Below are 42091 nucleotides of genomic sequence, written 5' to 3'. Positions count from 1 at the left end.
ACCATCGACCATCGACCATCGACCATCGACCATCGACCATCGACCATCGACCATCGACCATCGACCATCGACCATCGACCATCGACCATCGACCGCCGACCGCCGACCGCCGACCGCATCACGCCCCGAAACCCTCGAAACCTCGCACGGGGCCAGACCGGGCACGGGCGGGCGATATGCTAAAATCGCCGAGTTTCCCTCTTCGGCTTCACCTTCCCGCATGCCGCTATCCGAGCCCGTATCCCGTCAGTTGCGCCATCGCCGCGCAATTCGAGCGGAAGCCTACGAGCGTGCCGACGGCTTGTGGGACATCGAAGCCTGCCTGACCGATCACAAGCCGCGCGACGTCGCGCTCGCGTCTGGCGCCAGGCCGAACGGCCTGCCGATTCACGAGCTCTGGCTGCGCGTCACGATCGATCGCGAACTCAATATCGTCGACGTCGACGCGTCGTCCGACTGGGTACCCTATCCCGGTCAATGCGAATCCGCCCAATCCGCCTACCGCGTCCTCATCGGGCTCAACCTCTTCCGCCATTTCCGTCGCGACGTCTCCCGGCTGCTGTCGGGCGTCGCCGGCTGCTCGCACCTGACCGAGCTGTGCGCGGTGTTGCCGACGGCCGCGATCCAGGCGTTCGCGGGCGACGTATGGGACGTGCGCGAGCAATTGGGCGGCCAGACGGACGGGCGAGGCCAGCCGGCCGCGGAGCCGCCGTTCCAGCTCGGCCGTTGTCACGCGCTGCGGTTCGACGGAGAAGCGGTTCGGCAGTTCTATCCGCGTTGGTACGGCGCGAGCCGCCCCGCGCGCGAGGGCTCGGACGGTGCGAAGGAATGAGGGCGAACGCTTGAATCGTCAGAAGAAGCGATCGTCAATCGACTTTTTTTAGCCAACTCACAGACTGAAGGAATCACGCATGAAGATTCACGAGTACCAGGGTAAGGAAATCCTGCGGAAATTCGGAGTCGCGGTACCGCGCGGCAAGCCGGCGTTCTCGGTGGACGAGGCCGTCAAGGTGGCGGAAGAGCTGGGCGGCCCGGTCTGGGTCGTCAAGGCCCAGATTCATGCGGGCGGCCGCGGCAAGGGCGGCGGCGTGAAGGTCGCGAAGTCGCTCGAGCAAGTGCGCGAGTACGCGAACCAGATCCTCGGCATGCAGCTGAAGACGCACCAGACCGGTCCGGAAGGCCAGAAGGTCAACCGTCTGCTGATCGAAGAAGGCGCGGACATCAAGAAGGAACTGTATGTCGGCATCGTGATCGACCGCGTGTCGCAGAAGGTCGTCGTGATGGCGTCGAGCGAAGGCGGCATGGACATCGAGGAAGTCGCGGAAAAGACGCCGGAAGCGATCCACAAGGTCGCCGTCGAGCCGTCGCTGGGCCTGCAGGACGCCGAAGCCGACGATCTCGCGAAGAAGATCGGCGTGCCGGACGCGTCGCTTGCGCAAGCGCGCGAAATCCTGAAGGGCCTGTACAAGTCGTTCTGGGAAACGGACGCGTCGCTCGCCGAAATCAACCCGCTCGTGCTGACGGGCGACGGCAAGGTGATCGCGCTCGACGCGAAGTTCAACTTCGATTCGAACGCGCTGTTCCGTCATCCGGAAATCGTCGCGTACCGCGATCTGGACGAGGAAGATCCGGCTGAAATCGAGGCGTCGAAGTTCGATCTCGCGTACATCTCGCTCGACGGCAACATCGGCTGCCTCGTGAACGGCGCGGGCCTCGCGATGGCGACGATGGACACGATCAAGCTGTTCGGCGGCGAGCCGGCTAACTTCCTCGACGTGGGCGGCGGCGCGACGACCGAGAAGGTCACCGAAGCGTTCAAGCTGATGCTGAAGAACCCGGGCCTGAAGGCGATCCTCGTGAACATTTTCGGCGGCATCATGCGCTGCGACGTGATCGCGGAAGGCGTGATCGCGGGCTCGAAGGCCGTGAACCTGAACGTGCCGCTCGTCGTGCGCATGAAGGGCACGAACGAAGACCTCGGCAAGAAGATGCTTGCGGAATCCGGCCTGCCGATCATCTCGGCGGACAGCATGGAAGAAGCGGCGCAGAAGGTCGTCGCCGCGGCTGCGGGCAAGTAACGAGCCGCCCGCACCTGGCGCCGCGCGCCAGGCCCCCAAGCGGGGCGGGAGGATTCGGGGCAGCCCGGCGTTTTCCCGAGCGCAACATTGAACACGCATGGCGGCGCGGTTTTCTCGCGACGCCGATCGAACAGAGGTCATTACATGTCGATTCTGATCAACAAAGACACGAAGGTCATCACGCAGGGCATCACCGGCAAGACCGGCCAGTTCCACACGCGCGCCTGCCGTGAATACGCAAACGGCCGCGAAGCGTTCGTCGCGGGCGTGAACCCGAAGAAGGCCGGCGAGGATTTCGAAGGCATTCCGATCTACGCGAGCGTCAAGGAAGCGAAGGAAGAAACCGGCGCGACCGTGTCGGTCATTTACGTTCCGCCGGCGGGCGCCGCGGCTGCGATCTGGGAAGCGGTCGAAGCCGATCTCGATCTCGCGATCTGCATCACGGAAGGCATCCCCGTGCGCGACATGATCGAAGTGAAGGACCGCATGCGCCGCGAAGGCCGCAAGACGCTGCTGCTCGGGCCGAACTGCCCGGGCACGATCACGCCGGACGAACTGAAGATCGGCATCATGCCGGGTCACATCCACCGCAAGGGCCGCATCGGCGTCGTGTCGCGTTCGGGCACGCTGACGTATGAAGCCGTGGCGCAGCTCACCGCGCTCGGTCTCGGCCAGTCGTCGGCGGTCGGTATCGGCGGCGATCCGATCAACGGCCTGAAGCACATCGACGTGATGAAGATGTTCAACGACGATCCGGATACGGACGCGGTCGTGATGATCGGCGAAATCGGCGGTCCGGACGAAGCGAACGCCGCGCAGTGGATCAAGGACAACATGAAGAAGCCGGTCGTCGGCTTCATCGCGGGCGTCACGGCGCCTCCGGGCAAGCGCATGGGCCACGCCGGCGCGCTGATCTCGGGCGGCGCGGATACGGCCGAAGCGAAGCTGGAAATCATGGAAGCGTGCGGCATCACGGTTACGCGCAATCCGTCGGAGATGGGCCGCCTGCTGAAGGCAGCGCTGTAAGCATCGGTTTCATCGCCACGAAAAACGCCGGCTTAGCCGGCGTTTTTTGTTATGCTCGCGCAATCGTTCCGTAAGCCTTGCGCCGGGCCGCCCGGCGCGGGCGGAACGCATGCCGGCCCCACTTCCTTCGCTTCGCTCTCATGTTCGAATTCTTCGCCTCGCTCCATTGGGGCGCCGTCGCGCAAATCGTCGTCATCGACATCCTGCTCGGCGGCGACAACGCGGTCGTGATCGCGCTCGCCTGCCGCAACCTGCCCGCGCAACAGCGCGTGCGCGGCGTGCTGTGGGGGACGGCGGGCGCGATCGTGCTGCGCGTGGTGCTGATCGCGTTCGCGGTGCTGCTGCTCGACGTGCCGCTCCTGAAGTTCGCGGGCGGCGTGCTGCTGCTGTGGATCGGCGTGCGGCTGATGGCGCCCGCCGACGACGCGCACGACAGCATCAAGCCCGCCGACAGGCTGTGGGACGCGGTGAAGACAATCGTGATCGCCGACGCGGTGATGAGCCTCGACAACGTGATCGCGATCGCCGGCGCGGCCGAACAGGCGGACCCGGGCCATCGGATCGCGCTCGTGATCTTCGGCCTGCTCGTGAGCATTCCGATCATCGTCTGGGGCAGCACGCTCGTCCTCAAGCTGCTCGATCGGTTCCCGATCTTCATCACGCTCGGCGCGGCGCTGCTCGGCTGGATCGCCGGCGGCCTGATGGTCAACGATCCGGCGGGCGACCGCTGGCCGCTCCTCGACACGCCCGCCGCGATCTACGGCGCGAGCGTCGCGGGCGCGCTCTTCGTCGTGATCGCCGGCTACGCGCTGAAGAAGCGGCGCGCGGCATCGGGCGCGGCGGGCTCCCGCTGACCGACGCACGCGTTTCGCGGCGTCGGCCGTCCGGCCGACTGCCCGCGTCGCCGGCCGCTGGCTACGATCGACACGCCTGCCTCATCCGGCAGGCGTGTTTCGTTTTCGGAGCCTGTCATGAGCGAAGTTCTTTCCGTTTTATCGTCGTTTTCGGCGCTTTCACTGCCGCGCGTGGGCGGCGTGCGCGCGCTGCGCCGGATGTGGCGCGCATCGAGGCTCGCGGCGGGGCGTGGCCGCGGCTTCACGTTGATCGAATTGATGATCGTGCTTGCGATCGTCGGTGTCGTCGCGGCGTACGCGATTCCCGCGTATCAGGATTACCTCGCGCGCAGCCGGGTCGGCGAGGGGCTCGCGCTCGCGGCGTCCGCGCGGCTCGCGGTCGCGGAGAATGCGGCGAGCGGCGGCGGTTTCGCGGGCGGCTACGTGTCGCCGCCGGGCACGCGCAACGTCGAATCGATTCGCGTCGACGACGACACCGGGCAGATCGTGGTCGCATTCACGACGCGCGTCGCGGCGGCGGGCGCGAATACGCTCGTGCTCGTGCCGTCGGCGCCGGACCGGGCGGACACGCCGACGGCGCGCGTCGCGCTGTCGAAGGGCGTCGTCCAGGCGGGCGCGATCACGTGGGAGTGCTTTGTCGACGGCAAGGCGTCGTCGTCGCTTCCCGCGCCGGGCGCCGGGCCGATGCCGACCGACGCGCCGACCCTGGCCGGCAAGCTCGCGCCGCCGGAGTGTCGCGCGTGAAGGGCGGCGGCGGGCGGCGGCGAAGCGCCGGAAGGGCACGGCGGGGTGCGTAGCGAGGGGACGGGGCGAGCGATGGGCGGGGGCCGCGCCGGACGTCGCGGGCATTGGCCGACAAACGGGCCATTGCCGCGGCACCGCATTGGTGCGTGACGCGATGACGAGGTGCGACCGGTGCGCCGGGCCCGCACAGCGGGAGGTTTTTTTTGTATAGTGCGCCGGTTGCTGACACCCGGTTCGCTCATGCCTTCCTCTTTTCTGCGTTCTTTGTCGCTGATCGCGCTTGCAGTCGCCCTGATCCTGCCGTATGCGGTCACGAACCACACGTATCCGATCCCGACCTTCTATTCCGAATTCGCCGCGTTCGCGCTGTATTGGGTGCTCGGCGCGACCGTCGTCCTGCTCGTGAAAGCCGAGCGCACCGCGCAGCCTTTCGCGGCGCCGTTGGCGCTCGTCGCGCCGCTCGGGTTCGGCGCGGTGCTGCTCGCGCAGGTCGCGCTGCTGCCGCTGCGTCAACCGTCGATGAACTGGCTCGCGGTGGGCTATTTGCTCGGCGCGCTCGTCGCGATGCAATCGGGCTACGCGCTCGCGCGCGCGAACATGGCCGACATGGTCGCGCGAATGATCGCGGGCGCGACCATCGTCGGCGGCATCTTCGCCGTCGCCAGCCAGCTCGTGCAGCTGTTCCATCTGGAGCCGACGTTCTCGCCGTTCGTCGTGTCGTACGGCGTGAGCGTCGACCGCAGGCCGTACGGCAACATGGCGCAGGCGAATCACCTCGCGACCTACATCGCGTTCGCGCTCGCAGGGGCACTCTATCTCGTGCAGACGCGCCGGATGCCAGCGCTCGCGTGGGCGGCGCTGTCGGTGTTCCTGTCCGTCGGGCTCGCGCTCACCGTGTCGCGCGGGCCGTGGCTGCAGGTGGGCGTGATGGTCGTCGCCGGCTTCTGGATGGCATTCGCGCAGGGCCGGCGCGATCCGGCAGCAAGCCGGGCGCGCGCGTGGGCGATTCCGATCGTGCTCGGCGCGTTGTTCGTCGCGGTCAACGTCGCGGTGCGCTGGGTGAACGTGCACTACCACCTCGGCCTTGCCGAATCGGCCGCCGACCGCATGCGCGACGCCGGCCAGATCGCGCCGCGCCTCGCGCTCTGGAAATACGGCCTCACGATGTTCCGCGAGCATCCGCTGCTCGGCGTCGGTTGGGGCGAGTTCCCGATTCACCAGTTCGAGCTCGTGCGCAAGCTGGGCGGCGTCGAGATCGCGAACAACTCGCACGACATCTTCATCGATCTGCTCGCGAAGTCCGGCTTGCTCGGCATCGGCGTGCTGGTGGTCGCGCTCGTCGCGTGGTTCGTACGCGCGCTGCGCGTGCCGCACACGGAGAGCCGCGTGTTCGGCTTCGCGCTCGTCGGCATTCTGCTGATGCACGCGCTGGTCGAATATCCGCAGCAGTACACGTTCTTCCTGCTGCCCGTGATGTTCGTGATCGGCCTGCTCGAGACGAAGCCGCTGCGCGTGCTGCCGGGCCGCGCCGCGTTCGCGTTGTTCGCGGCGCTGTCCGTGGCGGGCCTCGTATCGCTGTATCCGGTGCTGCGCGATTACCAGCGCGCGGAAGTGCTGTACTACGGCACGAATCCGGCCGAGCAGTACCGCGAAAATCCGTCGCTCCTGTTCGGCGCATGGGGCGATTACGGCGCGGCGACGCTGCTCGCGATCTCGCGCGACAACCTGCCGGCGAAGCTCGCCGCGCACGAACGCGCGATCGCGCTGCTGCCGGGCGAAACCGTGCTGCGCCGCTACGCGGTGTTGCAGGCGCTCGACGGCCGTGAGGCCGACGCGCTCGACACGGTCGAGCGGCTGCGCGTGTTCGCGGAAGAACTGCACGACTGGCCGGTGCAGCTCGCCGCGCTGTACAAGCTGCTCGACGATCAGCCGTCGCTGAAGTCGTTCAAGGCGGCGCTCGTCGCGACGTACGGCACGCCTGCTTCGACCGTATCGGCAGACGATGAGGAAGACGACAGCGACGATTGATATCGAAGCGCTCGGCGCTTCGGGGCCGGAACCCGCCGCAGGCCGTGAAACCGCCGCTTCTTGCGGCGGTTTTTTATTGGACGGCGCGAAGACAGAGGGGCGCGATTGCGTGATGCGGCACCGGCAACGCGTGACGCGCGATGCGCGGCGGCGCGCTCCGCCGGCTCGTCACGCGCGCGAAACGGTGAGCGCCGCGGCGCCGATGCAGCGAATCGCATCGCGCGCGACGCATGAGCCGGCATCGCTTTGCCGACGTGCATCGTTGGAGTTGGCCGCCGTCGCGAGAATTCGCGACGACGAGAAATCGGCGCGGCGGGCACCCCGAGAGACCGCGCGCAACACGCCAGTCATCCGCCGCGTGCGGGCGATGACGTCAAGCAGTGTCAAATCGCGCCGCATTCGTTCGCGACGAACCGGGATGAACGGATGCGCGCCGCGTCGTTCGGGTATCCTTTGGCGCGGTGTTCACCGACTGGAACGATTTCTTGCCCTGAGAGGAAGCCCATGAAAACGCGTACTCATCGTATTGCCGCCGCCGGTATCCTGGTTGCCAGCATCGTGTCATTGCCGACCGCGCACGCGCAGCTCGGCGATCTACTCAAGCAAGGCGGCGACGCCGGTAACGGCGCGGGCGGCATCGCCGGCGCGCTCGGCAATCTCGGCGGCGCGGGCGGAGCGGCATCGGCAGGCTCGCTGCTCACGCCCGGCAGTACCGGCAACGTCGCGGGCCTGTTGCAGTTCTGCATCAAGAACAACTATCTCGGCGACGGCGGCGCTTCGTCGGTGAAGGACGCGCTGATGGGCAAACTCGGCGGCGGCGTCACGTCGGACAGCAGCTACGCGAGCGGCGCGAACGGCATTCTCGACGCCGGCAACGGCCGCACGCTCGACCTGAGCGGCGGACAGAACTTCAAGCAGCAGTTGACGAAGCAGGTTTGCGACAAGGTGCTGTCGCAGGCGAAGTCGCTGTTGTAAGCGGGACGCCGGCGCCGCGCCGCCGGTGCGGACGACGGGCGATCGGCGTGCGGCTGATGCGCGGACCAAGCGCAATCGAAACGCAATCGAAGCGCGCTGCGCATGCGATGCGCGTCGCGCCGGCGTGCGGCATGGCGCGCGTCGCCCGAAGTCGGGCGCCGGTGCGCAAGAAGAACGGAAAGCCAGAACAAGAATCGGGGTGCGCAATCGCACGGCGGTCGCCATGCGGGCGCCGTCGGTTCGCGCGACGGACGCTGCAGATTGACCAGAACGAACATGAAGACCAAGACGACGTACCTGACGCTTCCTCTTGCCGCATCGCTGCTCGCCGGCTGCGCAGCGCTCGCGCCGCGCGATGCGGCGAAGCTCGAATGCACGATGCCCGTCGCGGTGTATCCGGACAGCGCGAAGCCGCTCGAGCGCCGGGCGACCGCGCGATGATCACGGCATCGGGCAATGCGGAGAACGTCGCGGTGACGACGAGCAGCCGGAACGCGGCGGCGGATCGCGCGGCCGTCGACGCGATGTCGAAGGTCGAATGCACGCAGACGCCCGCGCGCGGCGGCGAACGGTATCCGTTTACGCTGACGCGGCCGTTCGTCTTCGAGCCGGCGGCGAAGACGGCTCGGTGATGCGGATCGCAAACGTCTGTGGGAAAGGCGGCGAGCGCGCGATATCGTTCCAACTCGAAGCCGCTGTCGGCCGCGACGCGCTCAACGAAGTTGCATGACCCACGCCGGGATTCGACGGTGCGTTGCTCATGTGCTTGCGCAGACGAGATCGATGGCGTCACGCACCCGCTTCGCCGGCCTTCCAATCCCCCGACTTCCCGCCGCGCTTTTCCGTCACGCTCACGTCGGTGATCGTCATTCCCCGGTCGACGGCCTTGCACATGTCGTAGACCGTCAGGAGCCCGACCTGCACCGCGGTCAGCGCTTCCATCTCGACGCCGGTGCGTCCGAGCGTCTCGACTTGCGCGGTGCAGCGCACGCCGGGCAGCGCGTCGTCGAATTCGAAGTCGACCGCGACGCGCGTCAGCGCGAGCGGGTGGCAGAGCGGAATCAGATCGGCCGTGCGCTTCGCGCCCTGGATCGCCGCGATCCGCGCGACGCCGAGCACGTCGCCTTTCTTCGCGCGTCCTTCGCGGATCAGCGCGAGCGTGTCGGGCAGCATCCGGATCGCGCCGCGCGCCACCGCGATGCGCTTGGTCTCCTGCTTGTCGCCGACATCGACCATGTGCGCGTGGCCGGCGGCGTCGAAGTGTGTGAATCCAGACATGTCTTGCTCCGTTAGAGGGCGCCTATCATAGCAGCGCGGCCTGTCGGCCGGCCCGGCCAATCCGACCGCCCCGACCGCCCCGATCGAACCGATCGAACCGATCGAACCGATCGAACCGATCGAACCGATCGAACCGATCGAACCGATCGAACCGACCGAGCCGACCGAGCCGACCGAGCCGACCGAGCCGACCGAGCCGACCGAGCCGACCGAGCCGACCGAGCCGACCGAACCGACCGAACCGACCGAACCGACCGAACCGACCGAACCGACCGAACCGACCGAACCGACCGAACCGATCGAACCGATCGAACCGATCGATCCAACCACGTCAACCGCTTCAACAGGTGCCGGCGTCGCGAGCATGGCGCCCGCGCGCCGTTACAATGACGCAGCTCCATCGAACAATTACGCCACGGCCGCTCAGATCCTTGCCCATGCGCGTCAAATCGTCGTTTGCCGTCTTGCTGTCCGCGGCGCTCGCCCTGCCGCCCGGCGGCCACGCGCAGCCGCGGGCCGATGCGCCGCCGCTCGAATCCGCGCCTGCCGCCGGCATCGTCGACGCCGCGCCGCTCGCGCGTGACGCGATCTCGACCGTGCCGTCGGGCATCGCGCCCGGCGTGTTCGGCACTTATGGCGGCGCGCAAAGCCGGCTCGCCGATCCGGCGTCGGGCACGCCCAGTTTGCGCGCGCCGCTTCGCTCGTTGCAACTGCCGGATCTCGGCGACGGCTCGGGCGGCTCGCTGACGCCGCAGGCGGAGCGCCGTCTCGGCGAGCGCGTGATGCGCGAAGTGCGGCGCGATCCCGACTATCTCGACGACTGGCTCGTGCGCGACTACCTGAATTCGGTTGCGGCGAAGCTGTCGGCGGCCGCCGCCGCGCAGTTCATCGGCGGCTACATGCCCGATTTCGATCTGTTCGCGATGCGCGATCCGCAGATCAACGCGTTCTCGCTGCCGGGCGGCTTCATCGGCATCAACAGCGGGCTCGTCGCGACGACGCAGACCGAATCCGAGCTCGCGTCGGTGATCGGCCACGAGATGGGGCACGTGCTGCAGCGGCACATCGCGCGGATGATCGGCGCAAGCGAGAAGAGCGGCTACGCGGCGCTCGCAACGATGCTGTTCGGCGTGCTCGCGGGCATTCTCGCGCGCAGCGGCGATCTCGGCAGTGCGATCGCGTTGGGCGGTCAGGCGTTCGCCGTCGACAGCCAACTGCGCTTTTCGCGCTCGGCCGAGCGCGAGGCGGACCGCGTCGGCTTTCAATTGCTCGCGGGCGCCGGCTACGATCCGTACGGGATGCCCGGCTTCTTCGAGCGGCTCGAGCGCGCGTCGTTGGGCGACGCGGGCGTGCCGGCGTACGCGCGCACGCACCCGCTGACGGGCGAGCGGATCGCCGACATGGACGATCGCGCGCGACGCGCGCCATACAAGCAGCCGCGTCAATCGCCGGAATACGGCTTCGTGCGCGCGCGCCTGCGGATGCTGCAGAACCGCTCGCCGACCGATTACGCGAACGAGGCGCGGCGGATGCGCGCGGAGCTCGACGACAGGATCGCGCCGAACGTCGCGGCGAACTGGTACGGGATCGCGCTCGGCGAGATGCTCGGCGGCCGCTACGACGACGCGGACCGCGCGCTCGCCGCGGCGCGCGACGTGTTCGCGCGCACGGCGGCCAGCGAGGGCGATTCGGCGCGCAATTCGCCGAGCCTCGACGTGCTCGCGGCCGAGATCGCGCGCCGAGCGGGCCGCACCGACGACGCGGTGCGGCTCGCCGCCGCCGCGCGCGAGCGCTGGCCGGGCTCGCACGCGGCGATCGCCGCGCACCTGCAGACGCTGCTCGCCGCGCGCCGCTACGCGCAGGCGCAAACGCTCGCGCAGTCCGAGGCGAGCACCGATCCCGGCCAGCCGGACTGGTGGAGCTTTCTCGCGCAGGCGAGCCTGGGCAACGGCGACGCGGTCGCGCAGCGACGCGCGCTCGCGGAGAAGTTCGCGCTCGAAGGCGCATGGCCGTCGGCGATCCGGCAGCTGCGCGAGGCGCGCGACCTCAAGTCGGCGAGCTTCTACGAGCAGTCGATCATCAGCGCGCGGCTGCACGAGCTCGAGGCGCGCTACAAGGAAGAGCGGGAAGACGACAAGGACAACCGGCGCGGGTGACGCGCGGCGCGACGCCGCGATCGTCGCGGGCGACGTGCCGGCCCGCGCGGCTCGTCACGCTGCCGGCCGACGAATGTCCTGATGGAATCCGGACGAATCGAACGGCATGAACGGCATATGCGGCGCGAACGGCATGCGCGGCGCGAACGGCGCGAACGAAGCGGCCAAGCGCCGCGCGCAGTTCGCCTGCCGCTGACGCACATGCAGCGTGCGGCTGTCCGCGGCCCGCGTCAGCCATCCGCCGTCCACCGTCCGCGTCAGCCTGCCCGCGTCAGCCCTCCGGCCGTTCGGCCGCGCGCGCGGCCGGACTCGCGACGAACCGGAACCGCTGGGCGACGTCGTCGCGCCGGATCGGCTCGAGCGGCAGGTCGACGCCGCCGCCGAGATGCAACACGCCGTGCGCGCCGTCGTCGTCGAGGTCGGCGTGATCGGCGAAGAGCCCCAGATCGTGATCGTGCAGCGCGGCGACGCGCGGCGGCACCGACGCGTCGGCGAACAGCACGCCGCCCGCGTCGTCGAGCCACGCGCGCGCCGGCTCGAACGCGCGGCCCGTGTGGTCGGTGAGCGCGACGCGCGCCGGAGCGTCGCGATCCGCCGCGAGCCTGACGATCCACGGCGTGTACGCGAGCTCGACGTACACGCGCTGCGGCCCGTTCTGGAAGAACCATTGCCCTTCGTCGTCGCGCTCGTAGTTGCGGGCGATGAACTCGACGAGCGCCGGGTGCCGGACGGGCGAGCCGAGCGCGCCCGCCGCCTGCGCGGCGTCGTCGCGCATCCGCCAGCCGCCGCGACGGTCGAGCAGCAGCCATCCGGTGCAGTGCGGGACGTTCGGCCACTTGGCGAGCGCCTGTTTGACGATGTCATCCATGATCGGTGAACCGTGAGCAGAATTCGAAGACGCGCGCCGGGAGCCAGTCGATGCGCCCGGGGAACGGGCCCGTCATGAAGCCCGCGTGGCCGCCGTGCTCGGGCTGGTCGAGCACGACCGCGCGCGACACGTCGCGCGGGCCGGGCAGCGCCGACGCCGGCAGGAACGGATCGTTGCGCGCGTTGAGGATCAGCGTCGGCACGTCGATCGCCGCGAGGAGCGGGCGCGTCGTCGCCTGCGTCCAGTAGTCGTTCGCGTCGACGAAGCCGTGCAGCGGCGCGGTGACGATGTCGTCGAAGTCGTGCATCGTGCGCGCGGCGAGCATCGCGTCCTTGTCGAAGAGCCCGGGGTATTGCTCGAGCTTCAGGAGCGCCTTGAGCTTCAGCGTCTTCAGGAAGCTGCGCGTGTAGACCATCGAGAAGCCTTGCGACAGCGCGCGCCCGCCCGCGTGGACGTCGAGCGGCGCCGAGATCGCCGCGGCCGCCGCGACGAACGAGGCGCCGCCGCGCCGCTCGCCGAGCCAGCGCAGCAGCACGTTGCCGCCAAGCGACACGCCGACCGCGACGAGCGGCCCGCGGTGGCTTGTCGCGAGCCGTGCCAGTATCCAGTCGACTTCGGCGCTGTCGGCGAGGTGATAGAAGCGCGGCATCCGGTTCATCTCGCCGCTGCAGCTGCGGAAATGCGGGACGACGCCGTGCCAGCCGCGCGCGCGGGCGGCCGCCATCACCACGCGCGCGTAATGCGAATCGGAGCTGCCTTCGAGGCCGTGGAACAGCACGACGAGCGGCGCGTTCGGCTCGGGCGCGGCGCCCGCCGGATGCGCGAGCCAGTCGACATCGATGAAGTCGCCGTCCGGCGTGTCCCAGCGCTCGCGCCGGTACGGAATATCGGGACGGCGCGCGAGGAGCGCGGGGACGATCGTCTGCGCGTGGCTCGTCGGCAGCCAAAGCGGCGCGCGATAGAAGGACGAGGCTGCCGGGCGGGCGGTCTCGTCGGCAGCGGGAAGGGGGGGTAGCGCGGTGCTCATCGCTGCGAACGCCTCTCGCTCAGTGGAGCGGCCCCTGCGCGTGGCGGATCTTCGCGGCGAACTGGGCCGCCGTCTGCTCGGGGATCGGGCTCGCGTGGATGTGGGCGATCCGCCATTCGCCGCGCTCGTGGATCATCACGTAGGTCGTGAACACCATCTGCGGCTCGGCCGTGAGATCGGCCTGCTGGTGCGCTTCCGCGACCGTGTAGACGACGGTGCCGAGGCTGTCGTAGACGCGGATGTCGAGCGGCTCGATCGTCACGGGCTGCGTCGACATGCGCTCGCCGAACCCGCTTCGGATCTGCTCGAGGCCGTGCAGGTGCGTGCCGTCCGACCAGATGCAGCTGGCGAAGTCCTCGTCGATCCAGAGGACCATCAGCGCGTCGAGGTTGGCGTCGGCGACTGCCTGGTAGTACGCGTTCAGCGTGTCGGCGGCGGCTTCGAAGAGGCGGGCAAAACGTGGCATCGGGTCTATCTCTCGCGCGCGGCGCGCGCCGTTTCATCAAGGCGGCCCGTGCATCGGCAGGGCCGCCCGCTTAGCGGTGAGTCGGGTGCGGGGTGCGCGCCGCGCGACGGGCGGCCTTGCGGCCGCGGGCGTCAGCGCTGTCCGACGAGCATCCCGCGCAAATCGCCGAACACCTGCTCCGGGCTCAGCTCGCGCAGGCACTTCAGGTGGCCGAGCGGGCATTCGCGTTCGAAGCAGGGACTGCATTCGAGATGCAGCCATTGTACCTTTGCCAGCTCCGACAGCGGCGGGGTATGACGCGGATCGGTCGACCCGTAGAGCGCGACGAGCGGCCGGCGCAGCGCCGCCGCGACGTGCATCAGCCCGGAATCGTTCGTGACGACCGCGTTCGCCCGCGCGATCAGCGCGCACGCCTCGGTGAGCGACGTCTGGCCGCAGAGATTGCGCACGTTCGGCGCGCGCTCGGCGATCGCCTGCGCGGCGGCGGCGTCCTTCGGCGAGCCGAGCGCGACGATCTGCGTGTAGGGAAACGACTGGCTCACGCTTTGCGCGAGCGCGGCGAAATGCTCGGGCGGCCAGCGCTTCGCGGGGCCGTATTCGGCGCCCGGGCAGAACACGACGAGCGGCTTGCGCGTGTCGAGATTGAAGCGCGCGGATACGCGCGCCGTCTCGTTCAAGTCCGCTTCGAGCCTAGGCGGCGGCAGCGCGTTGAACGACTCGGGCAGCTTCGCGCCGGGCGCATATGCAAGCGTTGCGTAATGTTGGGCCATCGGCGGGCGCTCGTCGCGCGCCTTGCTCGGGTTTGCGTGGCGCACGTTGAGGAGCGCGTAGCGATGCTCGCCCGTGTAGCCGACCCGCAGCGGGATGCCCGCGAGCCACGGGATGAGCGCGGACTTCAGCGAGTTCGGCAGCACGTACGCGGCGTCGTAGCCGAGCTCGCGCAGATCGCTCGCGAGCTGCCAGCGGCGCAGCATCTGCAGCTTGCCGTGCGCGAGGTCGGTTGCATGGACATCGTGAATCTCGGGCATCCGCTCGAGCACGGGCGCGACCCACGCCGGGGCCACGGCGTCGATGACGATGCGGGGATGCAGCTTCCTCAGCAGCGCGAAAAGCGGCTGCGCCATCAATGCGTCACCGATCCAGTTCGGTGCGATAACCAACGCTCGACGCATCAGGGGGATTTCCGATGTCGTAATAAAGCGCGACGCTCATGCGCCGCGCTCGGGTTGCTGGGGAGGGGCGGCGGCGCGTGCCGGTCGGCCGGTGCGCGCCGCGTCGGGCGGTGAAACCGCCGCGCGCTCAATGGTGGCCGCGGAGGACTTCGCCGTCGCGCAGCTTGTAGCGTGTGCCGCAGTACGGGCAGCGCGCCTCGCCGTGCGAGACGTCGATGAACACGCGCGGATGCGCGCTCCAGCGCGGCATCGCCGGGTTCGGGCAGTAGGCGGGCAGATCCTTGGCCGTCAGTTCGATGAGCGGCATTTCCTTGATTTCACTCATGGGGCTTTCTCGTTATGGCGATGGCGAGGCGCGCGCGCCCGGCGACGGGCGCGCCGCGCGTTCAGATTTTGGTGAGCCAGTCCGCGTGCTTCGCGCTCTTGCCGTTCACGACGTCGAAGAACGCGCTTTGCAGCTTCTCGGTGATCGGGCCGCGCGCGCCGTTGCCGATCGTGCGGTTGTCGAGCTCGCGGATCGGCGTGACTTCGGCCGCGGTGCCGGTGAAGAACGCCTCGTCGGCCGTGTAGACTTCGTCGCGCGTGATGCGCTTCTCGATCACTTCGATGCCGGCTTCCTTCGCGAGCGTGATGACCGTGTCGCGCGTGATGCCGTCGAGGCACGACGCGAGATCGGGCGTGTACAGCTTGCCGCGGTTCACGAGGAAGAAGTTTTCGCCGGAGCCTTCGGACACGTAGCCGTCGACGTCGAGGAGGAGCGCCTCGTCGTAGCCGTCGGCCGTCGCTTCCTGGTTCGCGAGGATCGAGTTCACGTACCAGCCCGACGCCTTCGCGCGCACCATCGCCACGTTCACGTGATGGCGGGTGAACGACGACGTCTTCACGCGGATGCCCTTCGCGAGGCCTTCCTCGCCGAGGTACGCGCCCCACGGCCAGGCCGCGATCGCGACGTGGATCGTGTTGCCCTTCGCCGACACGCCGAGCTTCTCCGAGCCGATCCAGATGATCGGGCGCAGGTAGCACGACTCGAGCTTGTTCTCGCGGACGACGTCGCGCTGCGCGGCCTCGAGCGTTTCCTGGTCGAACGGCACGTCCATCTGGAAGATCTTCGCCGAGTTCAGCAGGCGCTTCGTGTGCTCCTTCAGGCGGAAGATCGCCGTGCCGCCGTCGGCCGTCTTGTATGCGCGCACGCCCTCGAAGACGCCCATGCCGTAGTGCAGCGTGTGGGTCAGCACGTGGATCTTGGCGTCGCGCCATTCGATCAGCTTGCCGTCCATCCAAATCTTGCCGTCGCGATCGGCCATTGACATAGGTCTTCTCCTAGTGGATGCGGGGATGCGCAGAAAGCGCGCGCGGCGGCTCGAAACGGCGGCGCGTCGCAAAGACGCTCATTTTAGCGTTTTTGTGCGGGCAACGGTCGGTACGGCGGGGTCCGGCGCTATAATCGACGCGCAACCTGCGTGAAAAAATAACGGGCGGCGGCGGCGCGACGCGCGCGAGCGGCCCGGCTTTTCGCCTTCGCGGCGCCTCCCCGATGCTCGCTCGCCTTTCCGCCACCGACCGCTTCGCCCTCGCCCAGGGTTTCCGCGATTTTTCCCCGACGCTGATGGCGATCCTGTCGTGGGGGCTCGTCACCGGCATCGCGATGAGCAAATCGGTGCTGTCGACGGGGCAGGCGGTCGGCATGTCGATTTTCGTCTACGCGGGCTCGTCGCAGCTCGCGGTGCTGCCGCTCTTCGCCGCGAAGCTGCCGGTCTGGACGATCCTCCTCACGGCCGCGATGGTCAACATGCGGTTCGTGATCTTCAGCGCGGGGCTCGCGCCCCATTTCTCGTACCTGCCGCTGTGGCGGCGCCTCGCGATCGGCTATTTCAACGGCGACGTGATTTATCTGCTGTTCCAGAAGCAGGGCTTCGCGACGGGCCAGGTGCCCGGCAAGGAAGCGTACTTCTGGGGCATGGCGCTCACGAGCTGGCTTGCGTGGCAGGCGTCGTCGCTCGTCGGCATCGCGCTCGCGAGCGCGTTTCCCGACAGCTGGGGGCTCGCGCTCGCCGGCACGCTCGCGCTGATCCCGATCATGGTGTCGGCGATCTCGAACCGATCGACGCTCGCGGCCGTCGCGGTCGCCGGCGTCGTGTCGCTCGTCGCGTTCGAGCTGCCGTACCGGCTCGCGCTGCCGCTCGCGGTGGTCGCGGCGCTCGCGGCGGGCAGCGTCGCCGACTGGTTCGTCGAGCGCGCCGACTGGCGGCGCATCCGCGCGGCCGGCCGCGCGACGCACACGGAGGACGCCGAATGAGCGACTGGCAGATCTGGCTCGCGATCGCGGGGATGACGCTCGTCACCGCGATCACGCGCGCGCTCTTTCTCGTCGGCGGCGAGCGCACCGTGCTGCCCGAGCGCGCGCAGCGCTCGCTGCGCTATGCGCCTGCCGCCGCGCTCGTCGCGGTTGTCCTGCCCGACGTGCTGGAGACGCCCGCGGGCCTCTCGTTCGCGCTGTCGAACCACGATTTCTATGCGGCGGCGGCCGGCCTCGCGTGGTTCCTGTGGCGGCGCAGCATGCTCGGCACGATCGTCGTCGGGATGCTCGTGTTCACCGCGCTGCGCATCCTGTTCTGACGTGCGCCGCCGCGCGCGCCGCGCCCGGCTCGAAGGCGCGACCCAACGGCGCACGTCGCCTCCGGATCGCAGCAATTCGCCGCCTCGCGGGGCAGCGCGCGGGGCGGATCGGCTAGAATGACCCCTTCCGGAATTTTTTCGCGCGCGCGCCGCGCGGGCCTTGCCGTGCGAAGCCGGCGGGCCGCGCCTGGCGCCGGCGAGGCAGCCCGCGCGCGTCGAACCGCTTTCCTTCATCAACCTTCATCAGTCCCATGAGCCAAGTAAAGCGTCTTACCGACCTGATCGCCGAAGGCAAGCTCTCCGGCAAACGCGTGTTCATCCGCGCCGATCTGAACGTGCCGCAGGACGATCACGGCAACATCACCGAAGACACGCGCATCCGCGCGTCGGTGCCCGCGATCCAGGCGGCGCTCGACGCGGGCGCGGCCGTGATGGTCACGTCGCACCTCGGCCGCCCGACGGAAGGCGAGTTCAAGCCCGAGGATTCGCTCGCGCCCGTCGCGAAGCGCCTGGCCGAGCTGCTCGGCCGCGACGTGCCGCTCGTCGCGAACTGGGTCGAGAACGGCGTCGAAGTCGCGCCGGGCCAGGTCGTGCTGCTCGAGAACTGCCGCGTGAACAAGGGCGAGAAGAAGAATTCGGACGAGCTCGCGCAGAAGATGGCGAAGCTCTGCGACGTCTACGTGAACGACGCGTTCGGCACCGCGCACCGCGCGGAAGCGACCACGCACGGCATCGCGAAGTACGCGGGCGTCGCGTGCGCGGGCCCGCTGCTCGCGGCCGAGCTCGACGCGCTCGGCAAGGCGCTCGGCAACCCGAAGCGCCCGCTGGTGGCGATCGTCGCCGGCTCGAAGGTGTCGACGAAGCTGACGATCCTGAAATCGCTCGCGGAGAAGGTCGATCAGCTGATCGTCGGCGGCGGCATCGCGAACACGTTCATGCTCGCGGCGGGCCTGCCGATCGGCAAGTCGCTCGCGGAGGCCGATCTCGTCGGCGAGGCGAAGGCGATCATCGACGAAGCGAGGAAGCGCGGCGCATCGGTGCCGATTCCGACCGACGTCGTCGTCGCGAAGGAGTTCTCGCCGACGGCCGCGGCCACGGTGAAGAAGGTGGCCGACATCGAGGCGGACGACATGATCCTCGACATCGGGCCGGATACCGCGAAGGCGCTCGCCGGTCAGCTCGAGAAGGCGGGCACGATCGTCTGGAACGGCCCCGTCGGCGTGTTCGAGTTCGACCAGTTCGGCAACGGCACGAAGACGCTCGCCGACGCGATCGCGAACTCGGCCGCGTTCTCGATCGCGGGCGGCGGCGACACGCTCGCCGCGATCGCGAAGTACGGCATTCACGACAAGGTCAGCTACATCTCCACGGGCGGCGGCGCGTTCCTCGAATTCCTCGAGGGCAAGAAACTGCCCGCCGTCGAAGTGCTGGAAACGCGCGCGTAAGCGCGCAAGCCGGCGCGCCGCGCGCGCGTGTCTTTGCCGCGTGCGGCGCGCAGTGCTGACGGGCGGCGGGCCGCGCCGGCCGCCCGCGCACGCCGGCGGGCACGCGCGTTGCGCGCCGTCGGCGCGGCGGCCCGGGTCGGGCCGCCGGGCGGGCCGCCCGACGCGGGCCCGCCGAACCCGAAACAACGATGCGGCGCCGGCCGTCAACGCCGGCGATCGCGGACAAAGCGACGCCGGGCGCATGCACCGGCGCGCGTTCCGGAGCGGCGGCGGCTGGGCCGCGCGGCTCCGGCTCTCGCGGCGGTACTTCCAGCGCTTTCACTCAGTCAGACGAGGAGATTCATGCATCGCGCCACCAAGATAGTCGCCACGATCGGTCCGGCATCCAGCTCGCCGGAGGTCCTGTTGCAGATGATGCACGCGGGTCTCGACGTCGTGCGGCTCAATTTCTCGCACGGCTCCGCCGACGATCACCGCGAGCGCGCCGAGATGGTTCGCGAGGCCGCGCGCCGGGTCGGCCGGGAAATCGCGATCATGGCGGACTTGCAGGGGCCGAAGATTCGCGTCGGCAAGTTCGAGGGGGGCAAGACGACGCTCGCGCCCGGCCAGCCGTTCATCCTCGACGCGACGTGCGAGCTCGGCAACGACGAGCGGGTCGGCCTCGACTACAAGGATCTGCCGCGCGACCTGAAGCCGGGCGACGTGCTGCTGCTGAACGACGGCCTCATCGTGCTGAAGGTCGACCGCGTGCTCGGCGACGAGATCCACACGACCGTCAAGGTGGGCGGCGACCTGTCGAACAACAAGGGCATCAACCGGCAGGGCGGCGGGCTGTCGGCGCCCGCGCTGACCGCGAAGGACATGGAGGACATCCGCACGGCGATGTCGCTCGGCGCGGATCTCGTCGCCGTGTCGTTCCCGAAGAACGCGACCGACATGGAGATGGCGCGCCAGCTCGCGAACATCGCGGGCGCGCCTTACGGCATCAAGCCGAAAATGATCGCGAAGATCGAGCGCGCGGAGGCGATTCCGGCGCTGCAGGAGATTCTCGACGCGTCGGACGGCATCATGGTCGCGCGCGGCGATCTGGCGGTCGAGGTCGGCAACGCGGCCGTGCCCGCGCTGCAGAAGCGGATGATCCGGATGGCGCGCGAATCGAACAAGCTCGTGATCACCGCGACGCAGATGATGGAATCGATGATCCACGCGCCCGTGCCGACGCGCGCGGAGGTGTCGGACGTCGCGAACGCGGTGCTCGACGGCACCGACGCGGTGATGCTGTCCGCCGAAACGGCGACGGGCAAGTATCCGGCCGTCACGATCGAGGCGATGGCGGCCGTCTGCGTCGAGGCGGAGAAGTCCGAGCACGTCGAACTCGACAAGGACTTTCTCGACCGCACGTTTACGCGGATCGACCAGTCGATCGCGATGGGCGCACTCTTCACCGCATACCACCTCGGCGCGAAGGCGATCGTCGCGCTGACCGAATCGGGTGCGACGGCGCTCTGGATGTCGCGCCACTACACGCACGTGCCGATCTTCGCGCTGACGCCGCGAGTCGGCAGCGAGCGCGCGATGGCGCTGTTCCGCAACGTGACGCCGCTGCACGTCGACTTCAACAGCGACCGCGATTCCGCGCTGCAGCAGGCGCTCGAGCTGATCGTGCGGCGCGGCTACGTCGCGCACGGCGACATGGTCGTGCTGACGGTCGGCGAGCCGATGGGGCAGGCGGGCGGCACGAACACGCTGAAGATCGTGCGCGTCGGCGAACACTACTGAGGGCGCAATCCTGCGCGAGCGGGATGTCCGCCGGGCATGCCGCTTGCGTTGTCGGAAAGCCGCGTGGGGTCGGACGGCCCCCGCGGCTTTTTTGCTTGAAGGTGGTCTGAAAGACGTAACAAATTGCCCCCGAATCCGCCATTTGGTCGGATTCGGGGGCGCTTCGCGATAAAATGCGGCTATTCGACGCTCGGCCGCGCCGGTCCGCCCGCCTTTCAGCCGGGACGGGGCCGTAAGACGCCGCGTAGGGCGCAAGGTTTTCATTCAAGGAGTACCACAATGCCTCTCGTATCAATGCGTCAACTGCTGGATCACGCAGCGGAGCACGGCTACGGCCTGCCCGCGTTCAACGTGAACAACCTCGAGCAGGTGCAGGCGATCATGGCGGCGGCCGACGAAGTCGGCGCGCCCGTGATCATGCAGGCGTCGGCCGGCGCCCGGAAGTACGCGGGCGAGGCGTTCCTGCGCCACCTGATCGAAGCGGCGGTCGAGTCGTACCCGCACATCCCCGTCGTGATGCACCAGGATCACGGCCAATCGCCCGCCGTCTGCATGGCGGCGATCAGGAGCGGCTTCACGAGCGTGATGATGGACGGCTCGCTCGAAGCCGACGGCAAGACGGTCGCATCGTACGAATACAACGTCGACGTGTCGAAGAAGGTGGTCGAGATGGCGCACTCGATCGGCGTGACGGTCGAGGCCGAGCTCGGCGTGCTCGGCTCGCTCGAGACGATGAAGGGCGACAAGGAAGACGGCCACGGCGCGGAAGGCACGATGACCCGCGAGCAGCTGCTGACGGACCCGGAGCAGGCCGCGGACTTCGTCAAGCTCACGCAGTGCGACGCGCTCGCGATCGCGATCGGCACCTCGCACGGCGCGTACAAGTTCACGAAGAAGCCGACGGGCGACATCCTGTCGATCCAGCGGATCAAGGAAATCCACGCGCGCATCCCGAACACGCACCTCGTGATGCACGGCTCGTCGTCGGTGCCGCAGGATCTGCTCGCGGAAATCCGCGAATTCGGCGGCGACATGAAGGAAACCTACGGCGTGCCCGTCGAGGAAATCCAGGAAGGCATCAAGCACGGCGTGCGCAAGATCAACATCGACACCGACCTGCGTCTCGCGATCACGGGCGCGATCCGCCGCTACATGTTCGAGAATCCGGGCAAGTTCGATCCGCGCGATTACCTGAAGCCCGCGCGCGAAGCGGCGAAGAAGATCTGCGTCGCGCGCTATCTGGCGTTCGGCTGCGAAGGCCAGGCGTCGAAGATCAAGCCGGTGCCGCTCGAGAAGATCGCCGAGAAGTACAAGGCCGGCGACCTCGCGCAAGTGGTGCGTTGAGTCTGTAGTACGATCTGGCCGGCCCGCGAGCGGGGCGGCCGGATGAGCCCGGTCCGGCTCCGAAGCCGGCCGGCCCCGCCGGGCCAAGCCGTCCGGCCGGTTCGCCGAAGTATCGCAAGGCCGCCGTTCCCGCCAGCCGCGGGGAACGGCGTTTCCCTTTTTGTTTGGCTCCTTATCTGCGAAAAGACGATGTCTACCCTTTACGAATCCACGCTGCGCTCGCTGCCGCTCCTCGGTCGCGGCAAGGTCCGCGACAACTACGCGGTCGGCAACGACAAGCTCCTGATCGTCACGACCGATCGCCTGTCGGCGTTCGACGTCATCATGGGCGAGCCGATTCCGAACAAGGGCCGCGTGCTGAACCAGATGGCGAACTTCTGGTTCGACAAGCTCGCGCACATCGTCCCGAACCACCTGACGGGCGTCGCGCCCGAGACGGTCGTCGCCGACGACGAAGTCGAGCAGGTGAAGGGGCGCGCGGTCGTCGTCAAGCGCCTCGAGCCGATCCTCGTCGAGGCGGTCGTGCGCGGCTATCTCGCGGGCAGCGGCTGGAAGGACTACCAGGCGACGGGCAAGGTGTGCGGCGTCGAGCTGCCGGCCGGCCTGCAAAACGCGCAGAAGCTGCCCGAGCCGATCTTCACGCCCGCGGCCAAGGCCGAGATGGGCCATCACGACGAGAACATCTCGTTCGAGGAAACCGAGCGCCGCATCGGCACCGAGCTCGCCGCGACGATTCGCGACATCTCGATCAAGCTGTACAAGGAAGCGGCCGATTACGCGGCGACGCGCGGCATCATCATCGCCGACACGAAGTTCGAATTCGGCCTCGACGAGCACGGCAAGCTGTTCCTGATGGACGAGGCGCTGACGGCCGATTCGTCGCGCTTCTGGCCGGCCGACGAATACCGGGTCGGCACGAATCCGCCGTCGTTCGACAAGCAGTTCGTCCGCGACTGGCTCGAGGCGCAGGACTGGAGCAAGGAGCCGCCCGCGCCGAAGCTGCCCGACGACGTCGTTGCGAGGACGAGCGCGAAGTACCAGGAAGCGCTCGAGCGCATCACGGGCAAGACGCTCGACTGACCATCGTCCGATTCACCGAAACGAGGAAGCGCACGATGAGCGAAATCCCGACCGCCCACACGCACAGCGCGCCGCTCGTCGGCGTGCTGATGGGTTCCAGCTCCGACTGGGACGTGATGAAGCATGCCGTCGCGATCCTGCAGGAGTTCGACGTGCCGTACGAGGCGAAGGTCGTGTCCGCGCACCGGATGCCCGACGAGATGTTCGACTACGCGCAGAAGGCGCGCGAGCGCGGCCTGCGCGCGATCATCGCGGGCGCGGGCGGCGCGGCGCACCTGCCCGGCATGCTCGCCGCGAAGACGACGGTGCCCGTGCTCGGCGTGCCGGTGGCGAGCAAGTACCTGAAGGGTGTCGATTCGCTGCACTCGATCGTGCAGATGCCGAAGGGCGTGCCCGTCGCGACCTTCGCGATCGGCGAGGCCGGCGCGGCGAACGCGGCGCTCTTCGCCGTGTCGATGCTGTCCGGCACGTCGACCGACTACGCGAACCGGCTCGCCGCGTTCCGCGTGCGGCAGAACGAGGCCGCGCACGCGATGGTGCTGCCGCCGCTGTGAGGCCGCGCGGCCGCCGGCGGCATCGATCGTCCCGCCCGCGGCGGGCGCAGCCGCCCGCCGCCACCGATCCTAGGGGCCATTTGCATATGGAACGCACATGCGAATGCCCGAAATCGCTCGTAGGGCAGGAAGCGAGGAGCGCCGTTTGGCCGAGCCAAGCAAGCAACGAGCGACGCCGCCATGCGGGCGATTTCGGGCATTCCCCTAGAATGTATTTTTGTATCGGGGTTGCCGCGAGAACCGCCGCTCGCCGCGTTGCGCGCCTTGCGAATACGTCCATTCGCAGCGTTGCGCGCCTTGTGAGCGGCCGTTCTCGTGGCAACGCTTGTGCGTTCCGTATGTAAATTGACCCTAGACATGACTGCACTCCCCACCCCGAATTCCCCGATCCTGCCGGGCGCCTGGCTCGGCATGGTCGGCGGCGGCCAGCTCGGCCGCATGTTCTGCTTCGCCGCGCAGGCGATGGGCTACCGCGTCGCCGTGCTCGATCCCGATCCGACGAGCCCCGCGGGCGCCGTCGCCGACAAGCATCTGCGTGCCGCGTACGACGACGAGGCCGCGCTCGCCGAGCTCGCGCAATTGTGCGACGCCGTCTCCACGGAATTCGAGAACGTGCCCGCCGCGAGCCTCGACTTTCTCGCGCAATCGACGTTCGTCGCGCCGGCGGGCCGCTGCGTCGCGATCGCGCAGGACCGGATCGCCGAGAAGCGCTTCATCGCGGCGTCCGGCGCGCCCGTCGCGCCGCACGTCGTGATCGAGTCGGTCGCGCAGCTCGAGGCGCTTGCCGACGCGGAGCTTGCCGCGGTGCTGCCCGGCATCCTGAAGACCGCGCGCCTCGGCTACGACGGCAAGGGGCAGGTGCGCGTCGAGACCGTGCGGCAGGCGCGCGACGCGTATGCGTCGCTCGGCGGCGTGCCGTGCGTGCTCGAGAAGCGCCTGCCGCTCAAATACGAAGTGTCGGCGCTGATCGCGCGCGCCACGAACGGCGAATCCGCCGTGTTCCCGCTCGCGCAGAACACGCATCGCGGCGGCATCCTGACGCTGAGCGTCGTGCCCGCGCCCGCCGCGAGCGAGGCGCTCGTGCGCGAGGCGCAGCAGGCGGCCGTGCGGATCGCCGATTCGCTCGGCTACGTTGGCGTGCTGTGCGTCGAGTTCTTCGTGCTCGAAGACGGCTCGCTCGTCGCGAACGAAATGGCGCCGCGGCCGCACAATTCCGGCCACTACACGGTCGACGCATGCGAGACGAGCCAGTTCGAGCAGCAGGTCCGCGCGATGACGCGGCTGCCGCTCGGCAGCACGCGCCAGCATTCGCCCGCCGCGATGCTCAACGTGCTCGGCGACGTGTGGTTCGCGAACGGCGCGTCGGGCGAGTCCGTCGCGCCGCCGTGGGACCAGGTCGCCGCGATGCCGACCGCGCGGCTGCATCTGTACGGCAAGGAGGAGGCGCGCGCCGGCCGCAAGATGGGCCACGTGAATTTCACCGCGGCGACGCTCGACGAGGCGGTCGCGGGCGCGACCGCCTGCGCGCGCCTGCTGCGCATTGCGCTCGACTGACGGGGCGTACGATGTCGAACGATCGACCGATTCCGACCGCCGAAGAGATCGACGAAGCCGCCGCGCTGCTCGACGCGGGCGAGCTCGTCGCATTTCCGACCGAGACTGTCTATGGCTTGGGCGGCGACGCGCAGAACCCGGTCGCCGTCGCGCGCATCTACGAGGCGAAAGGGCGGCCGGCGAACCATCCGGTGATCGTCCACCTCGCGCCCGGCAGCGATCCGGGCTATTGGGTCGACTCGCTGCCCGCCGACGCGAAGAAGCTGATCGACGCGTTCTGGCCCGGCCCGCTCACGCTGATTCTCAAGCGCGCCGCGCACATTCCGGACGCGGTGAGCGGCGGGCAGGACTCGGTCGGGCTGCGCTGTCCGTCGCATCCGGTCGCGCAGGCGTTGCTGCGCGCGTTCGACGCGCGCCGCGGCGGGCACGGCGGCGTCGCCGCGCCGTCCGCGAACCGCTTCGGCCACGTGAGCCCGACGACCGCGCAGCACGTGCGCGACGAGTTCGGCGATGCCGTCCATGTGCTCGACGGCGGCCCGTCCGACGTCGGGATCGAGTCGACGATCGTGGATCTGTCGCGCGGTTTTCCGGCGCTGCTGCGCCCGGGCCACGTGAGCCCGCAGCAGATCGCCGACGTGCTCGGCGTCGCGCCGCGCCTGCCCGACGGCAGCGACGCGACCGCGCCGCGCGCATCCGGCACGCTGAAGGCGCATTACGCTCCGCGCACGCCGCTCGCGCTCGCGCCGTTCGAGCGGCTCGAGGGGCGGCTCGCGGCCGCGCGCGACGCGGGCGAGCGGGTCGCGCTCGTCGCACGCGCATCGCGCGCCGGCGCGTGGGCGCACGCGGACGGCGTGCACTTCGTCGCGGCGCCCGAGGACCCGCAGGTCTATGCGCGCGAGCTCTACGGGCTGCTGCGCGCGCTCGATCGCGCGCAGGTCGCGCGCATCCTCATCGAGAAGCTGCCGGATACGGTCGAATGGATCGCGGTGAACGATCGGCTCGGCCGCGCGGCGGCCGCGTTCGAAGCGCAGGCGTGAGCGTTGCGCGGTCGGGCGGCTGAGGCGGGCGGAGCCGCGCCGGCTTCGTCATGCTGCTGTCGCCGAAGCGCCGAAGCGCCGAAGCGCCGAAGCGCCGAAGCGCAAAAAGCACCTGAAAACGCCCGGCACAACGAGAAACGCCCGGTTCGCATCACGCGAACCGGGCGTTTTCACTTGAAGCGGCGGAACGTCGCCGCGTGGCGACCGGGGGCGGGGCGCGCGAGACGCCCCCCGCGTCGCGGCGCGGGCTTGCTTACTTGCCGACGCCCGTCTTCGCGATCTGCTGCTCGACGTACTGCGCGAAGAGCGCGTGCAGGCGCGTCGTCGGATGGACCGTGTCGGCGAACATGTACGTCTGGTCGGCGTTCGCGACCGTGTACATCTGCGGCGAGCAGAACAGCGACGAGCCGAACGCGGTCGGGTTCGACACGCCCGACTTCGTCGCCGCGGCGATCATCGATTGCAGGTTGCACGCGGTGCCCGTGTTCGACACGGAGAAGCCGTTCGCCTGGTAGTTCGCGGTGATGCCGTCCTGCCACGTGAACGCGTCGATCAGCACGGCCTTCGTCGGATCGACGTTGAGCGCTTTCAGCGCCGCGGCGAGCGTGCTGTTGAAGATCGTCGACAGTTGCGTGAGCGCGGCCTGCTGGTCCGTCGACACCGCGAGCGGCGTGCCGCCGATGTCCGGCACGTTCGACACGAACACGTGCGTCGCGCCCGCCGCGACGATCTGCTGGACGATCCCCGCGAGCTGCTGAGCGGCGAGGCCGATCTGCTGCGCCGCGGCGAGCTGCGCGGCCGGCGTGTTGCCCTGCGCCTGCGCGACCTGCACCTGATAGAAGATGTCGTTCGCGCCGCCGTTGATCAGCACGATCTGGTTCGGGTTGAAGCTGCCGTGCTGCTGCAGGTATTGCTGCACCTGCGTCGCGACCGGCACGGTGGTCGCCTGCGCGTAGTCGGCGTTCGCCACGCTCGCGTCCGCGTGGCCGATGCCCGGCTGCTGCGTGACGCGCGAGCCGCCCTGCGCGTAGCCGAGGCCGCCCGCCGCCTGCAGCGGCACGCCGAAGCCGCCTTCGAACGCGGGCGTGAGCGTGCCGCCGTAGTAGGCGGCGACGTCCTGCGTCCACACCTGACCCGGATTCGTCGTGAAGCGGCCGCCGCCGAAACCGATCAGGATCTGCGGCGAATAGGTGCCGGTGTCCGACAGACTGTCGCCGAAGGACACGACCTGCATGTTCACGCCGGCGCTCGGCTGCGACGAGCCGTTGTCGTCGCCCCCGCCGCAGGCGGCGAGGATGGCGAACGCGGCGCTCGCGAGCGCGACTTGCGCGCCGCGCCAGAGGCGGCGGCGTGCGGTGCGGGCGGGTTGCTGTTGTCGTTGCGGCTGATTCATGCGGGTCTCTCCTCGTAGATATGCTTGTGTTGCATGGCCTGCGCCGTGCCGCGACGCACGGCGGCGACGCGGCTCGGCGCAATGGTTTGGAATCCGTGTTTCGTTATCGTTCGCGGGGCGCGGCGGCGAGCACGGACGGCTCGGGCGACGGCGCGTGCGCGCTCGCAACCCGTGCATGATAAGCGCTCGCCCATTCGGGCGGACCGAAAACCGCGCGGAGCTTGTTGCGCCAGCCTTCGACGCCGAGCGCGTCGAGCGCCATCGACCGCCATTCGTGGAACGTCGCCACGAGCGGATTGTTCGAGCGAAGCGGCTCGACGATCCCGTATTCGGGCGGGTCCTGCGGGTCTTCTTCGACGTAGCTGCCGAACAGGCGATCCCAGATCACGAGCACGCCGGCGTAGTTGCGGTCGATGTAGCGCGGGTTGCGCGCATGGTGCGCGCGGTGGATCGACGGCGTGTTCAGCACGTACTCGAGCCAGCCGAGTTTCGGGATCGTCTGCGTATGGACGAAAAACTGGAACGCGAGGTTGATGAGCACGATGCCGACGATCTGCTGCGGCGGGAAGCCGAGGAACGCGAGCGGCAGCCAGAACGCCCACATGCCGGCGATCGGGTACATCAGGCTTTGCCGCATCGCGGTCGAGAAGTTCAGGCGCTCGGACGAATGATGGACGACGTGCGCGGCCCACAGCCAGCGCACGCGATGGCTGCAGCGGTGGAACACGTAGTAGAGCAGGTCCTGCGCGACGAACAGCACGGCGAACGACAGCCACGTGGCGTCCCACGTGAAGAGCCGGTAGTGCGTGTAGCAGTACGCATAGAGCGGGATCACGAAGATCCAGGCGATCTTGTCCGCGCCCTGGTGCATCAGCGCGAGCGCCGCGTTGCAGAGCGTGTCGCGCAGGTTGTAGACGTGCTCGCCGGGGCGTGTGCGCGCGAGGTGCCACGCTTCCCAGCCGATGCAGAGCAGGAAGACAGGCGCGAGCGCGAGCAGAAGCAATTCGACGTTGAATTGCATGAGTGTCTCCCTCTTGTTGTGGTTCGAGCGACCCGGTGCGTGCGGCGTGCGAAACGCGTGCGCGGCTCGTCGACGTCAATTGCAGCCAAAAGGGTACGCAATCGGCGTACCGGGCGCGAGGGTGTTTCGTAGAGGGAGTCTTCGACGGGCGCGCGGCATGGGGCGGCGCACCGAGCCGCGGCGGCGGCCGTGGGCAAGACGCGCGAAGGCCGGTGATCCGCGCGGAGCCCGGCGAGAAACGGCAAGGGCGAGGGAAACGGCGAGGGAAACGGCGAGGGAAACGGCGAGGGAAACGGCGAGGGAAACGGCGAGGGAAACGGCGAGGGAAACGGCGAGGGAAACGGCGAGGGCGGAATCGGTTCCGGCCGGCTCTCGGCGGCGCGCCGGGGCGCCGCCGAGAGCCGCGCGCCGCTCAGCGCGGCCCTTCGTACACCCATTCGAGCAGCGCGTCGTGCGCCGCGCGCGCGGCCGACGCGCGCTCGTCGTTGATGAAGCTGACGACGACGTAGCTCGACCCGTCCGCCGACGCGACATAGCCCGCGATCGCGCGCACGTCGCGCAGCGTGCCTGTCTTGATGTGCGCGTTGCCGCCGACGGGCGCGTTCGTCAGCCGGTTTTTCATCGTGCCGTCGACGCCCGCGATCGGCAGCGAATCGACGAACGCCTGCGCGATGGGGCTCGCGTTCGCCGCCTGCAGCATGTCGGCGAGCGACAGCGCGCTCACGCGCTCGTCGCGCGAGAGCCCCGAGCCGTTCTCGAGCGCGAGCCCGTCGGTCGGCAGCCCGCTGTGCGCGAGGAACGCGCGGATCGTGTCCGCCGACTGCGCGGGCGTCGCGGGCGGCCGGTGCTCGACCGCGCCGATCGTGAGGAACAGGTTGCGCGCCATCACGTTGTTGCTGAACTTGTTGATGTCGTGCACGACGCTCGACAACACCGGGCCGTGGTGCGACGCAACGGGCCGCGCGCGGCCCGGCACCTTGCCCTCGGCGATCGTGCCCGAGAACGCGCCGCCCGTCTGCCGCCACAGCGCGAGAAAGCCGCGCGCGAAGAACGCGGAATGGTTCAGCACGGCGAGATTGGTCGTGGTCGGGCCGCAGCGCGGCGGATAGTCGCCCGCGAACGACGCGGTGAGCGCGCCGTTCGCGTCGGTCATGAGCGTCGGGCGCGCGGCGCCGCACGAACCTTCGCCCTCGACGAGCTGGTTGTCGACGTTCAGGTTCGCGAGCGGCGGCACGACGTCGATCGCGATCGCGCCGTTGTCGGTCGGCGTCACCGTGAACGACAGCGCCTTGAACGCGTAGAGGAGCGGATCGGGGCCGACGTTGTACGGCGCGCTCGCGTCGTCGTCGAGCGGCGGCAGGTCGCGCGTCTCGGGCGCGAAGAAGGTCTTGTCGAGCACGAGCGAGCCGTCGACGTTGACGATGCCCGCGCGGCGGATCTTGTCGACGAGGTCGATCAGCTCTTCCGGCACGAGCTTCGGATCGCCCGTGCCCTTCACGTACAGCGTGCCGTGCAGCGTGCCGTTCTCGTCGACCGCGCCGTCCGCGTACGCGCTCGTGCGCCAGCGATAGTCGGCGCCGAGCAGCGACAGCCCGGCGTAGGTGGTGACGAGCTTCATCGTCGACGCGGGCTGCATCGGCCGGTTCGCGTTCCACGCGACGACGGGCGTTCGCTCGCCGATCCGCTCGATGACGACGCTCAGGCTCGACGCCGGCACGCGCGCGCGCTGCAGCGCGACGAGCACCGACGCCGGCAGCACGTTGCGCGCGGTCGAGACCGCGGCTGGATACCGCGGGGGCTTCTTGCGGGCGTCGGCGGGCGCGGCGAACGCGAGCGCGGCGCACGCGGCGACGAGCGCCGCGCCGCGCAGAATGGCGCGCGGCGCGCGGGCGGCGGGGCGGCTCGGGCGGGGCGAAGCGGCGATGCGGGCGGCGTTGGGATTCATCGACGAATACGGAACGGAAGCGCGGAACGGAATGTGACGTGTGCAAAAGGCGTGCGCGCTGCGGCGCAAGCCGCCCATTGTAGAGAAAACGGCGCGCAAGCAGCGTCGAAATCGGCAGATGGTCCGTTTGCGCACGAGGCGGCGCTACAATGTCCGCCATCTCGAACGCATGCGACGGACGTTTTTCAGGATGCGGATATTGCTGGTTGAAGACGATCGGATGATCGCCGAAGGGGTGCGCAAGGCGCTGAAGGCCGACGGCTGCGCGGTCGACTGGGTGCAGGACGGCGACGCGGCGCTCACCGCGCTCGGCGGCGAGGCGTACGATCTGCTGCTGCTCGATCTCGGGCTGCCGAAGCGCGACGGCATCGACGTGCTGCGCACGCTGCGCGCGCGCGGGCTCGCGCTGCCCGTGCTGATCCTGACCGCGCGCGACGCGGTCGCCGACCGCGTGAAGGGCCTCGACGCCGGCGCCGACGACTATCTCGTCAAGCCGTTCGACCTCGACGAGCTCGCGGCGCGCATGCGTGCGCTGATCCGACGCCAGTCGGGGCGCAGCGAATCGGTGATCCGCCACGGCGCGCTGACGCTCGATCCGGCGTCGCACCGGGTGACGCTCGACGGCGCGCCCGTCGCGCTGTCGGCGCGCGAATTCGCGCTGCTCGAGGCGCTGCTCGCGCGTCCGGGCGCGGTGCTGTCGAAGAGCCAGCTCGAAGAGAAGATGTACGGCTGGGGCGAGGAGATCGGCAGCAACACCGTCGAAGTCTATATCCACGCGCTGCGCAAGAAGCTCGGCTCGGACCTGATCCGCAACGTCCGCGGCCTCGGCTACATGGTCGTGAAGGAAGCGTAGCGCGTGAGGTCGATTCGCCATCAATTGCTGATCTGGCTGCTCGCGATCGTCGTGGCCGGAGTGGGGCTCGCCGGCTGGATGATCTACCGGCAGGCGCTCGCCGCCGCGAACGAGCTGTTCGACTACCAGTTGCAGCAGATCGCGGCCGCGCTGCCGTCCGAGCCTTTCTCGCAGGTGCTCGGCTCGCAGACGAACGGCGACGAAGGGATCGTGATCCAGATCTGGAACCGCAACGGGGTGCTGATGTACTTCTCGCATCCGCGCGCGCCGATCGCGCCGCGCGCCGAGCTCGGCTTTTCGACCGAGCGCACCGAGCGCGGCGCATGGCGCGTGTACGGCGCGATCGTCGGCGACAACGTCGTGCAGCTCGCGCAGCCGCTTTCGGTGCGCAACCGGCTTGCCGCGAGCGTCGCGCTGCGCACGCTGTGGCCGCTCATCGTGCTGCTGCCGTTCCTCGGCGCGGCCGTCTGGATGATCGTCGGGCGCGGGCTCGCGCCGTTGCAGCGCGTGACCCGCGCGGTCGAAGCGCGCCGGCCCGAGGCGCTCGATCCGTTGCCCGATTCGCCGCTGCCGCTCGAAGTGCGCCCGCTCGTGCACGCGCTGAACGGGCTGCTCGCGCGGCTCTCCGCCGCGCTCGACACGCAAAAGGCGTTCGTCGCGGATGCCGCGCACGAGCTGCGCACGCCGCTCGCCGCCGTGCAGATTCAGGCGCAGCTCGTCGCGCGCGCGCAGGACGACGCGTCGCGCCGCGAGGCGATCGCCGATCTGCAAAGCGGCGTCACGCGCGCGACGCGCCTCGCTGAGCAACTGCTCGCGCTCGCGCGCGCGGAGCCCGGCGACGCGACGGTGCGCGAGCGCGTCGATCTGCGCTCGATCGTCGAGGAGTGCGTCGCCGCGCACGCGCCGCTCGCGCAGCGGCGCGACATCGATCTCGGCTTCGAGGAAGTCGAGGACGCGGCCGTGAACGCCGATCCCGCCGCGCTGCGCGTGATGTTCAACAATTTGCTCGACAACGCGGTGAAGTACACCCCGGAGGGCGGCCGCATCGACGTGTCGCTCACGCGCGGCGACGGCGCGCGGGCGCGCGTGCAGATCGGCGACAGCGGCCCGGGCATTCCGGCCGCCGAGCGCGAGCGCGTGTTCGATCGCTTTTACCGCGACACGTCGGCGCGGGCGCGCACCGACGTGTCGGGCAGCGGCCTCGGCCTCGCGATCGTCAAGCGGGTGGCCGCGCAGCAGCGCGCGACCGTGACGCTCGGCGAAGCGGCGGCGGGGGGGCTACTCGTGAGCGTCGTGCTGCCGTGCGCGGCCGACGCGTGACGGACCTGCGCGGGACGCGGCGGACGCGGGCCGCGCGCGGCGAAACGCCCGATGCTCGTTGCGAACCGCGAACCGCGAACCGCGAACCGCGAACCGCGAACCATGTTTCGTTGCGCCGCGCCACCGCACATCGGTTTTGCCCCCGACCGCGCCCGTCGTCCGGCCAATACGCCGCGCCCGGCGCGGCCCGGGCCCCAAGCTTGCTCGACAATTTTCGTCCGTTTAAGGGTTCCCGAAACCGATTAAGCCTGCTTTAAGACAGGGTCGCTACGCTTCGAACCATTAGACGAGGAGAACGATCGATGACTACCCGAATCCTTGCGCGTGGCGCAGTTGCCGCGGCCGTCGCCGCGGCGTTGGCGGCGGGGTACGTGGCGGGCACCCGTCACTCGGAGCCGCAGATCATCACGCCGGCCGTCGCCGCGCTGATGCCGGCCGAAGCGGCCGCGAAAACCGGCATTCCCGACTTTTCCGGGCTGGTCGAGACCTACGGGCCTGCCGTCGTGAACATCAGCGCGAAGCACGTCGTGCAGCGCACCGCGCAGCGTCGCGCGGCGCCGCAACTGCCGATCGACCCGGACGATCCGTTCTACCAATTCTTCCGACATTTCTACGGGCGGATTCCGGGGATGGGCCCCGGCGGTCAGCCGCAGCCGGACGACCAGCCGAGCACGAGCCTCGGCTCGGGGTTCATCATTAGCCCGGATGGGTATATCCTGACCAACGCGCACGTGATCGACGGTGCGAACGTCGTCACCGTGAAGCTCACCGACAAGCGCGAGTACAAGGCGAAGGTCGTCGGCGCCGACAAGCAGTCCGACGTCGCGGTGCTGAAGATCGACGCGTCGAGCTTGCCGACCGTGAAGATCGGCGATCCGGCGCAGAGCAAGGTCGGCCAGTGGGTCGTCGCGATCGGCTCGCCGTACGGGTTCGACAACACGGTCACGTCGGGCATCATCAGCGCGAAGTCGCGCGCGCTGCCCGACGAGAACTACACGCCGTTCATCCAGACCGACGTGCCGGTGAACCCCGGCAACTCGGGCGGCCCGCTCTTCAACCTGAACGGCGAGGTGATCGGCATCAACTCGATGATCTACTCGCAGACGGGCGGCTTCCAGGGCCTGTCGTTCGCGATCCCGATCAACGAGGCGATGAAGGTGAAGGACGAGCTCGTGAAGACGGGCCACGTGAGCCGCGGCCGGCTCGGCGTCGCCGTCCAGGGGCTCAACCAGACGCTCGCGAGCTCGTTCGGCCTCACGAAGCCCGACGGCGCGCTCGTCAGCTCGGTCGATCCGAAGGGGCCGGCCGCGAAGGCGGGGCTGCAGCCGGGCGACGTGATCCTGTCGGTCGACGGCGTGCCGGTGCAGGACTCGACGATGCTGCCCGCGCAGATCGCGAGCATGAAGCCCGGCACGAAGGCCGATCTGCAGATCTGGCGCGACAAGTCGAAGAAGACGGTGTCGGTGACGCTCGCGTCGCTGACCGAAGACCAGGCGAAGGCGGGCGTCGACGAGCCCGTCGAGCAGGGACGCCTGGGCGTCGCGGTGCGGCCGCTTTCGCCGCGCGAGCGCAACGGCTCGTCGCTCACGCACGGCCTCGTCGTCCAGCAGTCGGCGGGCCCTGCCGCGAGCGCGGGCATCCAGCCGGGCGACGTGATTCTCGCGGTGAACGGCCGGCCGGTCACGAGCGCGGAACAATTGCGCGATGCGGTCAAGCGCGCGGGCAACAGTCTTGCGTTGCTGATCCAGCGCGACGACGCCCAGATTTTCGTGCCGGTCGATCTGGGCTGAGCCGGGCCGATGTCCCGGCCGGCATGGCGGGCCGGCGCGACGGCCACGCGGCCGCCGCCCGCCGCCCGTCTTTGTTCGTCGCCGCCGCCGGTGGTCCCTGCGGGGCCTCCGGCGTCCGGCTGACAGATTCAAGGAGCGAATCATGCGACAGCAAACCATTTCCCACTACCTGATCGCGGCGGCGCTGGCTTTCGGCGTCGCGGGCGTCGCGCGCGCGCAGCCCGGCTTGCCGGACGTGCAGCATCAGGGCGATGTCGGCTTCGTGTCGGGCGGGGTGGGGCAAGACGAATCCACCGCGTTCCAGCGCAACGAGAGCAACTGGCCGCTCGCGCTGCGCTTCACGGGCGCGGGCGGCGAGTATCTCGCCGACGTCCACGTATCCGTGGTCGACGCGAAGGGCGCCGAAGTGCTGAAGACCGACGCGCGCGGTCCCTACATGCTCGTCAGGCTGACGCCGGGGCGCTACACCGTGCACGCGAGCTACAACGGCAACGAGCAGACCCATGCGGTCACGGTGCCGGCGAAGGGCGGCGTGAAGGCGGCATTCTCGTGGAAGGCGCAGTGACCCCGCTGCGACGATGACGCCGCGCAATTTGCGGCGGTTTGGCCGATAATGCGATTACAAGCGGCGTTTCGCCGCGGCCATGCTAATTTTCGGCCGGCGCGTGCGCGCAGCGGCCGGAGGGGAAACCGATGTCCGACGCCGCAGGCCATCGCATCGAAATCGAGCCGAACCGCCATCGCGTTCGCGTGATCCATCGGGGGATCACCTATGCCGATTCGCTTGCCGCCTACACGCTGAGGGAATCGGGCCTGCCCGACGTCCAGTATCTGCCGCGCGGCGACGTCAACATGTCGCGGCTCGCGCCGTCCGATCGCGTGACGCGCTGCGAGCGCAAGGGGCCGGCAACCTATTTCCATCTGCATACCGAAGACGGCGTGATAGAGAACGCCGCATGGAGTTACGAGGAGCCGCCGGAGATCGCGGATGCGATCCGGCACTATGTCGCGTTCGATGCCGCGTGCGTCGACCGCATCGACGTGACGTCCTGACGCGGCGGCTCATCGGGGGAGGCGATCATGGAACTGAACGATGCGTTGTGCATTCCGCTCGCACCGTCCGTCGTCTGGGACGCGCTGCAGGATCTCGCGCTCGTGCGCGCGAGCCTCGATCATTGCGAGTCGTTTTCGCGGCTGGCGCGCGGCGAGTACGCGCTCGCGCTGACCGTGCCGCTCGGCCCGCTGCGCGCGCGCTACGACGTGCGTGCACACGTCGTCAGCGAGCGCCACGACGAGCCGGAGCACACGAGACGCACGCTGAACTTCCGGGCGCGTGCGGACGGCATCGGCGCGCTGCGCGGCCAGATCGACGTCGTGCTCGCGCCCGCCGACGATGCGCCGGACGCGATCCGCGGCGAGCCCGCGACGCGGATCGAATACGCGGTGTGGGCGACGGCGTCGGGCCCGCTCGCCGAGCTGCCGGGCCGCCAGATCCAGAATGCGCTGCACGAGCTTGCCGACGATTTCTTCACCGAGTTCTGCGAGGTCGTGCAGGCGAAGCACGGGCTCGCGCCGAACCGCGCGCGCGACGGCGCGCCGCGGCGGCAGCACGTGTTCCTGCGGCCAGCCGGGTTCACGGGCATCGCGCGCCGCGCGCATGCGCAGCATCTGGGCGGCGCGCTGACGGGGCGCGCGGCGAGCGCGCTCCACCATCGCGAATCGAACCCGGTGCCGCTGTGGGCGTGGGCCGCGATGATCTTCTTCGTCGCGCTGCTGCTGTATGTGGCGCGCTGGTTCAACGGCGGCTGAGCCTCGCCGTTTCTGACGCTTCGGCCCCGCTTCGGCCCCGCCTCGGCCGCTGCGCCGTGCCGGCGCTTCGCCGCGACGCCCAATCGGGCGCACACGGCGTTTCGCGCTGCTCGTCCGGCGCCGCGCATTTCGAGCATCTCGCGCATCTCGATTTCTCGCCCGATTCCCTTTCCGGCCTAGCGCGGCGAACGCCCGGCGCACGGCCGCTTCGTCACGCCGCGCCGCCCGCTCAGCCGTCCTTGCGCATCGCGGGGCTCGTGCGCAGCATGTCGAAGCAGCCGTCGACGAGCTTTTCCGCGTGCCGCTCCGCATCGATCTCGCCCGGCAGCATCAGCATGTCGCGCACGAAGCCGCTCACGAGCGTGTGCAGCATCAGCGTCGCCCGCCACGTGTCGAGATCGGCCGGTAACTGGCCGTTCGCGACGCCCTGCGCGAGATCCGCTTCGATGTTGCGCAGCGCGTCGCGCATTCCTTCGCGGTTGCGCTGCAGGAGCGGCCCCATGTCCGCGACGTACTCGCACTTCATGAACAGGATGCTGAACACGCGCCGCAGCTGCGGATCGCGCGCGACGCCAAGCAGGCACCAGATCAGGATCTCGCGAATCCGGCCGAGCGGGTCGGCGTGCGGCGCGCCCGTGTCCGCCTTCAGCTCGTCGATCGGCAGCAGCACGCGGTCGAACATCGCGTCGAACAGCTCGCTCTTGCTCGCGAAGTGCCAATAGATCGCGCCGCGCGTGACGCCCGCGTGCTGGGCGATGTCGGCGAGCGACGTGTGCGACACGCCTTTTTCGAAGAAGACGTGTTCGGCGGCGTCGAGGATGCGGTCGCGCGTCGCGAGCGCCTCCTCCTTCGTGCGTCTGGCCATTCAGAAGCTCGTCATGTGCAAAGTCGAGGTCATTGCGTTAATAATAAGGGTTGCATCGCAGGCGCCGCATGCCGGTCGTCCCCGTCCGGCAGTTGTAAACCTTGGTAATTTGTAAGAAATTGTGCGGCGCATGAAGGACTTTTACATACATTCGTGAATGTATATACAATGCCAGCTTACGGCCGAATGGCTTTCGAGGCAATCAGTTAATATCCGTCTCTGCTGATTTCCCTCCTCATTGTTGTTCCGCGCGTACCGCGGTTGCTCCGCGCGGCGGCATCCCGGCACGGCAGTCACGTGCCGCTGTTGTATTCGCAGTCAAGCAATTCAGTTGTCCGATCCGCGCCGCAAGGCGCGTTCGTGTTGCGTCCCCGAGGGCCGGCACTTATTTCATCCAGTTACAAACGAGGTCGCTCCATGCGCGTCGAACGGGTTCCATACCGCTTAATCACTGTCGCGACAGCCGCCGTCTTCCTGGCCGCGTGCGGAAAAAAAGAATCGGCTCCGCCTCCTCAAACGCCGGAGGTCGGCGTCGTCACCGTGCAGCCGCAATCCGTGCCGGTGGTCTCGGAGCTGCCGGGCCGCACGAGCGCGTATCTCGTCGCGCAAGTGCGCGCGCGGGTCGACGGCATCGTGCTGCGGCGTGAGTTCACCGAGGGCGGCGACGTCAAGGCCGGCCAGCGCCTTTACAAGATCGATCCCGCGCCGTACGTCGCGCAGCTGAACAGCGCGAAGGCGACGCTCGCGAAGGCGCAGGCGAACCTCGCGACGCAGAACGCGCTCGTCGCGCGCTACAAGGTGCTCGTCGCCGCGAACGCGGTGAGCAAGCAGCAGTACGACGATGCGGTCGCCGCGCAAGGGCAGGCGGCCGCCGACGTCGGATCGGGCAAGGCGGCGGTCGACACCGCGCAGATCAACCTCGGCTACACGGACGTGGTCTCGCCGATCACGGGCCGCGTCGGGATCTCGCAGGTCACGCCGGGCGCCTACGTGCAGGCGAGCCAGGCGACGCTGATGTCGACCGTCCAGCAGCTCGATCCGGTGTACGTGGATCTCACGCAGTCGAGCCTCGACGGCCTGAAGCTGCGCCAGGACATCCAGAGCGGGCGCATCAAGACGGAAGGCCCGGGCGCGGCGAAGGTCACGCTGATCCTCGAGGACGGCAAGCCGTACTCGGAGCAGGGCAAGCTGCAGTTCAGCGACGTCACGGTCGACCAGACGACGGGCTCGGTCACGATCCGCGCGATCTTCCCGAACAAGCAGCGCGTGCTGCTGCCGGGCATGTTCGTGCGCGCGCGCATCGAAGAGGGGGTCAACGACAACGCGTTCCTCGTTCCGCAGATCGGCGTCACGCACGATCCGAAGGGCCAGGCGATCGCGATGATCGTCGACGAGAAGGGCAAGGTCGCGTCGCGCGTGCTCACGACGAGCGGCACGCAGGGCCAGAACTGGGTGGTCGAGGGCGGCCTGCAGGCGGGCGACCGCGTGATCGTGCAGGGCATCGACAAGGTGCGTCCGGGCATGTCCGTGAAGACCGCCGACGCGCAGTTGCAGGCCGCGTCGGGCGCAGCGCAAGCGGGCGCCTCGCCCGCCCAGGCCGCGGCGGCGAGCGCGGCCGCATCGGGTGCCGCGCCGTCGAGCGTAGCCGCCGCGTCGAGCGCGCAATAACAGGGGGCCTGTTTCATGGCAAAGTTTTTTATCGATCGCCCGATCTTCGCGTGGGTGATCGCCATCATCCTGATGCTGGCCGGGGTCGCGGCGATCTTCACGCTGCCGATCGCCCAGTATCCGACGATCGCGCCTCCGTCGATCCAGATCACCGCGAACTATCCGGGCGCTTCGGCGAAGACTGTCGAAGACACGGTCACGCAGGTGATCGAGCAGCAGATGAGCGGTCTCGACAACTTCCTGTACATGTCGTCGACGAGTGACGACTCGGGCAACGCGACGATCACGATCACGTTCGCGCCGGGTACGAACCCGGACATCGCGCAGGTCCAGGTGCAGAACAAGCTGTCGCTCGCGACGCCGATCCTGCCGCAGGTGGTTCAGCAGCTCGGCCTGTCGGTGACGAAGTCGAGCAGCAGCTTCCTGCTCGTGCTCGCCTTCAACTCCGAAGACGGCAGCATGAACAAGTACGACCTGGCGAACTACGTCGCGTCGCACGTGAAGGACCCGATCAGCCGGATCAACGGCGTCGGCACCGTCACGCTGTTCGGCTCGCAGTACGCGATGCGGATCTGGCTCGATCCGACGAAGCTCACGAACTACGGGCTCACGCCGGTCGACGTGACGAGCGCGATCTCCGCGCAGAACGTGCAGATCGCGGGCGGCCAGCTCGGCGGCACGCCGGCCGTGCCGGGCACCGTGCTGCAGGCGACGATCACCGAGCAGACGCTTTTGCAGACGCCCGAGCAGTTCGGCAACATCCTGCTGAAGGTGAACCAGGATGGCTCGCAGGTGCGCCTGAAGGACGTCGCGCAGATCGGCCTCGGCGGCGAAACGTACAACTTCGACACGAAGTACAACGGCCAGCCGACCGCGGCGCTCGGCATCCAGCTCGCGACGAACGCGAACGCGCTCGCGACGGCGAAGGCGGTGCGCGCGAAGATCGACGAGATGTCGTCGTACTTCCCGCATGGCCTCGTCGTCAAGTATCCGTACGACACCACGCCGTTCGTGCGCCTGTCGATCGAGGAAGTGGTGAAGACGCTGCTCGAGGGTATCGTCCTCGTGTTCCTCGTGATGTATCTGTTCCTGCAGAACCTGCGGGCGACGATCATCCCGACGATCGCCGTGCCCGTCGTGCTGCTCGGCACGTTCGCGATCATGTCGATGGTCGGCTTCTCGATCAACGTGCTGTCGATGTTCGGCCTCGTGCTCGCGATCGGCCTGCTCGTCGACGATGCGATCGTCGTCGTCGAGAACGTCGAGCGGGTGATGGCGGAAGAGGGCTTGTCGCCCAAGGAAGCGACGCGCAAGGCGATGGGCCAGATCACGGGCGCGCTCGTCGGCGTCGCGCTCGTGCTGTCCGCGGTGTTCGTGCCGGTCGCGTTTTCCGGCGGGTCGGTCGGCGCGATCTATCGCCAGTTCTCGCTGACGATCGTGTCGGCGATGGTGCTGTCCGTGCTCGTCGCGTTGATCCTGACGCCGGCGCTGTGCGCGACGATCCTCAAGCCGATCCCGCAGGGGCACCACGAGGAGAAGAAGGGCTTCTTCGGCTGGTTCAACCGAACCTTCAACGCGAGCCGCGACAAGTATCACGTCGGCGTCCACCACGTGATCAAGCGCTCGGGCCGCTGGCTCATCATCTATCTGGCGGTGATCGTCGCGGTCGGCCTGCTGTTCGTGCGTCTGCCGAAATCGTTCCTGCCCGACGAGGATCAGGGGCTCATGTTCGTGATCGTCCAGACGCCGTCGGGCTCGACGCAGGAGACGACCGCGCGCACGCTCGCGAACATTTCCGATTACCTGCTCACGCAGGAAAAGGACATCGTTGAATCCGCGTTCACGGTGAACGGCTTCAGCTTCGCGGGCCGCGGCCAGAACTCGGGCCTCGTGTTCGTCAAGCTGAAGGACTACTCGCAGCGGCAGAGCGCGAACCAGAAGGTGCAGGCGCTGATCGGCCGGATGTTCGGGCGCTATGCGGGCTACAAGGACGCGCTCGTGATTCCGTTCAACCCGCCGTCGATTCCCGAACTCGGCACGGCGGCCGGCTTCGACTTCGAGCTGACCGACAGCGCGGGTCTCGGCCACGACGCGCTGATGGCCGCGCGCAATCAGCTGCTCGGAATGGCCGCGAAGGACCCGACGCTGCAAGGCGTGCGCCCGAACGGCCTGAACGACACGCCGCAGTACAAGGTGAACATCGACCGCGAGAAGGCGAACGCGCTCGGCGTCACGGCGTCGGCGATCGACCAGACGTTCTCGATCGCCTGGGCATCGAGCTACGTGAACAACTTCCTCGATACCGACGGCCGGATCAAGAAGGTGTACGTGCAGGCCGACGCGCCGTTCCGGATGTCGCCGGAAGACCTGAACATCTGGTACGTGCGCAACGGATCGGGCGGGATGGTGCCGTTCAGCGCGTTCGCGACCGGCCACTGGACGTACGGCTCGCCGAAGCTCGAGCGCTACAACGGCATCTCGGCGATGGAAATCCAGGGCCAGGCCGCGCCGGGCAAATCGACCGGCCAGGCGATGGCGGCGATGGAAACGCTCGCGAAGAAGCTGCCGACGGGTATCGGCTATTCGTGGACGGGGCTGTCGTTCCAGGAAATCCAGTCGGGCTCGCAGGCGCCGATCCTGTATGCGATCTCGATCCTCGTCGTGTTCCTGTGTCTCGCCGCGCTGTATGAAAGCTGGTCGATTCCGTTCTCGGTGATCATGGTGGTGCCGCTCGGCGTGATCGGGGCGCTGCTCGCCGCGACGATGCGCGGGCTCGAGAACGACGTGTTCTTCCAGGTGGGGCTCTTGACGACCGTCGGCCTGTCCGCGAAGAACGCGATTCTGATCGTCGAGTTCGCGCGCGAGCTGCAGCAGACGGAGAAGATGGGGCCGATCGAGGCGGCGCTGGAGGCGTCGCGGCTGCGGCTGCGTCCGATTCTGATGACGTCGCTCGCGTTCATTCTCGGCGTGCTGCCGCTCGCGATCAGCAACGGCGCCGGCTCGGCGAGCCAGCACGCGATCGGCACGGGCGTGATCGGCGGGATGATCACGGCGACGTTCCTCGCGATCTTCATGATCCCGATGTTCTTCGTGAAGGTGCGGGCGGTGTTCAGCGGCGAGAAGGAAGACGCCGACGAAGCGCTGCGCCTCGCGCACGAGCACATGCACCGTGACGAAAAGCCGGAGCACGGCGACGACGCTGGCAAGAAGGATTAAGTGATGAAGCGAAAACATGCTTTGACTGCGCTCGCAGTCGCCCTGCTCGCGACGGGCTGCACGCTCGCGCCGCGCTACGAGCGTCCGGCCGCGCCCGTGTCGGGCGCGTTCCCGACCGACGGCGTCTACG

Annotated in this window: 37 protein-coding genes and 2 pseudogenes; 26 read left to right on the top strand and 13 right to left on the bottom strand. The window is 68.8% G+C overall.

Features of this window, described 5'->3' with window-relative positions:
- Positions 1–82 (bottom strand): annotated as a pseudogene (locus tag X946_RS36910) (YXWGXW repeat-containing protein); the annotation flags it as partial.
- 138 nt (positions 83–220) lie between these two features.
- Between X946_RS36910 and X946_RS21470 the strand changes: the two are divergent.
- The 6 genes from X946_RS21470 to X946_RS21445 all read left to right on the top strand — a co-directional run bounded on the left by X946_RS21470 (position 221) and on the right by X946_RS21445 (position 6730).
- Positions 221–832 carry a DUF2889 domain-containing protein gene (locus X946_RS21470; protein ID WP_038751708.1) on the top strand — a complete coding sequence of 204 codons (612 nt, stop codon included), beginning with the start codon at positions 221–223 and terminating at the stop codon, positions 830–832.
- Between the two features lie 64 nt (positions 833–896).
- Positions 897–2078, top strand: a complete 1182-nt coding sequence (gene sucC / locus X946_RS21465) for an ADP-forming succinate--CoA ligase subunit beta (protein ID WP_268811010.1) — start codon at positions 897–899, stop codon at positions 2076–2078.
- Between the two features lie 144 nt (positions 2079–2222).
- Entirely contained in the window at positions 2223–3104 is an 882-nt protein-coding gene (gene sucD, locus X946_RS21460; RefSeq protein ID WP_038713009.1) for a succinate--CoA ligase subunit alpha, read from the top strand.
- Positions 3105–3244: 140 nt separating this feature from the next.
- Positions 3245–3958 carry a TerC family protein gene (locus X946_RS21455; protein WP_038751703.1) on the top strand — a complete coding sequence of 238 codons (714 nt, stop codon included), beginning with the start codon at positions 3245–3247 and terminating at the stop codon, positions 3956–3958.
- A 198-nt stretch (positions 3959–4156) separates the two neighbouring features.
- Entirely contained in the window at positions 4157–4702 is a 546-nt protein-coding gene (pilA, locus tag X946_RS21450; protein WP_081989928.1) for a type IV pilus assembly protein PilA, read from the top strand.
- Positions 4703–4942: 240 nt separating this feature from the next.
- Positions 4943–6730 carry a PglL family O-oligosaccharyltransferase gene (locus tag X946_RS21445; protein WP_038751698.1) on the top strand — a complete coding sequence of 596 codons (1788 nt, stop codon included), beginning with the start codon at positions 4943–4945 and terminating at the stop codon, positions 6728–6730.
- A gap of 168 nt (positions 6731–6898) precedes the next feature.
- Here the strand turns inward: X946_RS21445 and X946_RS21440 are convergent, their stop codons facing one another.
- Positions 6899–7129, bottom strand: coding sequence for a hypothetical protein (locus tag X946_RS21440; protein WP_038751695.1), 231 nt, complete (start codon positions 7127–7129; stop codon positions 6899–6901).
- Between the two features lie 105 nt (positions 7130–7234).
- Between X946_RS21440 and X946_RS21435 the strand changes: the two genes are divergently transcribed.
- Entirely contained in the window at positions 7235–7705 is a 471-nt protein-coding gene (locus X946_RS21435; RefSeq protein WP_038751692.1) for a DUF2501 domain-containing protein, read from the top strand.
- A gap of 276 nt (positions 7706–7981) precedes the next feature.
- Positions 7982–8337: pseudogene (locus X946_RS21430) on the top strand (TonB family protein).
- Positions 8338–8494: 157 nt separating this feature from the next.
- Here the strand turns inward: X946_RS21430 and moaC are convergent.
- On the bottom strand, positions 8495–8983 hold the full coding sequence (gene moaC, locus X946_RS36370) for a cyclic pyranopterin monophosphate synthase MoaC (protein WP_038751717.1): 489 nt from the start codon (positions 8981–8983) through the stop codon (positions 8495–8497).
- 437 nt (positions 8984–9420) lie between these two features.
- On the opposite strand from moaC, the gene X946_RS21420 reads away from it, so the two are divergent.
- Positions 9421–11139, top strand: coding sequence for a M48 family metalloprotease (locus X946_RS21420; protein WP_038751689.1), 1719 nt, complete (start codon positions 9421–9423; stop codon positions 11137–11139).
- A gap of 271 nt (positions 11140–11410) precedes the next feature.
- Here the strand turns inward: X946_RS21420 and X946_RS21415 are convergent, their stop codons facing one another.
- From X946_RS21415 to X946_RS21390, 6 genes are all read right to left on the bottom strand, one after another.
- On the bottom strand, positions 11411–12007 hold the full coding sequence (locus tag X946_RS21415) for a DUF2946 family protein (RefSeq protein WP_038751687.1): 597 nt from the start codon (positions 12005–12007) through the stop codon (positions 11411–11413).
- Entirely contained in the window at positions 12000–13034 is a 1035-nt protein-coding gene (locus tag X946_RS21410; RefSeq protein ID WP_038751684.1) for a hydrolase, read from the bottom strand. Before X946_RS21410 ends, X946_RS21415 begins: the two co-directional genes overlap by 8 nt.
- Before the next feature lie 19 nt (positions 13035–13053).
- Positions 13054–13500, bottom strand: a complete 447-nt coding sequence (locus X946_RS21405) for a nuclear transport factor 2 family protein (protein WP_038751681.1) — start codon at positions 13498–13500, stop codon at positions 13054–13056.
- Between the two features lie 131 nt (positions 13501–13631).
- On the bottom strand, positions 13632–14672 hold the full coding sequence (gene waaF / locus X946_RS21400) for a lipopolysaccharide heptosyltransferase II (protein WP_038751679.1): 1041 nt from the start codon (positions 14670–14672) through the stop codon (positions 13632–13634).
- A 127-nt stretch (positions 14673–14799) separates the two neighbouring features.
- The gene (locus tag X946_RS21395) at positions 14800–14997 is read right to left on the bottom strand and encodes a zinc-finger domain-containing protein (RefSeq protein WP_004197553.1); all 198 of its coding nucleotides are present in this window, start codon (positions 14995–14997) and stop codon (positions 14800–14802) included.
- A gap of 61 nt (positions 14998–15058) precedes the next feature.
- The gene (locus X946_RS21390; RefSeq protein ID WP_038751676.1) at positions 15059–15982 is read right to left on the bottom strand and encodes a branched-chain amino acid transaminase; all 924 of its coding nucleotides are present in this window, start codon (positions 15980–15982) and stop codon (positions 15059–15061) included.
- A 224-nt stretch (positions 15983–16206) separates the two neighbouring features.
- Here X946_RS21390 and X946_RS21385 point away from each other — a divergent pair, with 224 nt between their 5' ends.
- The 9 genes from X946_RS21385 to X946_RS21345 all read left to right on the top strand — a co-directional run bounded on the left by X946_RS21385 (position 16207) and on the right by X946_RS21345 (position 26081).
- Positions 16207–16968, top strand: a complete 762-nt coding sequence (locus tag X946_RS21385) for an AzlC family ABC transporter permease (protein WP_038751675.1) — start codon at positions 16207–16209, stop codon at positions 16966–16968.
- Entirely contained in the window at positions 16965–17288 is a 324-nt protein-coding gene (locus X946_RS21380; RefSeq protein ID WP_038751672.1) for an AzlD domain-containing protein, read from the top strand. Before X946_RS21385 ends, X946_RS21380 begins: the two co-directional genes overlap by 4 nt.
- Positions 17289–17539: 251 nt before the next feature.
- Positions 17540–18733, top strand: coding sequence for a phosphoglycerate kinase (locus X946_RS21375; protein WP_038751670.1), 1194 nt, complete (start codon positions 17540–17542; stop codon positions 18731–18733).
- A 342-nt stretch (positions 18734–19075) separates the two neighbouring features.
- Complete coding sequence (pyk, locus tag X946_RS21370) at positions 19076–20512, top strand: pyruvate kinase (RefSeq protein ID WP_038751667.1); 1437 nt, start codon at positions 19076–19078, stop codon at positions 20510–20512.
- Between the two features lie 279 nt (positions 20513–20791).
- On the top strand, positions 20792–21856 hold the full coding sequence (gene fba / locus X946_RS21365; protein WP_038751664.1) for a class II fructose-bisphosphate aldolase: 1065 nt from the start codon (positions 20792–20794) through the stop codon (positions 21854–21856).
- A gap of 189 nt (positions 21857–22045) precedes the next feature.
- Complete coding sequence (locus tag X946_RS21360) at positions 22046–22936, top strand: phosphoribosylaminoimidazolesuccinocarboxamide synthase (RefSeq protein WP_038751661.1); 891 nt, start codon at positions 22046–22048, stop codon at positions 22934–22936.
- Positions 22937–22971: 35 nt separating this feature from the next.
- Positions 22972–23490, top strand: coding sequence for a 5-(carboxyamino)imidazole ribonucleotide mutase (gene purE / locus X946_RS21355; RefSeq protein WP_038751659.1), 519 nt, complete (start codon positions 22972–22974; stop codon positions 23488–23490).
- 357 nt (positions 23491–23847) lie between these two features.
- On the top strand, positions 23848–25044 hold the full coding sequence (locus X946_RS21350; protein WP_038751656.1) for a 5-(carboxyamino)imidazole ribonucleotide synthase: 1197 nt from the start codon (positions 23848–23850) through the stop codon (positions 25042–25044).
- Positions 25045–25055: 11 nt separating this feature from the next.
- Positions 25056–26081, top strand: a complete 1026-nt coding sequence (locus X946_RS21345) for an L-threonylcarbamoyladenylate synthase (RefSeq protein WP_038751653.1) — start codon at positions 25056–25058, stop codon at positions 26079–26081.
- A 253-nt stretch (positions 26082–26334) separates the two neighbouring features.
- On the opposite strand, the gene X946_RS21340 is transcribed toward X946_RS21345, so the two are convergent.
- The 3 genes from X946_RS21340 to dacB form a co-directional block, all read right to left on the bottom strand.
- Positions 26335–27474: an SGNH/GDSL hydrolase family protein gene (locus tag X946_RS21340; protein WP_038751650.1), complete on the bottom strand. Its 1140-nt coding sequence runs from the start codon at positions 27472–27474 to the stop codon at positions 26335–26337.
- A gap of 103 nt (positions 27475–27577) precedes the next feature.
- On the bottom strand, positions 27578–28495 hold the full coding sequence (locus X946_RS21335; RefSeq protein ID WP_038751647.1) for a sterol desaturase family protein: 918 nt from the start codon (positions 28493–28495) through the stop codon (positions 27578–27580).
- Positions 28496–28907: 412 nt separating this feature from the next.
- Positions 28908–30440, bottom strand: coding sequence for a D-alanyl-D-alanine carboxypeptidase/D-alanyl-D-alanine endopeptidase (dacB, locus tag X946_RS21330; RefSeq protein WP_038751714.1), 1533 nt, complete (start codon positions 30438–30440; stop codon positions 28908–28910).
- A 190-nt stretch (positions 30441–30630) separates the two neighbouring features.
- Between dacB and X946_RS21325 the strand changes: the two genes are divergently transcribed.
- The 6 genes from X946_RS21325 to X946_RS21300 all read left to right on the top strand — a co-directional run bounded on the left by X946_RS21325 (position 30631) and on the right by X946_RS21300 (position 36212).
- Positions 30631–31293 (top strand): response regulator, encoded by a 663-nt coding sequence (locus tag X946_RS21325; RefSeq protein WP_038751711.1) that lies wholly within the window; start codon positions 30631–30633, stop codon positions 31291–31293.
- A 3-nt stretch (positions 31294–31296) separates the two neighbouring features.
- Positions 31297–32613 (top strand): ATP-binding protein, encoded by a 1317-nt coding sequence (locus X946_RS21320; RefSeq protein ID WP_038751646.1) that lies wholly within the window; start codon positions 31297–31299, stop codon positions 32611–32613.
- A 302-nt stretch (positions 32614–32915) separates the two neighbouring features.
- On the top strand, positions 32916–34403 hold the full coding sequence (locus tag X946_RS21315) for a DegQ family serine endoprotease (RefSeq protein ID WP_038751643.1): 1488 nt from the start codon (positions 32916–32918) through the stop codon (positions 34401–34403).
- Positions 34404–34545: 142 nt separating this feature from the next.
- Positions 34546–34968: a carboxypeptidase-like regulatory domain-containing protein gene (locus X946_RS21310; protein WP_038751641.1), complete on the top strand. Its 423-nt coding sequence runs from the start codon at positions 34546–34548 to the stop codon at positions 34966–34968.
- Between the two features lie 128 nt (positions 34969–35096).
- Positions 35097–35456 carry a DUF427 domain-containing protein gene (locus X946_RS21305; protein WP_038751638.1) on the top strand — a complete coding sequence of 120 codons (360 nt, stop codon included), beginning with the start codon at positions 35097–35099 and terminating at the stop codon, positions 35454–35456.
- 27 nt (positions 35457–35483) lie between these two features.
- The gene (locus tag X946_RS21300; protein WP_038751636.1) at positions 35484–36212 is read left to right on the top strand and encodes a CoxG family protein; all 729 of its coding nucleotides are present in this window, start codon (positions 35484–35486) and stop codon (positions 36210–36212) included.
- 229 nt (positions 36213–36441) lie between these two features.
- Here the strand turns inward: X946_RS21300 and bpeR are convergent, their stop codons facing one another.
- Positions 36442–37077, bottom strand: coding sequence for a TetR family transcriptional regulator BpeR (bpeR, locus tag X946_RS21295; RefSeq protein WP_038751633.1), 636 nt, complete (start codon positions 37075–37077; stop codon positions 36442–36444).
- 417 nt (positions 37078–37494) lie between these two features.
- Between bpeR and bpeA the strand changes: the two genes are divergently transcribed.
- The gene (bpeA, locus tag X946_RS21290; protein WP_038751630.1) at positions 37495–38745 is read left to right on the top strand and encodes an efflux RND transporter periplasmic adaptor BpeA; all 1251 of its coding nucleotides are present in this window, start codon (positions 37495–37497) and stop codon (positions 38743–38745) included.
- A gap of 15 nt (positions 38746–38760) precedes the next feature.
- A complete protein-coding gene (gene bpeB, locus X946_RS21285) occupies positions 38761–41961 on the top strand; it encodes an efflux RND transporter permease BpeB (RefSeq protein ID WP_038751627.1) in 3201 nt (1066 codons plus the stop codon).
- Positions 41962–42091: the final 130 nt, after the last annotated feature.

The sequence above is a fragment of the Burkholderia sp. ABCPW 111 genome (assembly GCF_000773065.1).
Classification (GTDB): domain Bacteria; phylum Pseudomonadota; class Gammaproteobacteria; order Burkholderiales; family Burkholderiaceae; genus Burkholderia; species Burkholderia savannae.
The sequence above is the reverse complement of the archived record's forward strand: the minus strand, read 5'-3'. Positions and strand labels throughout refer to the sequence as shown.

What these genes read in the sequence shown, in the direction of transcription:
- X946_RS21440 (WP_038751695.1), bottom strand. Translation starts at nt 7,129, where the DNA reads ATGCGGCGCGATTTGACACTGCTTGACGTCATCGCCCGCACGCGGCGG.
- X946_RS21380 (WP_038751672.1), top strand. Translation starts at nt 16,965, where the DNA reads ATGAGCGACTGGCAGATCTGGCTCGCGATCGCGGGGATGACGCTCGTC.
- dacB (WP_038751714.1), bottom strand. Translation starts at nt 30,440, where the DNA reads ATGAATCCCAACGCCGCCCGCATCGCCGCTTCGCCCCGCCCGAGCCGC.
- fba (WP_038751664.1), top strand. Translation starts at nt 20,792, where the DNA reads ATGCCTCTCGTATCAATGCGTCAACTGCTGGATCACGCAGCGGAGCAC.
- waaF (WP_038751679.1), bottom strand. Translation starts at nt 14,672, where the DNA reads ATGCGTCGAGCGTTGGTTATCGCACCGAACTGGATCGGTGACGCATTG.
- bpeB (WP_038751627.1), top strand. Translation starts at nt 38,761, where the DNA reads ATGGCAAAGTTTTTTATCGATCGCCCGATCTTCGCGTGGGTGATCGCC.
- X946_RS21360 (WP_038751661.1), top strand. Translation starts at nt 22,046, where the DNA reads ATGTCTACCCTTTACGAATCCACGCTGCGCTCGCTGCCGCTCCTCGGT.
- X946_RS21335 (WP_038751647.1), bottom strand. Translation starts at nt 28,495, where the DNA reads ATGCAATTCAACGTCGAATTGCTTCTGCTCGCGCTCGCGCCTGTCTTC.
- moaC (WP_038751717.1), bottom strand. Translation starts at nt 8,983, where the DNA reads ATGTCTGGATTCACACACTTCGACGCCGCCGGCCACGCGCACATGGTC.
- X946_RS21310 (WP_038751641.1), top strand. Translation starts at nt 34,546, where the DNA reads ATGCGACAGCAAACCATTTCCCACTACCTGATCGCGGCGGCGCTGGCT.
- X946_RS21375 (WP_038751670.1), top strand. Translation starts at nt 17,540, where the DNA reads ATGAGCCAAGTAAAGCGTCTTACCGACCTGATCGCCGAAGGCAAGCTC.
- purE (WP_038751659.1), top strand. Translation starts at nt 22,972, where the DNA reads ATGAGCGAAATCCCGACCGCCCACACGCACAGCGCGCCGCTCGTCGGC.
- X946_RS21415 (WP_038751687.1), bottom strand. Translation starts at nt 12,007, where the DNA reads ATGGATGACATCGTCAAACAGGCGCTCGCCAAGTGGCCGAACGTCCCG.
- X946_RS21300 (WP_038751636.1), top strand. Translation starts at nt 35,484, where the DNA reads ATGGAACTGAACGATGCGTTGTGCATTCCGCTCGCACCGTCCGTCGTC.
- X946_RS21435 (WP_038751692.1), top strand. Translation starts at nt 7,235, where the DNA reads ATGAAAACGCGTACTCATCGTATTGCCGCCGCCGGTATCCTGGTTGCC.
- sucD (WP_038713009.1), top strand. Translation starts at nt 2,223, where the DNA reads ATGTCGATTCTGATCAACAAAGACACGAAGGTCATCACGCAGGGCATC.
- X946_RS21325 (WP_038751711.1), top strand. Translation starts at nt 30,631, where the DNA reads ATGCGGATATTGCTGGTTGAAGACGATCGGATGATCGCCGAAGGGGTG.
- pilA (WP_081989928.1), top strand. Translation starts at nt 4,157, where the DNA reads ATGTGGCGCGCATCGAGGCTCGCGGCGGGGCGTGGCCGCGGCTTCACG.
- bpeR (WP_038751633.1), bottom strand. Translation starts at nt 37,077, where the DNA reads ATGGCCAGACGCACGAAGGAGGAGGCGCTCGCGACGCGCGACCGCATC.
- pyk (WP_038751667.1), top strand. Translation starts at nt 19,076, where the DNA reads ATGCATCGCGCCACCAAGATAGTCGCCACGATCGGTCCGGCATCCAGC.
- bpeA (WP_038751630.1), top strand. Translation starts at nt 37,495, where the DNA reads ATGCGCGTCGAACGGGTTCCATACCGCTTAATCACTGTCGCGACAGCC.
- X946_RS21315 (WP_038751643.1), top strand. Translation starts at nt 32,916, where the DNA reads ATGACTACCCGAATCCTTGCGCGTGGCGCAGTTGCCGCGGCCGTCGCC.
- X946_RS21455 (WP_038751703.1), top strand. Translation starts at nt 3,245, where the DNA reads ATGTTCGAATTCTTCGCCTCGCTCCATTGGGGCGCCGTCGCGCAAATC.
- X946_RS21390 (WP_038751676.1), bottom strand. Translation starts at nt 15,982, where the DNA reads ATGTCAATGGCCGATCGCGACGGCAAGATTTGGATGGACGGCAAGCTG.
- X946_RS21395 (WP_004197553.1), bottom strand. Translation starts at nt 14,997, where the DNA reads ATGAGTGAAATCAAGGAAATGCCGCTCATCGAACTGACGGCCAAGGAT.
- X946_RS21445 (WP_038751698.1), top strand. Translation starts at nt 4,943, where the DNA reads ATGCCTTCCTCTTTTCTGCGTTCTTTGTCGCTGATCGCGCTTGCAGTC.
- X946_RS21345 (WP_038751653.1), top strand. Translation starts at nt 25,056, where the DNA reads ATGTCGAACGATCGACCGATTCCGACCGCCGAAGAGATCGACGAAGCC.
- X946_RS21405 (WP_038751681.1), bottom strand. Translation starts at nt 13,500, where the DNA reads ATGCCACGTTTTGCCCGCCTCTTCGAAGCCGCCGCCGACACGCTGAAC.
- X946_RS21350 (WP_038751656.1), top strand. Translation starts at nt 23,848, where the DNA reads ATGACTGCACTCCCCACCCCGAATTCCCCGATCCTGCCGGGCGCCTGG.
- X946_RS21305 (WP_038751638.1), top strand. Translation starts at nt 35,097, where the DNA reads ATGTCCGACGCCGCAGGCCATCGCATCGAAATCGAGCCGAACCGCCAT.
- X946_RS21420 (WP_038751689.1), top strand. Translation starts at nt 9,421, where the DNA reads ATGCGCGTCAAATCGTCGTTTGCCGTCTTGCTGTCCGCGGCGCTCGCC.
- X946_RS21340 (WP_038751650.1), bottom strand. Translation starts at nt 27,474, where the DNA reads ATGAATCAGCCGCAACGACAACAGCAACCCGCCCGCACCGCACGCCGC.
- X946_RS21385 (WP_038751675.1), top strand. Translation starts at nt 16,207, where the DNA reads ATGCTCGCTCGCCTTTCCGCCACCGACCGCTTCGCCCTCGCCCAGGGT.
- X946_RS21410 (WP_038751684.1), bottom strand. Translation starts at nt 13,034, where the DNA reads ATGAGCACCGCGCTACCCCCCCTTCCCGCTGCCGACGAGACCGCCCGC.
- X946_RS21470 (WP_038751708.1), top strand. Translation starts at nt 221, where the DNA reads ATGCCGCTATCCGAGCCCGTATCCCGTCAGTTGCGCCATCGCCGCGCA.